We start from the raw sequence: 54,375 nt of genomic DNA, 5'->3' as shown, positions 1-54,375 counted from the left end.
ACCAGGTATCATTGAAGTTATCTAAATCAAAAGCTAAATTTTCATCAAGATTTTCTTCATCAGTAATTTCATTTATACTTTGTAAGAATTCATCTAAGGTATCACATGATCTAGCTGTATCTAATATCCAAGGAAACGCTGGTAAATCCTTTCTTAATTCAATTTCTTTTCTTACTACTTCACTCTTATCAATTAATGGATATAAAGCACTAGAAGGTACATAGAAGTTCCTATTTAAAGCTTCTTCTATATCTGATACTTCAAAATTATTAAATATAGAATCTCTTTCTTTTTGTTCACCTTGCCATAGTTTTTGATTCGTATCTAAATTATATTTCTTGACAATATCATCTCTTGTAATTATATTATAGATAGTACTAGATGAAGAAACCACCCGAACATATTGCATGTCTCCGGCAGGCGCTTCTCTAGTATTTTTTTGACCAAATTTTGAATAAACTTGATACTTTCCTACTTTGTCTTTAATATAATTATGAATATTATTTCTACCATAGATAGAAGCTATTTGATTTATTTCATTTAGTCAAAAATTTCAATGACAGGATAATTACAGAGCTAAGACGAACTGAGCAAAATAAATTAAAGACTGAAGAAAAGAGGCTTATAAATAATATTGAAACACTTAAACTAAATAAGAGAAATGCAGATAAAATAAAGCGTAAAGAAATTGATGATATTATTGCAGAATTTAAACAACAAAAAGAAGATGTTAATAGAGAATATAAAGGATTCAAAAATACAAGATTTCTTTTATTAAGTAATCGTAAAGTCCTAAAAAGAAAAGATGAGATAGCTAAGGTCCATAATTTAGAGTTATATGAAAAATATGAGAAAATTGGATTAAAAATTCCAGAAGGTGAAAGAAAATGGTCTATTACTAATGAGAAAAGATTAGATGATATTTTGAATTTAAATGATAATTTAAAGATAGCCTATTATTTAGGAGATCAATTAAAAGCTGGATTAGATTCAATAACTAATAAAGAATTGAAAACAGGGATGAAACAATGGTTAAAATTATCACAATCTTTTGAAGAACAAATACCGATGCTAAAATCATTTAACAAAATGATAATAAAAAGAATGGATGGTATATTATCAAGAGTTGATTATCCAATATCAACTGGACCATTGGAAGGAATGAATAATCTAATAAAAGTAACAAAAAGAATGGCTTACGGATATCGAGACAATGAATACTTCTTCTTAAAATTATATGATTTAAGTCGGCAAAAAAAAAAGTATAAATCTTTTAGGAACTCTTTAGAAAAAAGAATTGATAAATTGTAGGGCTCTAGCCATCACTCTAAATTATCCCAAGAACCAAATTATTTCTCTATATGGATTTAAATGTATTTATTTTGAAGTATTTTGTTTTATTTTTTTTATTGATATTTTCTTATTGAATTATTATTTATCTCTTCTTAAGATAAAATAAATTTTTTAGAAAATAATAATTTAATAAAGGAGTAATTTTAGATGAGAAAATATTTTTTAATTTTTACAACTTTTATAATATTATTTATGAGTGGATGTGCTAGTGCTAAACCTATTATTATCCCTAAATCTCCAACTGTAATAAAACCCAAAACAGTTACAACTAAAAAAAAATATCAAATTATCACAAAAGATATTGTTTTTGATAATGATTGTTTAAATGTTTCAGGAACATTAAAAGTTCCTGAAGGCGATGAATACTACCCTTTAGTAATTATTGACTATAGCGGAGAAGAAAAAGATCAATTCTCTAAGGCAATTGATTCATTTGCTTTAGAACTGCTTGATAATAATATTGCAACTTTTATTATTGATTATTCTCTAAGTGATGAAATAACAGCTACTGAGATTAATGCATTAACTGATTATTTAGCTGATCTTGATGAGATTAACGGATCTAGAATTGGTTTATTAGGTTGGGATATAGGAGCAACTAATATTTTATTAGCTGCAAAAAATAGTAATAAATATGAAAGCATAGCAACTTGGGCGGCAAACCTAAAAGAGTCTGATAAAAATAGTACTAAAATTTTAATTAGTTATGAAAATAGTTTTTTCACGCATAAAAAAAATCGTTACAATAAATTTATACCAATAAAGAAAAAGATTGTTTACAAAACAACTATAAATAATGATTTTGATTTTGTATCAGATATAAATATTCCAATAGCTTCTTTTTATGGTGATGAAGATAAAACAGCTTCTATTTCTTATAGTAAACAGATACAAGAATTAAACACAAATAAAAAAAGTAAATTAGTATTAATCGAAAATGCTAATCATACTTTTCAATTCTCAACAGATGATTCAATTATATTTGAAGATTTAGAAAAACAAACAGTTGATTGGTTTGTTGAGACACTTACTTAGAAAAACATTATAAAAAGAATTAACCTTCCTTTTATTAGTTTTTATTTCTATATATATGTATATCATAAATATTAATTAATTTATGATATTATACCTCCAAATGTTATTGTTAATAATTATTTGGAGGTTTTTTATTTATCTGTTATACATTATGTGTTACTGGTATATCTTCTACACCTAAAAGAGATCCAAGTCGATCTAGTGACGCTAAAATCATCATTTGTTCCCATTTTTCTAGTTTATTAAACTTTTCATAAAAGTCTTCTTGAAATAAATTTACATTAGTTTTCAAAACTTCTTCAGCTTTTTCTGTTAATACAATATTAACTTTTCTTTTATCAATTAAACTTCTTTGTCTTTTTGCATAGCCCTGTGTTTCTAATCTATCTAAAATACTTGTTACAGTTGCTTGTGAAAGACTAATATCTTTAGCAATAGCTGAAATTTGCATATTAGAATTCCTAGCTATAGCTTTTAAAACCATTAATTGTGGACCTGTTAATCCAAACTTTTTCTTTAATTTTTTTGAATGTATATCAATAGAACGATCTATTTTTCTTACTGCGATAAATACCTCATCTGCAATGCTGTTGTAATTTTCCACTGTAACCACCTAATATCAAAAATATACTTTTATATGTTATAAAAATATACTTTGTGAGTGTCATTTTTAACTTTTAATATTTAACACTTATATTACCCTTAAATGTTAAAATTGCATACCTAAAAAATCTTTTTTTTACATACTTTTAAACTTCTTTTATAAATAAATATAAATATTATAATCTAATAAAAAACCTTAAAAAATGTAAATTATCTAATAAAATCAATAATAAAACAGCTAACTTTATGAAAAATAAGTATATTTTGTTTAGCACACTAAATATAAGTAATCATTATTTATTTAGTAGTCTAAATATTAGCTTCATACTTAAAATATATTATTATTATCGATATTTCAAGTAATATAAGCATTAATTCATTTACAAAACTAAGCATTTTTACTATACAGTTGACAAAATTTATATATATTGTTTAGTATTATAATGAATTATATGAAAAATTAATATAGAGGTATAAAAATGAAGAAAACGAAAAAAATTATTTCAATAATGATATTTATTTTATCATTACCATGTTTATTATTTGCTGGAGGCGAAGAAGAAGTTAAAAATGAAACTATAATTTTTGGTGATTTATCTTGGGACAGTGTTCAAGTTCACAATAAAATAATGGGATTTATAATTGAAAATGGACTAGAAGGATATACTGTAGATTATTTACCTGGAGATACAATGCCAATTATGAATGGCTTAATTCAAGGAGACATTGATGTTGATATGGAATCTTGGCATCAAAATGTTTATGAAATTTATAAAAAAGGAATTGATTCTGGAAATATTATTGATTTAGGTCAAAATATGCCTGACGCACCTCAAGGTTGGTGGGTTCCTCGATATTTAGTTGAAGGAGATGATGCACTTGCTCCAAACTTAAAAAGTATTACTGATTTACCAAAATATGCTCATCTTTTTAAAGATCCAGAAGATCCTTCAAAAGGTATAATTTATGGAGGTGTCGCAGGATGGGGACAACTAGAAATTTCTGAGGCTTTTTTCAACGATAATAATCTTGGTGATACTTATAACCTAGGAGTTACAGGCTCAGGTTCTGCACTTGCGGGATCTATGGTTGGTTCATACAAAAAGAATGAACCTTGGGTTGGATATTATTGGGCACCTACAGCTGTTTTAGGAAAACTAGATATGGTTTTATTAGAAGGAACTGAATTTGAACCTGCTGATGTTAACATTTTAGTAAATAAATCAATGCTTGAAAAAGCTCCTGATATTGTTGAAATTTTAGAAAAATATGCTACTTCAGTTGAAGATAATAACGAATTCTTAGCAAAAATGGATACAGAGGGATGGACTACTGAAGAAACAGCTCATTGGTTCTTGAAAAATAAAGAAGAAGTTTGGACAAAATGGGTGTCTCAAGATATAGCAAATAAAGTTAAAGCGGCTTTATAAGGAAATATATGGATATAAATAATGAAGAAAAACCTCAAGTTATAATTGAGGATGTTTGGAAACTATACGGTAAAGACACAAAAAGAGTATTTACTAAAAAATTAATGGATAAACCTAAGTCTGTTATCCAAGAAAAAACAGGCTGTATTGTAGGAATGAGAAATATTAATCTCGAGATAAAAAAAGGTGAATTTTACATTCTAATGGGTCTTTCTGGAAGTGGTAAATCCACATTAATCAGAGCCTTAATTCGTCTTGTTAAAACTACTAAAGGCAAAATATCCATAAATGGTAAAGATATTACTAAAATGAATAATGAACAACTCTTACAATTTAGAAGAGATACTTTTGGTATGGTTTTTCAGCATTATGGACTTCTCCCACACCTAACTGTATTAGATAATGCAGCTTATGGGTTAAAAATAAAAGGTATGCCAAAGGGGGAAAGATACGCTAAAGCTATGCAAACTTTAGAAACCGTAGGATTAAAAGGCTGGGAAGATTACTACCCAGGATCTTTAAGTGGTGGTATGCAACAAAGAGTTGGCTTAGCTAGAGCACTAGCAAATGATCCTGAAATTTTATTAATGGATGAGCCTTTTAGTGGTTTAGATCCTTTAATTAGGAGACAAATGCAAGATGAATTAGTAGAACTTCAAGAAAAAATGCAGAAGACTATTATATTTGTTACCCATGATTTACATGAAGCCTTAAAACTTGGAGATGAAATTGCAATTTTAAAAGACGGAGAAGTAGTACAAGTAGGTACTCCCGAAGAAATTGTAACCTGCCCTGCTGATGAATATGTCGAACAATTTGTTCAAGATGCTTCACCTGCTAGAGTATTAACAGCAGGAAGTATAATGGAAGAACCTCGGATAATAATCTACGATTGGGAAGGACCAAGAACAGCATTAACATTAATTAGAGCAAATAAAAGACGTGCCGCTTTTATAATTAATAAAAAAAGACAGTTACTCGGTGTAATTAGAGAAAAAGAATTAGAAAAATTAATTAACTTAACTGAAAAATATAAAACTATTCCCACTTCTTCAATTAAAAAAGTTACTTCTGTATTAGAAGATGCATTAGTAGAAGATTTATTCCCAATTGTTAGTGAGAATCCTTGGCCCATTCCAGTAGTTGATGAAAACAATAAATTCAAAGGAATGGTGACGACTGACCATATTTTCGAATCTCTTTCCCCATTAGGAGGTGAATAAAATGTTTAATTTCCCTGATATTTTAGATATACCATTGGCTAAAGTTATTGATAATATAATGGATTGGCTACTTTTACACCTAGATGGTTTTTTCAATGTGATAGGGGCTATAATTCTCCATGTTGTATTAGCACTTGAAAAAATATTAACCATAACGCCTTGGTTTATTATTATTCTATTAATAGGCCTTGCAGGCTGGAAACTTCTAAATAAAATAAGTACCGGCATTACTTTTATGGTAATGATGTTTATTATTGGAACTTTTGGTTACTGGGAATTAGCTATGAACACATTAAGTCTAGTATTAGCATCAGTATTTTTCTCTTTATTAATAGGTCTTCCATTGGGTATAAAAATGGCTAGAAGTGATCGTGCTGAAAGAATACTAAAACCTATGTTAGATGCTATGCAGACAATGCCAAGTTTTGTATATCTAATCCCAGCATTGATGTTTTTCGGTATGGGTAGAGTTCCTGCAATGTTTGCAACTATTATCTATGCGGTTCCTCCTGTAATTAGATTAACTAATGTTGGAATTAGAACAGTCGATATTGAAGCATTAGAAGCAGCAAAAGCTTTTGGAGCAACTCCTAAGCAAATTCTCTTTGATGTACAACTCCCACTAGCTAAACCGTCTATTATGGTTGGAATAAATCAAACAACTATGATGGCTTTAGCAATGGTTGTAATTGGATCAATGATTGGTGCAAAAGGTCTTGGAATGGAAGTACTTTTAGCAATAAGCAGAATTGAAGTTGGAAGAGGATTTGAAGCAGGTATATCAATAGTATTCTTAGCAATAATTATTGATAGAATAACTCACTCTTTTTCACAAACAAAAGTAAAATAAAAAATAAATTCCCCTTTATATTATGTAAATAAATTAGGGGAATTATATTTATTATAAATTATTATTTTTTAAAAAATGCTGCAAAAGGATTATATGTGTCATCATCATCATCATCATCTTGATTACTCATATAATCTTTTATTGAGTCTTCTTCTTCAGTTGATTTTGTTGGACTTAAAGCAATTTTATGCTCATCTTGTAAAATCTCATCTATTTCAACAAACATCTTACTGCCAATTTTATATATTTTTTTTAGATTGGTATTTTCATTTGCATCAGATAATTTAGAAATAAAAACCAAACCATCAATCCCTGGTTCTAAATTAACAAAGATTCCAAAATTCATTATTTTAGAAATAGTACCTTCTAACTTATCTCCAACGGTATATTTGTCTAAAACATCATCCCAAGGATCTTTAATTAATACTTTACTACTAATAGACATTCTTTTTCTATCTAAATCAAGTGATAATATTTTAGCCTCAACATTTTGTCCAACAGACAATACTTCTTCTATATTATTTACTCTTGATCTATTTATTTCGGAAATTGGTAATAAAGCCTGAATACCTTCGATATCAACAAAAGCACCAAAAGTTTGAAGCGAAATAACAGTTCCATTAACTATCATTCCTACCTTTAATTCTTCTTTTAATTTTTGTATTTTTTCTTTCTCAACATTTTCTAAATATAATCTATTAGAAACAATTATATTATGTTGCTCTCTATTAAACTCTTGAATTATAAAAGGTAATGTTTTATTTATAAAAAAACTTGGTTCTTCTTTCTGCCTATATCCCATTTGAGAATATGGACAAAAAGCTTGGCTATCACCTATTTTTATTTGATAGCCACCCTTAATTTCATTTAACACTGTACCTTCTACAGGAATCTTTGAATGATAAGCTTTTTCTAACACTACTGAATTAGCTTTATCACCTTTTAACTTGGTTGTAAAAAGCATTTCACCTTTTTCATATCCAATATAATAAGCACTAACTGTATCTCCATTTTTAACAGTAAGTTCTCCTTGGTTGTTAAGAAATTCTGAGCTATCTATTATGCCTTCACTTTTCATATTCAAATCTATAAATACGCTATCACCATAGATTGCAAGAATAGTTGTTTTTATAAGTTGACCTTCTTCTAATTTGTTATTCAAAATTTTTACCTCAATTTTATTTATCTGATTATTTATATTATAGATACATTTATACATTAAGGTAAATAGAAGTTTATAAAGAATTAAAAAGCAGCTCTTATTACGAGCTGCTTTTTAATTGTCTATTTACTTAATATTCATTTTTTAAAATATACTTGAGATAAATTCTCTTATTGGACAAAGTCGCTTTCAACTTACTTGGACATTATCACTTTCTTTTAAGAAATATTTTATCTTTTTTTTAATAACTAGTTGACAATAAAATACCAAAGTGATACATTCCATAACGTGCTCGGGCGGATAGCTCAGTGGGAGAGCGGTTGCTTTACACGCAACTGGTCGGGGGTTCAAATCCCTCTCCGCTCACTATAAAAGATTCTCATTTTTTGAGAATCTTTTTTTTATTTTTTTCTTTCTTTAATTTTATTTTGAATGTAATATATTTTTATGAAGAAAAATATATATCAAGCTAAAGGCCATCTTATTGATTCTGGCCTATTTTCTAAAATAGTAAATACAATTTTAAGTGAAGGCTTAGATTATTCAGTTGAAAACCTTGTTATTGGAAAACAAGAAGATGAACAATCTATAGTTAGATTTTCTATTAGTGCAGAAACGGATAAACAATTAGATAATATCTTAAAAAAGATATCCCCTCTTGGAGTTTACCCATTAAGCTATAAAAATGCAGTATTTGTAAAAGCCGATAAAGACAAACATGCTGCTCAGAATTTTTATTCAACTACAAATCATAGAACAGAAGTATATACAAATGATAAATGGATAGAAGTTATAGATCAAAGAATGGATGCTGTTATTATAAAAGAATCCAACTCCGTTCTTCGTTGTGTAAAACTTAGAGATGTCAAAAAAGATGACTTAATTTTAGTTGAAGAAGATAGTGTTAGAGTATATCCACCACAAATAGAAAACTCTAATGATAACTTCTCCTTTATGTCTAATGATGTTTCCTCAGAGAGAAGATGTGAAATTGCTGTATTAAAGATTGTTGATCAAATAAAAGAAATAAAAAAGCATAATGGTAAAATTGTAGTAGTAGCTGGACCTGTAGTAGTTCACACTGGAGGTGCTGATTATTTAGCTGCATTGATTAGAAACGGTTATATAGATGGATTTTTAGGTGGTAATGCTATAGCTGTTCATGATTTAGAATCTCGTTTTTATAACACTTCATTAGGAGTTGATGTTGAAAGTGGTAAAGTAACTGAGCATGGACACAACCATCATATGAAAGCTATAAATATGATATATGGTGAAGGATCTATTGAAAAAGCTATAGATAATGGAGTGTTAAAAGAAGGCTTGATGTATGAAGTCATAAAAAATAAAATACCATATTGTTTAGCAGGATCAATTCGAGATGACGGACCACTACCTGAAACAGTAAATGATATGATTGAAGCACAAGCTCAATATGCTGAAATAATAAAAGGTTGTGATATGATTTTAATGCTATCTACAATGCTTCATAGTATAGGAACAGGAAATATGACACCTTCTTGTGTTCAAACTATTTGCGTAGATATAAATCCAGCTGTTGTTACAAAATTATCAGATAGAGGAACAGGACAAGCGGTAGGCGTTGTAAGTGATGTTGGTCTATTTTTAAAAACATTAAGCGAAAAACTTGAATGTAAATAAAAGATAAAGGTTATTGCAATTTGCAATAACCTTTTTTTTAATAAAAAAAACTAATTTTTATTTCTTCTTTCCTTAAGTGTTACATCATGAGCACCACCTTCAACTATTGAAGTTGAAGAAACCATAGTTAGTTTTGCTTTGTCTTTCAATTCTTCTAAAGTTAATGCACCACAATTACACATAGTACTTTTTACCTTATGAAGTGATTTTTGAACATTGCTATGTAAACTTCCTGCATAAGGAACATATGAATCAACACCTTCAACAAAAGATAATTTTTTCGCTCCTCCTAAATCATAGCGTTGCCAGTTTCTAGCTCTTGCACTCCCTTCTCCCCAATATTCTTTCATATAAGAGCCATTAACATTTATAATTTGGGTAGGACTTTCGTCAAAACGTGCAAAATATCTACCTAACATTAAAAAGTCAGCTCCCATTGCTAGTGCTAAAGTCATATGATAATCATGAACAATACCACCATCAGAACAAATTGGAATATATATACCAGTTTCATTATAGTATTCATCTCTTGCTGCTGAGACTTCAATTAAGGATGTTGCTTGACCTCTACCGATACCTTTAGTTTCGCGAGTAATACAAATAGAGCCCCCCCCAATACCAACTTTAATAAAATCAGCACCAGAATCAGCTAAGAATCTAAAACCTTCCCTATCAACTACATTACCAGCTCCAATTTTGACATCATCACCATATTTATTTCTTACAAATTCAATAGTATTTTTTTGCCATTGTGTATAACCTTCTGAACTATCAATACAAAGAACATCACATCCAGCATCAATTAAAGCAGGAACTCTTTTTTCATAATCTCTTGTATTTATACCAGCACCAACAATATAACTTTTATTTGAATCTAATAATTCATTAGGATTATCTTTATGAGTATCATAATCTTTTCTAAATACAAAGTATTTAAGTCTTTGATTATCATCAATTATAGGAAGAGCATTAAGTTTATTATCCCATAATAAATCATTAGCCTTTGATAAAGTAACACCCTCTTTTGCTAAAACAAGCTTATCAAAAGGAGTCATAAACTCTTTAATTTTAGTATCAGGGCTCATTCTTGATATTCTATAATCACGAGAAGTTACAACACCTAATAATTTTCCGTGTTCACTACCATCTTCTGTAATAGCTACAGTTGAATGACCTGTTTGCTCTTTAAGATTAATTAAATCTTGAAGAGTATCGTTTTCACTTAAATTAGAATCTGATGGAACAAATCCAGCTTTAAAAGCTTTTACTTTTTTTATCATTGCAACTTGATTTTCTATAGTTTGTGATCCAAAAATAAAAGAACATCCCCCTTCTCTAGCTAGTGCAACTGCCATCTTTTCCCCACTAACGCTCTGCATTATTGCACTTACCATTGGGATATTTAAAGTGAATTTACTTTTCTCACCCTTTTTAAATCTAACTAAAGGTGTATTTAGTTTTACATTATCAACTATGCAGTTTTCACTAGAATAACCTGGAATTAAGAGATACTCAGAAAAGGTTCTCGAAGGTTCGTCAAAAATATATGCCATAAAAAAACTCCTACTTTTTGACAACTTATTTTGACCTAAATAAAAAATAATTGCAACTCATCATTACCATAATCCGTAGAAAACAAGTTAGTTTTTTTAGTTTTTCCCAAAATATAGTAAGATAAGTTACAAATAAATATTATGTATTTATTATAGTTTATAATCTATTAAATACAAGAATTGTATTTTCTTTAGGTTTTAAGCTAACTTCTTTATCAATAACTTTAGTATTAAATAATGATTTTTCTAATTTATCTATTGTTAAATATTTTATATCTAAATCTAAATTAATAGGTTTTTCGCATTTATTTAAAATTGAGAAAATAACTTTTTCTTCATTATATCTTGCTAAAATAAACAAATCATCATTTATATCTAATACTTTAAAAGATCCTAAATTAAATACCTCATAATATTCTTCTCTAAAATTACCTAATGTTTTATATAAATTGTAAAAATCTTTATCCCATTGCTTTTCATCCCAATTCATAGGATAACGACTCATTTCAACAGAACCCATTTCTCCATCCAATTTTATTTCATCTCCATAATAAACACTAGGCATACCAGGAAGAGTATACATCAGAATAATACCCCCTTTATAAGTATTAAAATCAAAGACTTCTTTATTATTATGCAATCTAGGAGTATCATGTGAATCAATTAAATTAAATTGAAATTGTGCCATTTGAGATGAAAGTGATTTTAGTTGAGATTTTAGAGCAATTGCTAAATCTTTTACTGAGTAATCATTTACTTTTCTTGGTAGATGACCCCAATCTAAACAAGTAAATCTATCTTCTTCCCCTAACCATCTTCTAATTATTCTTCCACAACCAATATAATTCATGGTTGCATCCCATTGATCTCCTTTTAAATGAGAAGAACTATCAATCCAACTTTCACCTAAAATATAAGATGTGGGATTAACTTCTTTAATATTTTTTCTAACTTCTCTCCATATTTCATCATTTAATTGATCATCATCTTTTCTTCCAACTTCATCAGCAACATCGAACCTCCAACCATCTTGATTAAAAGGTTGTTTTAAAAACTTTTTAATAACTGATTTTTCATCTCTATACATGATATCTCTTAACTCTTGGTTATTATAATTTAATTGAGGTAAGGTCTTTACATTTTGCCAATATGTAATTTCGCCATTTTCTTCAAAATAATAATAAGATGCTTCAGTTGAATTTTTATCTTCTAAAGCTTTTTTAAACCAAGGGTGTTCTATACCTGTATGATTAATAGAAATATCAACTATAATTTTTATTCCCTTTTCGTGTGCTTTATCAATTAGTGAAATTAAAGCTTCATCTCCTCCTAAATTTGGATCTACATGAAAAAAGTCACAACAATCATATCTATGAGTAGTTTTAGAAACTCCAATTGGATTTAGATAAATACAATTTATTCCTATTTTCTTTAAATAATCTAGAGATTTTTCAATTCCAAGTAGGTCACCATTAAAAAAGTCTAAACATTTTCCATTCTCAAAATCCAAAGGTTTTTGATCAAAAGTCATTTCTTTAGTAAATGAATTATCAAACTTATAAGCGTCAGTTTTCACTCCTAATTCTTTATTTCCATTCTTAAATCTGTCAGGAAAAATTTGATAACAAGTAGATCCACTAACCCATTCTGGTGCTTTTATATTTATAAGTAATTTAAAACAGTCAATATCACTTGGAAAAGCAATTGATAAGCCTAGTTGACTGTAATAATAAAATGAATTTTCAACTTCAATAGTAAAATACATCAACGTATCTTCATTTATTATAAAACTCGTGTTGTAATATGAAAGTTCATCATTAATTTCTTTGTATTTATTTAAAACTATTCTTTCCCAGTTTCCATTTTTTTTATAATTGAAATAAATATTGCTAACTTTATTAAAAGCGATTAACTTAATTTCTACTTTTTCATTATCTTTAGGAAAAAGTGGTGTAATAAAATTTTTGGCAACATTAAAATCAAAATAATTTTTTAAGTCCATAATTATTCCTCTGTTATTATATCTATTTATACACATTACAAAGTGAAATTCAAAAAATATCAATCTTTATTCTCAAAAATAATAAAAATAACATACTTTTGTTTACTAAACCGGTTTTATACTAAATTTATGTATAGTAATATATTCAATTTTTCTTATTTTTTATATATATTAAATTTTTTTATTAAATTAAGTTGACCGGTTTACTAAATCGGTTTAGTATAACGTCGTAAACTAGATATTTCAAAAAATCACATTAATTAGAATCAAAGATTTTTGAAAAAGGAGAAAATCAATGAAAAAAAGTTTAGTTCTATTAACTACTCTATTAGTCTTAAGTTCTTCTCTATTTGCACAAGGTGCAAGTGAAGATAAAGCAGATGAAGTATATTTTTTAAATTTCAAACCTGAAGTTGCTGAAATTTATACTGAAGAAGTTGCTCCAGCATTCGAAGCTGAAACAGGAATCAAATTAAAGGTAGTAACAGCAGCTTCTGGATCTTACGCTCAAACATTAAAAAGTGAAATGGCAAAAAGTAATCCGCCAGCAATATTCCAAACTAATGGTCCTATTGGTTTAGCTGCTGATAAAGATAATGCTATGTTACTAAGTGATACTAAGTTTTATTCAATTTTAGGTGACAAATCAATGGCACTACAAATTGATAATCAACCTGCTGCTATTCCTTATGCAGTTGAAGGTTATGGCATTATTTATAATGATTCAATTATGGAAAAATATTTTAATCTTTCATCAAACAAAACTGGTGTAATAAGTATGGATGAAATCAATAATTTTGATACATTAAAAGCTGTTGTTGAAGATATGCAAGCTAATAAAGACAAATTAGGAATTAAAGGTGTATTTGCATCAACTTCTATGAGTGCAGGTAATGACTGGAGATGGCAAACTCACTTAGTAAACGTTCCTTTATGGGCTGAATTCGCTGAAATGGATGGTTATAATAGTATTGTTGAAGCTGGTTTAGCTGCTAGCAACTCAAACTTTAAATATAGTGATAATTATAAAGCTTTATTTGATTTATACTTAGATAATTCAACAGTAGCAAAAACATTAATTGGTGCTAAGAGTGTTGATGATTCAATGGCTGAATTTGCTCTAGGTCAATGTGCAATGGTTCAAAATGGTAACTGGGGTGCTGGTCAAATTCTAGGTGTTAGTGGTAATAAAGTAGATGCTGATGATATTAAATTTATTCCTTTATACATGGGTTTAGAAGGTGAAGAAAGCCAAGGACTATGTGTTGGAACTGAAAACTATCTATGTATCAATAATAATGTTAGTGATGAAGCAAAAGCTAATGCTGATGAATTCTTATATTGGTTATTTGCATCAGACACTGGAAAAAAATTAGTACAAGAAAAACTTGGATTTATTACTCCATTTAACACATTTACTGAAGCTGAAATGCCAAGTGATCCACTTGCTAAAGATGTTATCAAATGGATGAATAAAGATGGCGTATCTAGCGTTCCTTGGGCATTTGCTGCTATTCCTTCACAAGAATTCAAAAATAACTTTGGTGCAGATTTATTACAATATGCACAAGGTCAAATGTCTTGGAATACTGTAGTTAACAATTATGTTACTAACTGGGCATCAGAATATAAACTAGCTCATAACTAGATATTTATAATGTAAGCTGTCTAGAAATAGGCAGCTTAATAATTATTGAAAATAACAAGGATTTTTTATGCAAAAAGCTCTAAAAAAATATTTTGCTTTATTTGCTTTACCCGGATTAATTTGTTTTGCAATAGCTTTTTTTATTCCAATGATTATGGGAATAATTCTATCATTTTGCGAATTTACTGATGTTACTAATGCTACTTGGGTAGGACTTGAAAACTTTAAATATGTTTTCTTAAATGGAGAGTTTACTAACGCTTTATGGTTTACTGTAAAATTCACTGTAGTAAGTGTCATTACAATAAACTTAATAGCATTTACTCTAGCTTTGCTTCTAACAAGAAATGTACCCGGCACTAATATCTATAGAACAATATTTTTTATGCCTAATTTAATTGGGGGAATTGTTTTAGGCTGGATTTGGCAAGTAATTCTAAATGGGGTATTACTAAAATATCAAGTCACTTTAGTATCTGATCCTAAATATGGTTTTTGGGGATTAGTAATTTTAATGAATTGGCAAAATGTTGGTTATATGATGATTATTTATATAGCAGGTATTATTAATATTCCAAAAGAATTAGTTGAAGCTGCACAAATCGATGGTGCAAATAGAAGAACTACTCTATTTAACATTACAATCCCTTCAATAATGCCATCTATTACGATTTGTTCTTTCTTAACATTAACAAATGGATTTAAACTATTTGACCAAAACTTAGCATTAACTAATGGGGGACCTGGAAAAACAACAGAAATGTTAGCATTAAATATATTTAATACTTTCTATGGAAGAGTTGGTTTTGAAGGGGTGGGACAAGCAAAAGCTGTAGTATTCACAATTATTGTTGCAACATTAGCTCTTACACAATTGCACTTCACAAGAAAAAGAGAGGTAGAAGCATGAGCATGGCAGGTAAAAAAAAATCTTCAACTATCATACTAACAGTACTATTAATATTACTTACAATTGCTTTTTTAGCTCCAATATTTATAGTATTTTATAATTCATTTAAACTTAAATTTTATATAAATGATAAACCCTTTGCAATACCTTTCAATACAGATATGTATGCAGGAATGTCTAACTATGAAACAGGTGTAGATAAAATTCACTTTTTTAGAGCATTTGGGTATTCCCTTTTTATTACAGTATTTTCAGTTTTAGCAATAACTTTTATTACTAGTATGTTAGCTTGGTATTTAACTAGAGTAAAAACCAAATTTACATCTATTACATTCTCACTATTAATGTTTAGCATGATTGTACCTTTTCAAATGGTTATGTTTACAATGAGTAAAACAGCAAATTTACTACATTTAGATAATCCAATTGGTATTATCATCCTTTATGTTGGATTTGGTTGTGGTTTAGCAACTTTTCTTTTCTCTGGCTTTATTAAAAGCGTACCAATAGCTCTAGAAGAAGCTGCAATGATAGATGGGGCTACTCCAGTAGTTACTTTTTTCCAAATCGTACTACCTATGTTAAAACCAACAGCAATTACAGTTGCCATATTAAATACAATGTGGGTATGGAATGATTATCTACTACCTTATTTAACTATTGGTAATGATTATAAGACAATACCCGTTGCTATTCAGTATCTTAGAGGAGGATATGGATCAGTTGATATGGGCGCGATGATGGCCATGCTAGTACTTGCAATGATTCCAGTAATAATTTTTTACTTAATTTGTCAAAAATTCATCATTAGTGGTGTTGTGGCCGGAGCTGTTAAAGGTTAATATTAAAGCTAATATTATTGTTAGAGGAAAATAAATGAGACAAAAGAGGACTACCATTATAGATTTAGCAAAAGCATGTAACGTTTCAAAAACTACAGTGTCATTTGCGTTTAATAATCCTGAAAGAATTGGAAAAGAAACATATAATCTAATTATGGAAAAAGCTAAGGAATTAGATTACATACCTAATCCTGCTGGAAGAAACTTTAGTTTAAAGAAAAAAGAAACCATAGGTTTTCTTTTGCCTCAGAATTTTGAAGGAACACTTAGCAATCCATATATTACACAAGTAATACAAGGTATAGGAAATATTTGTAGTAAAAAAGATTTTACACTAACATTAATCCCACCTTCTAATGGAAGCATGAATGATGCAGTATTTAAAGTATCAGTTGATGGGCTTATTGCTATAGGTATAAATGTAGAAATGGAACTAGTTGAGTCCTTAAAAAGAATTCAAATACCTTTAGTTACTATTGATGGGCATCCTGGAGAAAATATGCCATCAATTAATATTGATGATAAAAAGGCTTCTTATGAATTAATGAAAAAAGTTTTGGAATTTGGACATAGAAAAATTGCAATAGTTAGATTAAGAGAAAATGATTTTGATAAATCATCTAAATATGCTAGTACAACAAAAATGAGATTAGAAGGGTTTGATAAAGCCTTAGGGGAATATGGTCTATCACTAAAATCTTCATCAATTACAATATATGATGAAGAATGTAATATTGAGTCTGGGAAAAGAGTTGCTCAAAATATTATCAATGATAGATTAGATTCAACATGTATTGTATGTATGAGTGATGTTATTGCAATAGGTTGTATAACCTATTTTAACCAAAACTCATACGATTTACCTAATGATTTTTCAATTGTAGGCTTTGACAATATTGAAATCTCAAAACTAATTACTCCAAATTTAACTACTATTATGCAAGCTTCTATTGAAAAAGGCCAATTAGCAGCAGAAACATTATTTAAATTAATTGATGGAGAAGAAGTAAATAATATTCATAAAATTCTTCCACATAAATTAATTATCAGAGATTCTTTAAAAAAATTAATTTAGGATAAACATATGGACTTTAATAAGAGAAATAACGGAATTCTTCTACACTTAACATCTTTACCAAGTAAATACGGTATTGGAGATTTAGGAAAAGAAGCATATCAATTTATTGATTTTTTAAATGAATCAAATGTTGGTTTTTGGCAATTACTACCAATAGGACCTACAGGATATGGTAATTCCCCCTATTCTCTTAGATCAACTTTCGCTGGAAACGAAAATTTAATTAGTATTGATTCATTAATTGAAGATGGGTATTTAAATACAGAAGACAAAAAAATATTTAAATCAGTTAATGAAGGAAATATAGATTTTAACTTTATAGATAAAGTTAAAAGACCTCTTCTTTTTAAAGCTGCAGATAATTTCTTAAAGTTAAACAAAGAAGAAAATAATTATAATAAATTTATAATTGAAAATTCTTTCTTTCTAAATGACTATGCCATCTTTATGGCATTAGTTGATTATTACTATGATGCTAGATGGTATAGCATTTGGGATGAAGATTTAGCAAAAAGAAAACCTGCTGCAATAGATAAAATTAAAACCAAATTATGTGTAGAAATAGATAGATATAAAGTATTACAATATTTATTTTTTAAACAATGGTTTAAATTAAAAAGTTATGCCAATGGAAAAAACGTTAAAATAATTGGTGATTTACCAATTTTTGTTGCAGGTGATAGTGTTGATTCATGGGCAAATCTATCTATGTTAAAGACCGATGAAAACAACCATTATAATAAAGTTTCAGGTTGTCCACCCGACGGATTTACTGCCGATGGACAATTATGGGGTAATCCAGTATATGATTGGGATTATTTAAAAAAGACTAATTACGATTGGTGGATCAAACGTATAAAACATCAATTGCGATTATTTGACGTAATTAGAATAGATCATTTTCGAGGCCTTGAATCTTATTGGGAAATACCTATAAATCATAAAACAGCAAGATATGGAAAATGGATAAAAGGACCTGGTCAAAATTTATTTGATAAAATAAAGGAACAACTTGGAGAACTTCCAATAATTGCTGAAGATCTTGGATATATGACTAAAGAGGTTGAAATATTAAGAGAAAATAATGGATTCCCTGGAATGAAAATCGGAATATTTGGATATGAATGGGATGATAGTGATAATTTTATTTTCTCTAACATGGATTTCCCAGAAAATTATGGGAAAAACTTTATTGCATATCCAGGAACTCATGATAACCAAACAATATTGGGTTGGTATAAAAGTTTATCAGAAAAACATAAAAATGATTTAAAAGAATTATTTAATTTTAAAGAAGAAACAATTTCTTTACAAATGATTGAAACTTTATATAAAAGCAAAGCTAATACTGTAATCGTACAACTTCAAGATCTTTTAGAACTTGACGATAAAGCTAGAATGAATACTCCCTCTACTTGTGGACCATTCAATTGGGCTTGGCAATTAACAAGTAAAACTGATTTAACTTATATAAAAAAGATATTGTTATTATATAATAAGAAGTATAAAAGATAAAAAAATATATAATTTTTATACTATTTATATTTAATAATTGTATATTTTACCTTTTTTATTGTTGATTAAAACAATTAATGATAAAATAAATTATATGGAACATTTAATTAAAATTAATAATAAAAAAGACATTAAAGGCATAGTAAATTATTCAGACTTTAATGTTGAGGACTATTTAGAATTTGATTACTATAGGATAGTTAACCCTTTAACAAAAGAAGTATTCTACTTTGATGAAAGTAATATATTAAAAAAATATAATAATTATAAATGCTATGAAATTTGGGGTTCAGGAAGAAGTTGTGATTACTGTGTATCTACTAACGCTCTTATTACATCTTCTACAAAAAGAAAACTCGAACAAATAAACGGTGAATTATATTTAGCAAAAGTATTCCCTATTTTAATTGATGATAAAAAATATATTGTGGAATTATTTCAAAATATAGGAGACAGTTACGTTAAAACAGAAAATAAGAATTTAAAACTATCTCAACTAATTACACAAATGAATCATTTAGCTACCATAGAAAGCTTTAGTGGACTTTATTCTCATGGTTTTATGTACAATAAAGCAATGGAAATTTCAAGAGATAATATATTACCTGTATCTTTACTATGCATGGATATTGATAAAATGAAATATGTCAATGACACTTTTGGACATTTTGAAGGTGATAAATTAATTAAAAATATTTCAAAAGAATTATTAAAACTTAATAATGATAAGGTCTTTGCTGGTAGAACTGGAGGGGATGAATTTCAAATTTTTTATATAGGCTACAATGAAAAAGAAGCACTTGATTATTCATCAGATGTGCTTAAAAATTTAGAAAAAATTCCAGTCAAAAATAATTATTATAGTTCAACAAGTTGGGCTATTGGAGAGAGAAAAGCACTTCAAACTCCTAAAGAATTTATGGAAACTGTTGACGCTAAAATGTATCGAGTAAAAGCTAATCACCACGCTATTAGGAAAGAATAAATTATATAAAACCAGTTCGTTAGAACTGGTTTTTATTAATTAAATATTATTTATTTAATGCAGCTTTTACATCAGCTAAAACTTTTTCAGGAGCTTGATTTGAATCAATATCAATCAATAATCCTTTTTCTCTATAATAATTTATAAGAGGTTCTGTTTGAGCTTGATAAACTTCTAAACGGTTTAAGATTGCATCCTCTTTATCATCATCTCTTTGAATTAATGCTTCACCTGTTTCATCATCAATTCCTTCAACTTTAGGAGGATTATAAATTACATGATAAATTTTGCCTGTGCTTTTACACATTCTTCTACCAGATAATCTCTTAATTATTGTATCTCTGTCTAACACAAAATTTATAACAGCATCAATTTTTTTCATTTCACTTAAAGAATCAGCTTGAGCAATAGTTCTTGGAAAACCATCTAAAATGAAACCATTTTGAGCATCATCATTAGTAAAACGGTCTTCAACCATTTTAATTGTTACACTATCAGGAACTAATTCACCACTAGCCAAAATAGCTTTAACCTCTTTTCCTAATTCTGTTTCATTTTTGATATTATATCTAAATAAATCGCCAGTAGAAATATGAGGAATTTTAAAATCATCTTTTGCAATAGCTGCAATTGTACCTTTACCAGCACCAGGAGGGCCTAAAAAAACTAAATTCATAATACGTTTTAAGAGTATAAACTCTTTTCTCCTTCTTAAATTAATTTTATCATCTATAAGTAATTTATTAAAAAAAGAGAATTGAAGCAATATATTTAGCAAAGAACTTTCATGATATCAATAAAAAAATATTTTTATTTTTCTTTAGCTTTAATTTATTCAATCAAGGTTGTAAATTTTGGGTCTATAGAGTAATATAAATTTTCAGGAGTAGTTATGAACAAAATCGTTTTACACGCAACTGACTTAGATGGTTTTCTTTTAGATGAGGATAAAAATGCAATTGAAAATGTACGAAAGATGTACGAAACTTCATTAGAAAACTGTGCAATTATTGATCAATCAACGGACGAATCAGAAATTACAACAGCAAAATCAAATCTTGTAACTTCTGCTTCTCAAATTGGTGCCTATTTAAAAGAGTTTTGCTCTAAAGAACCTAATATTCATGTATATTCATTTGAAACACCAAAAGAACAACACGGACAAGCATCTCGCTTAATTGCAAAATTAAGACAACCTGATACTAGCCATGAAGAGTTCTTGTATTATATTCAAAGAGCATATGAAATGATGTTTGCACATGTATATTGCGATGCAGCTCTTCCAAACAAAAGGTCATTAATTACTGAAACACCTGTTACAATCCCAGTAAGAAACTTCGCAGCACATAAAATTCCTAATATTGACCCAACTGTAGAAAATTCTGTTATGTGTGTTATGTTAAGAGGTGCGCTATTACCTTCAATGATTATGAGTAAAGAAATCCAAGATTATAGTTCTAATGATTTTATTACACCTTTTGCTTTATTTAAAATCAAAAGAGATGAAACTAAAAAAGAAAGTAATATGGATTATATTCTTGATTTAGATAAGAGTTTCTTTAATCTTGAAGAATTAAATGGAAAAGATTTAATTTTTGCTGACCCTATGAATGCTACCGGTGGATCTTTAGTTACTATCGTTAGATATTTAAAAGATGAAGGAATTAAACCTAAATCAATAAAATTCATCAATGTTGTAAGTGCATTTAAAGGTGCTGTTAGAATTTGTAGAGCTATTCCTGATGTTGAAGTTCACACTTTATGGATGGATCCAGTACTTAATGAAAATGCATATATTCTTCCAGGTCTTGGAGATGCAGGAGACAGATTAAATGGTGAAGATGGTGAGAAACCTAGAAATATGATACAATTAATTGCTGACTATGGTGCAAATATAACAAATCTATATAGAGACCAAGTACGTGAAATTGAAGAAACAGTTTTAGGAAAATAATAATGAAATACAAGAGACAATGGTATTTAATATTTATTTATATTACTGTATTAAGTATAACTCTTGTCTCTTGTAATAGCTTAAATTCTGATTCCTATAAAATTGAAAAACTCTTATATGATGCCAATCTTAGTGCATCTGAGAATGATTATTCTCAATCAATTAATTATTATGATCAAATTTTAGATATAGATTCATCAAATCAAAAAGCTTTATATAATAAAGCTATAATTTTATTTGATAAAAAGTCATACCAAGAATCTTTATATAATACAAATTTGATTATTAAAAAGTTTCCTAATAATCTAAAAGCTTATGAATTAAAATGTGAAATATATTTAAAATTAGACGATATATCTAATTTAATTAATACTTATAATACTATATTCGAAATATATCCCTATCTCTATGAACAACGATATAACTTTAATGAAATATTGATATCAAATTTCGATATTAACAATAGCATTATTGTATCGAATTTATATAAAAATTCTATTATTTTAATTGAAGATGAAGAATATAATGAATCTGCTATAAAAGCATTAAATTTACTTTATGAAAATAATGATGAATATTCTATTTTATTTTATCTATATAATAAAAAAGCTTGGGAAGAATTATATTTCCCAAGCGAAAATTAACATTAATTAAATAACCATATTCATAGCTTCTCTAACTTCTTTTAAAGTTTGTTGAGCTTCATTTCTAGCTTTATCAACTCCATCTAACAAAACTTTTCTAATATATTCAGGATCCTTTTCAAGTTTTGCTCTTCTTGCTCTAATTGGTCTAAAATATTCATTTACAGCTTCAGTTAAAGTTTTCTTTAACATTCCACCTCCACCATTTCCAATCCTTTGTGCAATATCGTTAGGATCTTCATTAGTACAAAGAGAAATAAGTGATAATAAATTAGCTACTTCTACTCTATTTTCTGGATCATAAGTAATAAATCTCTCAGAATCAGTTTTTGCTTTCTTAATAAGTTTTGCAGTTTCATCTTCGGTAGACGATAAGAAAATTGCATTATTTCTACTTTTACTCATCTTTTGATCACCATCTAAACCTGCAACATGAGGAGTTTTACTTAATAAAGCTTGAGGTTCAGGGAAAATAGGATTTTTCTTTGCATATTTATCATTAAATCTTCTTGCGATTAATCTTGTCATTTCTAAATGAGGTAATTGATCTTTTCCAACAGGAACTACATCGCCTTTGCAAAATAGAATATCACAAGCTTGATGTATTGGATAAGTATACATTCCGGCATTAACTTTTTTTATTCCTGCAGCACTTATTTCTTCTTTTACAGTTGGATTTCTACTCAATTCAGAATTAGAAACTAATGTTAAAAAAGGTAACATTAATTGATTTAATTCTGGTACATAGCTGTGAGGGAAAATAACAACATCTTTGGCAGGGTCTAATCCAATAGCTAAATAATCAATTGCTAATTGCTTCGTATTTTGTGATATTTCATTATATGCATCATGATCAGTTAATACTTGATAATCTGCAATTAAAATATATGTAGGAACACCTAGATTTGCTAATCTAACTCTATTTTGCAAAGTACCAAAATAATGACCTAAATGTAATCTCCCTGTAGGTCTATCCCCTGTTAACACTTTATGTTTTTTTGGATTTTCATGTATATCTTTTTCAATTTTTTTGCTTTTAGCTAAAGCAACTTCATAAGTGTCCATTCTATATCTCCAATTATTTTTTTTATTTTTTACTATCTGTACAATAAAACCCTGTTCCTTTATACAAAACTGCAGTTGAACTGTAATTTTGAGATAAAGAGTTTTTTGCATGACATTTTGGGCAATCGACAGGTAATTCATCCTTAATCGATTGTTCTATTTCAAATTTATAATTACAATTTTTACAATAAAAATTATATCTAGCCATATTAAATTCCTACGTTGCTAGCACTAATAGTACTTTTTAATAAATCCATTTGTTCATCAGATAAAGGCATATTTATTATATTAACAATATTTCCATCTCTAACAAACATTAATTTAAGAGATGCAAAATCAAGTTTTTCCCCAGCTTTTTTTAGTGTAGCTGTATAACCGGCTTTTATCATTCTATCTAAAGTTTTAGCATTGTTTTCTGTATCTACATCAAATTTTGCAGTTAGTAACATGCTTTCACTGTCCCCTTCATCAATTAATAATAATAAGGAATCAAAATGAGAAATCATTGTTTTTGTTAATCCTATTCCAAAATCAAAAAGAGTAATAGGATTACTACTATATAAAGCAAAATTTGAATTATACATTTCAATTGCAGTTGTCGAGTCTACTTTTTCAATTTTACTATCAACAGTATTCAATAAATCAATATATGACGTACTACTAGCACCAATCATATTTTTATGCATAACTCCTATTTCAGTATCACCTGCTTTATAATATGATTTAGAATCTTCAAGTATTTTTTCATAGTCTGTAAAATGATTTAAAGTAAAGTTAGTTGTAAAAAAAGGAAAATCACCTTCAACTACAGCATTGTAATCAAATGATTTAATAGGATATTCATCCGAAGTTGGTATTATTTGTATTGTAATTTCTTTAGCCCTAGAACCAATTTCTTCACCTAAAAGCGATTCAACTAGTTCTTCTTCTTTTACAGCATCTATTAATATAATAGTATCCCCTTCATCTGCTAAGCTTTGAAGGGGTACGATTTGAGATTCAGGACTTAGAAAATCGGTAGTACTACAACTCATTAATGTAAAAATTACAACATATAAGAAACTATATAATTTTATCTTTTTCATAAATCCTAAATCCTTGTTATAGTTTAGAAATATCTATTTTTATAGTATTATTTCCAACATCTATAGAATCTAATTCTAAATTAACTTTTGCTAATTTATCACAAAGTGTTTCATTTAAAATATATTCTTTATATTGTTCGAAAACTGCATCTATAGAAGAATCACCTTCATAACTAATAGATATATGATCACTTACATCGAAGTCTTTATCTTTTCTTAAAGTTTGAATTGCTCTAACTATATCTCTTGCAATACCTTCATTAATTAACTCTTCAGTTAACTCAGTATCGAAACCAATTGTTAACTCATTTTCATTAACAACTTTAAGATTAGCTTTTTCACTTCTTTGAATCATTATATCATCAGCTTTTAATACAATAGTTCCATCTGAATATTCAACTTCTTTATCATTTCCATCAAGAATTGAAGCAATTTCATTTGAAGAGAATTTCATAATTAATGAAGCTACTTCTTTCATCTTAGGACCTAATTGTTTACCTAATACTTTAAAGTTAGCTTTTGCACTATATTCAACTAATGAAGATTCATCACTTTGGATAAGGACTTCTTTAACATTTAATTCTTCTGCAACAATATCTGTCATTGATGATAAAATTTGTCTATCTTCTTCGCTTCTATCTACTAAATAAACTTTAGATAATGGTTGACGAGTTTTTAAACTATGAGCACTTCTTAAGCTTCTTCCCATATTAATTGCTTTCATTGTTAAACTCATTTGTTTTTCTAAAGCTAAATCACGTTGAGTTTCATCGTATTCTGGGAAATCACAAAGATGAACAGAAATAGGCATTTCTTTAGTTCTTAAATTACCATAAATTGATTCTGTTAAGAATGGAATTACTGGTGCAGCAATTTTAACAACTGTAGTTAATACATAGTATAATGTATCATAAGCCATTTTTTTATCGCCATCATTTTCACTTCTCCAGAATCTTCTTCTGCTTCTTCTAATATACCAGTTATTTAAGTCATCAATAAAGCTTACTAAAATACCACAAGCTTTTTGTATATCATATGAATCAAGAGCTTCTGTTACATCTTTAATTAAACCTTGAGTTGTTGAGATAATCCATTTATCTAATGGATTTTCTAATTTTTCAAAAGGTGTTGAAGATGGTTCATATTTATCAATATTAGCATAAGTAATAAAGAAGGAATAAGCATTGTAAATTGGTAATAAGAAAGTCTTAATTTGATCTTTAACACCATCTTCACTGAATTTTAGATCATCAGCTTTTACAACAGCACTATTCATTAAAGCAAAACGTAAAGCATCAGCGCCATACTTATCAATTACTTCATTTGGATCAGTATAGTTTTTATCTCTCTTACTCATCTTCTTACCTTCTTTAGTAAGAACAATTCCATTTGTAATACAATTTAAGAATGCAGGAGATTCAAATAAACCAGAAGCGATAATTGTTAATGTATAGAACCAACCTCTTGTTTGGTCTAAACCTTCACAAATAAAATCAGCTGGGAAATTATTATCAACATGTTCTTTATTTTCAAATGGATAGTGATGTTGAGCATAAGGCATTGAACCTGATTCAAACCAACAGTCAAGAACATCTGAAATACGTCTCATTGTTCCTTTACCATCTGGGCTTGGCCATGTCAAATCATCAACATAATGTTTATGTAAATCTTCAACTTTTACTCCACTTTTTTCTTCAAGTTCTGCAACAGAACCAATAACTTCAATATAGTCAGAATTATCACATTTCCAAACTGGAATAGGATTACCCCAGAATCTATTTCTAGATATAGCCCAGTCTCTAGCACCTTCTAACCATTTACCAAAACGACCATGTTTTAAGTGAGAAGGAACCCATGTAATTTTTTCATTGCTTGCTAACATTGTTTCTTTAATTTTTTGAACATTAACAAACCAACAAGTCATAGCTCTATAAATCAATGGCATATCTGTTCTATAACAGAAAGGATATGAGTGGAGATAATTTTCTCTCTTAACTAATAAACCTCTTTCTTTTAACCATTTAATAATATCTTTATCTGTATCTTTTACAAATCTACCTTGGAAATCTGCAACTTCTTCGGTGAATTCACATTCATCATTAATAGGACAAACAACAGGAATACCAGTTCCTTTTAATACTTGATAGTCATCTTCACCAAAACCACTTGCAGTGTGAACAATACCACAACCATCTTCAGTAGTAACATAGTCACCTAAAACCGTTGTAAAAGCACCCTGTTCTTTAAGCTCTGCAAAATATGGGAATAATGGAGTATATCTTAGACCTTCTAAATCAGATCCTTTATATTCTTCAACTACTTCATAATCTTCTTCATTTTTATAATAATGAGAAAGTCTATCTTTACCTAAAATATAATATTCATCACCATCTTTAACTTTTACATAATCAATATCTGGTCCTAAAGCTAAAGCTAAGTTTGATGGAAGTGTCCAAGGTGTTGTAGTCCAGGCTAAGAAATAAGTATCAGTTGTGCCATCCATCAAGAACCTTACAGTTATTGCTTGATCAACAACATCTCTATAACCACCTAAATTTACTTCAAAGTTAGATAATGGACATGCTAATTTTGGGCTATATGGTAAAATATTATAACCTTGATATATTAATCCTTTATCATATAGTGATTTAAATACCCACCAGATTGATTCCATATAATCTTTATCCATGGTTCTATAACCATTATCAAAATCAACCCATCTACCCATTCTAGTAATTGTTTTTTTCCATTGGCTTGTAAAACGTAATACGATAGAACGACAATCTTCATTAAATTTAGCAACACCATATTCTTCAATGGCACTGTGCCCACTAATACCTAGATTTTTTTCCATTTCATATTCTACTGGAAGACCATGACAGTCCCAACCAAAAGTTCTAAGAACTCTTTGGCCTTTCATCGAATGATATCTTGGAATTACATCTTTTATTGTACCTGGAACTAAATGTCCAAAGTGTGGTAAGCCTGTTGCAAAAGGAGGACCATCATAAAATACATACTGATTATCTTCAGGTCTTTGTTCGATGGATTTTGTGAAAACATCTTCCTTTTCCCAAAATGAAAGTACTTCTTCTTCTACTTTCGGAAAGTCTATTTTTGTATCTATTGGATTAAACATTTCAACTCCTAGAAATGAAAACTTATTTTATGCTATTCTAAAGTAAATTTAAAATAATGACAACCAATATAACTACATAATTAATCAGCTTGACGTAGATTAAAAGGAAGGTTAGTTTTAGCTTATGAAACATTTTCCAATAAATAAAACAATAAAAGAATTTGCAACCATATTTAACGATAATGGGTATAAATTATATATAGTTGGAGGAGCTGTTCGAGATTATATTCTAAACATAAAAAATGAAGATTATGATTTTGCAACAGATGCTACTCCGGAAGAGGTTATTTCTCTTTTTCGAACAACAATTCCAACAGGAATAAAACATGGAACAGTCACAGTTCTATTCAAAGGGAACAACTTTGAAGTTACAACTTTTAGAAATGAATTTGATTACAAAGATGGAAGGAGACCTGATAAAGTAAAATTTATAAGAAGCCTTGAAGAAGATTTAAAGAGAAGAGACTTTACAATAAATGCATTAGCCGCTGATGCTATTAGTGGAATAATAATAGACAATCATAAGGGACTAGATGATTTAAAAAACAAAAGAATCAAGGCAATTGGGATTCCCCAACAACGTTTTGAAGAAGATGGTCTTAGAATAATGAGAGCTTGCAGATTTGCATCAAAACTAGATTTTGAAGTTGATAATGAAACTAAAATTGCAATGAAAGAAAAAAGTAAAAAAATAATAAACGTTAGTCATGAGAGAATTAAAGATGAATTATTTAAATTACTAAAGGGCAAATCTCCTATAAAAGGCATAAACTTACTTGAAGAAAGTGATATATTAATTTACATATTACCTGAATTATTGAAATTAAAAGGCCTAGAGCAAGGTGGATATCATAAATTTGATGCATATACACATACACTATTATGTGTTCAAGCTTCTGCAGATTTAAACTATCCTTTAGATGTAAGACTTGCAGCGCTTTTCCATGATATTGGAAAAGCAGAAACACAACAAATCGATTCTAAACGCATGTCTATGTACACTAAAGTGTCATACTCTTTTTATAACCATGAACTCATTGGATCTAAAATAACTAAAGATGTACTATCTCGTCTAAAAGCTTCTAACAATAGAATTGATAAAGTTAGCAATTTAGTAAAAAATCATATGTTCAATTATATTTATACATGGAGTGATGGTGCTGTAAAAAGATTTATAAATAGAGTTGGATATGATAATATAAATGAACTCTTTATGCTTCGAATGTGTGATCAAAAGGCAATTTACAATAAAGCAAATTGGAATAGTATTAGTGAATTAGAAGATAGAATAGCTATAATAATTAAAAACGATGAAGCATTAAGTATTAAAGATTTAGCAATAAATGGTAATGATTTGATTTCATTAGGAATAAAAAAAGGCCCTCTATTTTCAAAAATATTGAATTATCTACTAAATACAGTATTAGATGATCCAAATTTGAATAAGAGGGATAAATTATTAGAAATTGCTTTAAGTTATTATAAAAGCATATACTAATCTTCTTTTTCAATTAATTGTTCATAAGCAATTTTAGCTGCAGCTTGCTGAGCTGTTTTCTTATTTTTACCAGTTGCAGGCCCGAATATTTGCCCATTCAAATTTACACTAACGTAAAATACTCTACAATGGTCAGGGCCTTCTGTTTTTTCAAGAATATATATTGGAACTTTTTTCCATGATTTTTGGCAATATTCTTGTATAGCTGTTTTATAATCTCTAACTATTTTATGATCTAAAAATGCATATATTTGAGGAACCATTAAAGATTCTATTAAATTTTTTGCAACTTCAAATCCTTGATCTAGATAGACACAACCAAAAATTGCTTCCATACAGTCAGATAGGATGGCTTTCTTTTTTCTGCCACCAGAATGACCTTCCCCTTTACCAACTAAAACGACATTACCTACTCCAAGTTTTTGAGCTACTTGAAATAGAGAATCTTCGCTAACAACAGCACTTTTTATTCTAGAAAAATCGCCTTCATGTTTAGCTGGCAAGTTCACAAATAGCCAATTACTAACAGACAAACCTAAAATTGAATCGCCTAAAAATTCTAATCTTTCATTATTATCTGTTACAATAGGGCATTCGTGAGCAAATGATCTATGAGTAAATGCAAGATTTAATAAATTTAAATCATTAACAGTTACTCCCAACTTATCCAAAAAATATAAAAGCTCCCTTTTTCTCCTAGGAGAAATTGAGGGAGCTACTCCGACTTTAGCTTCTGTCATCGATAAACAGTCCTTAGTCTAGCTGAGAATCTAGATACTCAACAGCATCTTTAACAGTTTCGAATTCATTAGCTTTTTCATCAGGAATAGTAATTCCCATTTCTTCTTCTATAGCATAAATTAATTCGTAAGTGTCTAGACTGTCAGCTCCTAGATCTTTTCTAAAAGAAGCATCTAATGTTACTTTAGATGGTTCTACTTCCATTTTTTCTGCAATTAATTGCTTAACTTGATCAAAAGTCTTGTTATCCATGATTTAGCTCCTATGTCTCTTACTTATCGCTAGTATCTACTATCATTTCACCACGATAGAAACCACATTTTGGGCAAACGCGATGTGGAAGGATTTTAGCACTACATGTTGGACATACTGTCAATGTAGGTGCCTTAAGCTTCATATTCGCAGCCTTTCTTGATGCAGCTTTAGATTTTGAAGTTTTATATTTAGGTGTTGCCATTTCATACCTCTTAAATAGATGATTTTTTTTGTTGACGCTTTGAGAAGAATAACGAAATAGTATGAAAACGTCAACAACTTTTTACTTCTATATTTCAAATATTATCCTAAGATTAACTTTTTTTCAATTTTAATTTATTTTTTTTATATAGATTTAATATAAAATAACATTTTCTTTCACCAAAATATAACTAAAAAAAATAATGTTGCTTTTTCTCTTTTCTTGAATAACAATATATTCATGCTTATAAAAACCAAAAAACCTAAACTATTTACAACTACCATATACTCTTTTTTACTTTTTGTTTTAATTCCAACATTTATACTATTTATTCTTCTTTCTTCAATAATAAGAAATGAAATGATTAGCCAAAATACCGAAATACAAAAACAAGCCCTAGACCAAATTGTATATAATATAGAAAGTGAAATAAAAACTATTTCAATAATGTCTTCTTCTATAGTCCATAATGAAAAAATAATAAATGAAGGAGTTTCTTTTAGTAAAGCAATCAACAGAAGTGAAAATTACCAAAGTCATACTAACTTAGATAAATTACTAGAAAACTATTTAGTCAGTAATAACTTTTCAGGAGAAATATATTTATTATTTGAAGACTCCAATAAATATCATTTGAGCAGAAATTCAGCATGTATTGATGCCGATTATGATAGTTTATTAAATTTATTAGTTAACACAGATCCATCCCTCGATAAAACCCAAATTGTAGATAATCTTTTTTATAATTTTGGAAACGAATACCCATTTTCAGCTGCAATAGTAACCTACCCTCCAGCTTCATGGGGATATGAGACTTCCTATACAGCTGAAATAACAATTGCTCCATTAAGTTCGATTAAGCAATTTTACAACAATAAAAATTTACAGAATGGAAATGTAATATATTTAATAAATAAAGACAAAGAAATCTTAGCATCTAACGATACCGAAAAAATAAATGAAAAATATAATGAACAATTATATGTTAATAATCAAATTATTATTCAACAAGAAATATATAATACACCTTGGACTATTATAAATATCGTAGATCCAAAAGAAATTACAAAGAATGTAGATAAAGTTTTTTCAATAATATATATATTACTAGGAATTTTGTTTTTACTATATTTTATTTATAACATAATATTTTTATTATTAATTACTAGACCTATCAACAATTTAATTAATGATATGAGTAAAGTTGGAAAAGGTAATTATACAATAGAAAAAACTATTAACCATTTTTACGAAATTGATTCATTAAGCAACAGTTTCTATTCAATGGTTAACGAATTAGAAATATTACATAAACAAATAGAAAAGGCTCATAGAGAAACATTAATGAGAGAAATAGAGGCATTAAGATTTCAAATTAACCCACATTTTATGTGTAATACATTAAATTCCATTAGAATGATGGCTATGATTGCTAAAAACGATGCAATTAAAAGAATGAGCACCTCATTAATGGTAATCATGGAAGATAATTTAAATGGTACTAGTTCATTTTCCACAGTTGAACATGAATTAAAAAATATAGAATCTTATATCTACATAATGCAAGTAAGATATGGAAACTCTTTTAAATTTGAAAAAGAAATTGAAAATACAATATTAGATTATTCTATACCTTCTATGTTACTTCAACCATTAATTGAAAACTCAATATTACATGGACTTAGAACTAAGGAAATTGATGGTAGAATTAAATTAATAATTAAGCAAAAAAACAGTAAATTAATTATTAAAATATTCGATAATGGAATCGGTGCTAATAAAAATAGGATAAAACAAGTTCTAAATCAGAAAAATGAGCATTCAAAGGGATTTAACCACATAGGATTAAGAAACGTAAAAAGACGACTTGATTTACTATATAAAAACGAAGCAAAGATGAAGATTATAAGTAGAGAAAAAGAAGAAAATAAAGCATCTTTCTTTTTACAAATCATAGAAATACCATTAAATTATAAAATAACCAAAAAAAAGGAATAAAATGAAAAAAATATTATTAGTAGACGATGAACCTTTAGTAATAGTAACACTCAAAAGCTTAATTAATTGGGAAAGTTATGGTTTTGAAATTTTAATGGCATGCTCAAATGGAGAAGAAGCATATAATTATATAACTCATCATAAAGATGAAATAGATATCATTTTATGTGATGTTGATATGCCTATATTAAATGGCATAGACCTTTGTGAAAAACTACTTGCTAATAATATAATTATAAATACTATTTTCTTAAGTTCATACAGTAATTTTAGCTATGTTAGATCAGCCTTTCATAACGGTGCTTATGATTATATATTAAAAAGTGAATTAGATGAAAATAAACTTGTTAAAATATTAACATCCCTTGAAATATCTCAAAAAACAGATATAAATAAATCTAATAATAACATTATATTCAAAAACCGAACAAATTATTTTTTATCATGTATAGATAATACTAATTCTTCCAATATAACTTTTCATGAATGTAATTTTGATATAAATTATCCATTTTATCTTATTTTTCTAAAAATAAATCATTTTAAAAAAATAGATAATAAAAAAGAAATAATTAATATAATTGAAGAAGAAACTAAAAACTATCTATTCAATAATTACAAACATTTTGCACTACTGATTGAAAAAAAAGATTCTATTCAAAATGTTATAAATCGAATTGGATCTAATCTATGGAATTATATAAATGTTAGCTTTGATTACCAGATTAGTACAAAAATAACTAATGAAGAGCAATTTAAAAAAGAAATAAAAGAAATATACAATAAAGCTCATTCAAGTAGTAGATTAATATATTTAAGTCGTAAATATATTCAAGAGAATTATAAAGATTCCAACTTAAACCTTTCTAAAATTGCTAAGGAAGTTAATGTTTCAAAAAATCATCTTTCAAGAGGTTTTTCAAAAGAAACTAACGAAACAATAGTTGAATATATTTCTAAGATTAGAATAAAAGAAGCTCAAAAATTATTATCTACTTCAGATTTAAAAACATATGAAATTGCTGAAGAAGTTGGGTTCTCAAATTCTGAAACGTTTTTTAGAACATTTAAAAAGTACTGTGGAATAACCCCAAAACAATATCAAAAAAAATAATTATTATAACATTTTTTGTCATTAAATGATATTTTTCATCATTTACGAGTCTAAAATGCCATGAAAAAATAAGACTATAAAAAAAAAGGAGTTCTAAATAATGAAAAAATTATTAGTTTTATTATCAATGATGCTATGTTTAACAGGCATTTTCGCTCAAGGTTCATCTGAAAAAGATACAGATGAAACAATAACAATAAAAATGGGAGACAGTCTTCCTGATAAAAATAATGGCATGGGTTTAGTTTACCAAACATTAATCAACGAATTTGAAGATACACATGCTAATGTTAAGTTTGAAAACGAAAGTTATAACGACCAACCATGGCAAGAAAAAGTTAGAATTTATGCAACAGCTAACCAACTTCCTGATGTTTTAACTTATTGGTCATTCTCAACACTTTTACATCCTTTAGTTGAAGCTGATATGGTACAAGAATTGGATTATAATACATTCTCACAATATGAATTCTTACCAGGAGCTTTAGAAGGTAATATGGTTGATGGTAAATTATATGGTATTCCAACAAGTTCTGACTTCTGGGTAATCTACTATAACAAATCATTATTCGAAAAAGCAGGTTTAGACATTCCAACCACTTGGGATGAAATCATGGAAGATGCATCTGTATTTAATGAAATGGGAATCATTCCAATGGTAACAGATGGAAAAGATGGTTGGCCTCTATGTGAATTATTTGATAACATTGCACAAAGAATCAATGGTGATTTCTCATATGTTGCAAAAGCACAAGAAAGAGAAATGAAATATACTGATGAATCTTTTGTTCAAGCAGCAGATTACATCCAAGAACTAATTAAAGCAGGAGTTTTCCAAGAAAATTTAACAACAAGCGACTACGGTGATGCAAAGAATGCTTTTGGACAAGAAAGAGCAGCAATGTACATGATGGGTTCTTGGGAAATGGGACTATATAATGATACTAACTTTAGTGAAAACTTTAGAAGTAATCTAGATGTAATGGCTTTCCCAACTGTAGAAGGTGGTAAAGGTACAGCTCAAGACACACTAGGTTGGTACGGTGGTAACTTTATTGTTAGCTCAAATAGCGACAACACTGAATTAGCACTAGAATTTACAGAATTATTAGCAGAAAAATTTGGACAACTTGCTTGGGATTTACAAGCAGCTTTCCCTCCAGTAGTAGTTGAATCATCAGAAAATGATACACCAGTTGCTAAAAAATTATTAGAAATTGTTGGAAACTCAAAAACAATGAGTGGTACACCAGGATTAGACAGATTAGATAACGTATTTAAAGAAGATCATCAAGAATTAATGAGACAATTATGTTCATTAATGATTGATAGTGAAGAATTTACTTCAACTTTAGACGCCTCAGCACAAAGAGCATACGACGAACGTTAATCGTTATCGATTCTATTAGCTCGCTTGAAAAACAAGCGAGTTAATTAATTTAACTTGGAAAGTACCATGCAATCAAAATTTAAAGATAAAAAAGTAATAACTTTTTTAGTCCTTCCTGGAATATTAATTATGCTATTAGCAATAGCTACACCAATTATAATATCTTTTGGACTTAGCTTTGTAAAATGGACAGGTTTTGGAAAAATGAAACCTATTGGATTTGATAATTATCTAAGATTATTGAAAGATCCAATATTTTTTAAATCAATAAGAAATGTATTTGTTTTAATTTTCGTAACTGTTGTTTTTCAAAATACTTTTGCTTTCATTTTAGCAATGTATTTAACTTCATTAAAACAAAAATTATCCAATGTCTTAAGAACAATTTATTTTATACCGGCAACACTTTCTTTAGTCGTTGTTACAAAACTATGGGTAAATATTTTTAATCCTTCATATGGATTATTAAATAAATTATTAGCAAGTATCGGACTTGAAAATTTACAACATGCCTGGATTGGAGACACCTCTACTGCTTTAGGATCAGTTATTTGGATTATAGTTTGGCAAGGATTTGGTTGGGCTCTTCTCTTTTATTATAGTGGAATTGTTACAGTTCCTGAAGAACTAAAAGAAGCTGCTCAAATAGATGGAGCAAACAAATTAACTTTATATTCTAGAGTAATTATTCCATATATTATGCCAATTGTTCAATCAATAATCATTATTGACGTTACATCTTCATTAAAACAAATGGAAATGATTTATTTATCAACTGCAGGTGGACCTGGAGATACAACTCAATTTATTGCACTTTATTTATATCAAAGAGCCTTTAAATATTCAGAATATGGTTATGGAAATGCTATTTCAGTCATCTTTGTTATTTTAGCGTTTGTATTAACAATATTAATTCAAAAGTTTTTTGAAAAAAGAACAGACTATTTATAGAGGAAAAGTCAAATGAATAATGAATATTATATTAAAAAAAATAATCTTGAAAAAAGAAAAAAAATGGCTAGAAAAACAATCTTAATGATTCTTCTAATTTTAATAGCCTTATTACAAATTTTTCCTTTAGTTTGGGCTTTTTCATACTCAATTAAAACAAGTGGAGATTTATTTGGCCCAGAATTACTAAGTTTTCCTAATGATCCACAATGGATAAATTATAAAACAGCATTTATAGATGGGAAAATATTACAATATTTAACAAATACTTTAAAAATTATTATTCCATCAGTTACACTTGGAACAATTTTACCATTTATGCTTTCTTATGCTTGTTCAAGAATGGAGTGGAAATTAAAACCAGTTATTTGGACTATAGTGATTGCTGGATTAACAGTTCCAATCCATACTACACTTTTACCTAATTTTATTTGGTTTAATAAAATCCATTTATTAGATACACACTTAGGAATTATTATTTGTTATATAGCTTTTAGTATGAGTTTTAATACTATAATCTTTAGTGGATTATTAGCGGGTATACCAAAATCAATGGAAGAATCTGCTTTTATTGAAGGAGCTTCATACTATACTATTTTATCAAGAATAATTGCACCTATGGCAGTAACTGGGTTTTCAACTGTTGCAATTCAAACTTTTTTAAATCACTGGAATGAATATATTATGGCTAACACTTATCTTTCTACAGAAGCAAAGAGGACTTTACCTTTCTCATTAATACTTTTTGACGGCCAATATTCTTCAAATTACGCGGTACAATTTGCTTGTATGGTATTAGTCGCCCTACCTCCTCTTGTATTATATTTTGCATTTAGTAGTAAAATAATGGCTGGTGTAACAGCTGGCGCTGTAAAAGGATAATTATCATGTACAAAGAATTTTTACAATTTCCAAAAGATTTTGCTTTTGGAGTTAGCACTTCCTCTTATCAAATTGAGGGAGCTGCTTTTGAAGATAATAAAGGTTTATCAATTTGGGATGAATTTACTCATGATCCAAAAAATATAGAAGATAAAACTACAGGTGATATTGCATGTGACCATTATCACAAATGGGAAAGTGATCTTGATTTAATGAAATCGTTAGGTATAAAAAACTACAGATTTAGTATTGCTTGGGCTAGAATCTTTCCTAATGGAAAAATTGATAGTTTAAATCAAAAAGGAATAGATTTTTATAAAACGCTAGTAATAGAAATGCTAAAAAGAGATATTACCCCATATATTACACTTTTTCATTGGGATTTACCTTTAGAACTTCAAAAAGAAGGAGGTTTTGCTAATAAGAAAATTATCGATTATTTCTTTGATTATGCAAAAGTTTTATTAAAAGAATTAAGCCCATATGTTAAGAATTGGATGACATTTAATGAGCCTTGGGTTTATGCTTTCAATGGAAACTTAATCGGATTAATCGCTCCTGGAATTAAAGATTTAAAAATTGCTCTTGAAGTTTCACATAACATGTTATTAGCTCATGCTAAAACAGTAGAATATTGTCACAAACATTATAAGAATTTAAGGATTGGTTTAGTAAATAATTTAGAACAAATTGAGAGTTCCTCTAAACGAGAAGAAGATATAATAGCAGCTAAAAGGTGGGATGAAGCATATAATGCTTGGTATATGGATCCATTATTTAAGGCTAGTTATCCTAAAGATTTAGAAAAATATTACAGAAATCATCCAACTCAAGATGGAAAAGTAGAAAATGTTATGTGTGATTATACACAAAAAGAAATGGACTATATATGCAAAAACAAAGGTGACTTCTTAGGTATAAACTACTACACAAGACATGTAATTGCATTTGATAAAAATGATAATCACATTAATGCAAAATGTGTATTTAAGCCAATGATTAAAAGAGCTGGAATTGATAGCTGGGAAGTTAATCCAGAAGCTTTTTACAATGTTCTTATGGGTGTTAGAGAAAAATATGGAGACATAGAAATATATATAACAGAAAATGGTACTTGTGGAAATGATTCAATAGGAGAAGATGGCTGCGTTCATGATAGCTACAGAGTAGAATACATAAGAAGGCACTTTGCTGCTGCACACCAAGCAATGAAAGATGGAGTCAATATAAAAGGATATTTCGTTTGGTCTTTCTTAGACAACTTTGAATGGGCATATGGATATACAAAAAGATTTGGAATAGTTTTTTGCGATTATGAAAACAATCAAAATAGAATAATTAAAGATAGTGGACATTTTGTATCTCATGTATTTAACAAAAACGGATTTAATATAACTTAAGGAAAAATAATGATTAAGAACCCAATATTACCAGGCTTTAATCCTGATCCATGTATTATTAGAGTAGATGATGACTATTATATTGCTACAAGTACTTTTGAATGGTTTCCTGCAATTGCTATTTACCATTCAAAAGACTTAAAAAACTGGCATCTTTTAACTCATGTAATAAAGAACGAAGAAGATATTGATTTAAGACAATTAGAATCAGCAAAAGGAGTTTGGGCTCCTGATATAATTTATGATAAATTTAGAAATAAATTTATGGTTACATTTACTAGAATGGCTAATTCCAATTGTGGATATAAAGATTTAGATAATTTTTATGTTGAGTCTAACAGTATAATGGGACCATGGTCTAAACCTGTATATATTCATTCAATTGGTTTTGACCCTTCTCTATTTATAGATGATGATGGTAAATATTATGTTACTTCGCTAGAATGGGAGTTTAGAACTAATCATGAAGATCCTGGGACAATAGTATTACAAGAATTAGATATTATAAATAAAAGAGTTATTGGATATGCTAAAACTATTTCATCAGGTGCAACTGATAGAGGTTGTATTGAAGCTCCTAGAATATATAAAAGAAATGGATATTACTATTTGATGCAAGCAGAAGGTGGAACAGGTTATGGGCACAGTGTTACTCTTTCAAGATCAAAAAACATTTGGGGGCCTTATGAAAGTAAAAACAATTCACCTATTGTAACCTCTCACCTAGAAGATTTTAATGATAGAAATGTACCAGGATTTCTTAAACCTGAAAAGTTTGTTGAAAACGGAACTCATTTACAAAAATCAGGTCACGGAAGTATATGTGAAACACAAAATGGAGAAGTCTATCTTTGCCATTTATGTGGAAGACCAATTTTACCACATGCTTGTTGCACATTAGGAAGAGAAACGGCTATTCAAAAAATGAAGTGGACTGATGATAACTGGTTAGTTATGGATGATGAATCTAACTTAGCAAAAGATGAAGTTATAGAAAGTGGATTAAAAGAAGTATTATTTGAAAGTGAAAATGGTAAGTCATTATTTGAGCCATGGCCTGAATATTTAATCTCGTTAAGAATTGATAAAAAATCTTGGTTAACAGTTAATGATAATAAACAAGCTGTTATTAGAGGTCAACAATCTCTCAGCTCAATAGATAGAGTTAGTTTAATTGCAAAAAGACTAACCTCACTAAATTGTGAGTTTTCAACTTTATTAGATTTTAATCCTAAAGTTTTTCAACATATTGCAGGTATTGCAATTTATTATGATAATATGAATTATTTATCACTTCAAAAGACAATTGAAGATAATCAATTAATTTTAGAAATAGTTCAATTTGATAATAATAAAAGAATTGAAAGATTTAAAACAAAATTAAGGAATAATAATAAATTAGAATTAAAAGCGACCTTAAATTCAAAGTATATTAACTTTTGCTATAAAGAAATTGGTGAAGAAGAATACAAAGATATTGAAATTGATTTTGAAACTTATAAATATAGTGATGAATATAGTCAATATGGAGAATTTACAGGAACGTTTTGTGGTATTTTTGTAATTGACTCTAATCAAAGAAAAGAAAAAGCTACTTTTGATTATTTTAAATATAATGATTTATAGAACATTATTTTATTTATTTTATAATATCAATAATTAGCCAATATTAACTAGGAATTATAAATGATTAAAAACCCAATATTACCAGGCTTTAATCCTGATCCATGTATTATTCGAGTAGATGATGACTATTATATTGCTACAAGTACTTTTGAATGGTTTCCTGCAATTGCTATTTACCATTCAAAAGATTTAAAAAATTGGCATCTATTAACTCATGTAATAAAAAATGAAGAAGATATTGATTTGAGACTTTTAGAGTCAGCAAAAGGTGTTTGGGCACCAGACTTAATATATGATAAAATTAGAAATAAATTTATTGTTACATTTACTCGCATGGCTAGTATGAAAGGTCGTTATTTTGATTTAGATAATTTCTATGTTGAGTCAAATAGTATTATGGGTCCTTGGACAAAACCTACTTACATAAATTCTGTTGGTTTTGATCCATCTATATTTATAGATGAAGATGGTAAATACTATGTCACTTCTTTACAATGGGAATTTAGAGAAAACTATGAGAAACCTGGTACAATAGTATTACAAGAATTAGATATCATAAATAAAAAAGTTATTGGATATGCTAAAACTATTTCAACAGGTGCAACTGATAGAGGGTGTATTGAAGCTCCTAGAATATATAAAAGAAATGGATATTATTATTTGATGCAAGCTGAAGGTGGAACAGGCTATGGGCACAGCGTTACTCTTTCAAGATCAAAAAACATTTGGGGACCTTATGAAAGTAAAAACAATTCACCTATTGTAACCTCTCACCTAGAAAATTTTAATGATAGAAATGCTATAGATTCTTTAAAGATAGAAAAATATAGAGCCAATGGAACAAACTTACAAAAATCAGGCCACGGAAGTATATGTGAAACTCAAAATAGAGAAGTCTACCTATGCCATTTATGCTCTAGACCAATTTTACCTCAAGTTTGTTGTACATTAGGCAGAGAAACTGCTATTCAAAAGATGAAGTGGACTGATGATGATTGGTTAATCATGGATGATGAATCTAACTTAGCAAAAGATGAAGTTATAGAAAGTGGATTAAAAGAAGTAATATTTGAAAGTGAAAATGGTAAGTCATTATTTGAACCATGGCCTGAATATTTAATCACTTTAAGAATTGATAAAAAATCTTGGTTAACAGTTAATGAAAAAAAACAGGCTGTTATTAGAGGTCAACAATCGCTTTGTTCTCTCGATAAAGTGAGTTTGATAGCTAAAAGATTAACATCTTTAAATACTGAATTTTCAACAACTTTTGAATTTAGTCCTAAAACATTTCAACATATTGCTGGCATAGTAATTTACTATGATAATATGAATTATTTGACACTTCAAAAAACTTTTGAAGAAGATTCAATAATTTTAGAAATTATACAACTTGAAAATGGTAAAAGAATCGAAAGATATAAAACAAAATTAAATAATAATAATAAATTAGATTTAAAAGCTACATTAAATTCAAAGTATATTAACTTTAGCTATAAAGATAATGGTGAAAAAGAATATAATAATATTGAGATTGATTTTGAAACATATAAATACAGTGATGAATATAGCGATTTTGGAGAATTTACAGGAACATTTTGTGGTATTTTTGTAATTGATTCAAATAAAAAAGAAGAAAAAGCAACATTTGATTATTTTGAATATAATGATATTTAAAAAGAGATACCAAATTAATGATATCTCTTTTAAAGTATATATTTTTTTACTAGCCTTTTTCAACAAATAAATCTTTTATACCACCTAGTGAACTAAGTACTCCACTAGCTTCATATGGCATATAAACTAGTTTAGAATCTTTTCCTTCAGTCATTTCTTTAAATGCATCAATATATTTCACTGCAATCAAATATTGAGCATAATTATCTTGAGTTTCAAATGCAGCTCTAACAGCTTTAATAGCTTTTGCTTCACCTTCGGCTCTTAATATAGCAGCTTGTTTATCACCTTCTGCTTCATTAATTAAAGCTTCTTTTACCCCTTCTGCTTTTAATATAGCAGCGCGTTTTTCACCTTCAGCAAAAAGAATGGATGCCCTTTTTTCTCTTTCAGCACTCATTTGTTTTTCCATCTGTTTTTTAATATCTTCAGGTGGAATAATATCTTGAAGTTCAACTCTATTAACTTTAATACCCCATTTATCTGTAGCTTCATCTAAAATTAATTGTAATTTATTATTAATGGTATCACGACTTGTTAAGGTTTCATCTAACTCAAGTTCACCAATAACATTTCTAAGAGTTGTTTGAGTTAATTTTTCTATAGCAATTGGATAATTCACAATTTCATAAATTGAGCTTTTTGGATCAATTACTTGAAAATATATAACAGCATCTATTGCAACTGTTACATTGTCCTTAGTAATAACATTTTGCTTAGGATAATCTAAAACTTGTTCCCTTAAATCAATAAATCGTGAATTTGAAACAACCATTTGAGGAACAGCTAAAGCTTTTTTATTTACCAGAGGTCTTAACTCTGGTACTGTTTTTGCCTTATCTAAAAATGGAATAACTACATTAATTCCACTTGGTAAAGTTCTTTGATATTTTCCTAATCTTTCTATAATCATAGCTTTTGCTTCAGGAACAATCCTAATTCCCATTCCAACAGTAATTAAAATTACAATAACTATAGCAATAAATACATAAATCATTAGTCTTCCTTTGTAACAATAAGCTTGTTACCATCAATTCTTACAATTTTTACTTTACAATCTTTTTCAATTAATCCAGTTTCACTCCTAGCTTGCCAATTAGAACCATTAAGTTCTAAAACACCTTTTTGATCATCAATATCTTCTTTAGTATATAAAATCTTACCAATCATTAATTCACTATTAAATTTTTCTTTTCTGTTTTTATATAATACAGGTTTAAGAAAATAAAAAAATATAAAAAAGAATACAAGAAATACAATTATTTCTATAACTAATGAATCAACAGCAAATGAAACTAACCATGCAAAAAGTGCTCCAAATGCAACTGATAAAAAGAAGAAAGTTGGCGTCATTAATTCTATTACAAAACTAACAATACTTAAAATAATCCAAAATAATGTAAAATTTTTCATTTAATCATCCTTATATAGATAGTCTATTGCTCTAAGAAGTAAAAATCAAGGTTTATTTTTTAGCTATTGAATTTTGTAATACATTGTTAACACGCATTTTTACAATATTTACATCAAAAGGTTTTACAATCATATCTTTAGCTCCTTTAATAAGAGCTTCAGCTTCGAAAGATGAATCAGCTGAAATAGCAACAACTGGAATTTTAGATAAAACAGGATCATTTCTATATATTTCAAGAAATTGAGATCCATCCATAATAGGCATTTTCATATCTAAAATTATAATAGAAACATTTTGATGATGTGATAATTTTTTTAATGCCTCATTACCATTTTCTGCCTGTATAATATTAAAGGATTTATCAAAATAACTTTTTAACAATTGTCTTGCAACAAAAGTATCATCAACAATTAACATAGTTGGATTATTATTATCAATATCTTCAGAAACATAAAACGAATAGGAATCTTTACCAGCTAATTTAACATCATAGAGAGCTAAATCTGCACGAGCAAAAATTAAATTAAAATTATCTTTTTCTCTTACTTTTGATATTCCAATAGATAAAGAAATATTTTCATCAACCGAATTTTTAACTAATTCATTAAACGTCTTTTGGATTAATTTAGCAAATGTTTCAACATCAGATTGCTTTAGTAAAGGTATAAAGACTACAAATTCATCACCCCCAACCCTTCCAACAATTGAATTTTCAGGTGAAATATCAAATAACCTATTAGAAAAATCTTTTAATACTATATCTCCAATTAAATGACCCTTTTTATCATTAACATTTTTAAAATTATCTACATCGATAACTAATAAATAGCCATCAGAGTGTTCACTTAAATATAAATCTATCAAATATTGAGTTGTTCTTCTATTCAATAATTTAGTTAATGAATCTAATGTGGATAATTTTTCTAATCTTGATAAATTATTTAATTCAACTTCTCTTGTACCTGTTATTATATTAGAACCTAATAATACAAATACATAAGATGTTGAAGCTATTAATAACTCTTGTGCTTCTAGTCCACCTTTATTTACAAAATATAATACAAGAATATAACAACAAGTAGAAATCGAAGAGATTATAAAAGTTGAAACAAAAGTTAATTGAAGAACTAAGCCCATAAGGATTTGAACCATTGCAAACAAATAACCTGCAAACTTATCATAATAAAAAACATTTAATAATATTACATAGGAAATAAATAAAAACCAAAAGACTATACATAAAAGGCTAGTTTTATTTATTTCTTTTGAACTTAAATATTCTTTAACAAATTTAAAAATTAAGAATACACCAAAATAGATTAATGAGAAAACAATTGTATGTAGAGATTTAGAACTTATTATACTAAAAATAGCAAAAATAGAACTAGTTGATAATGATAACAATATTAATGCATCTAATACTGTTATATTCCAAGCATCAATTTTATCTGAAAATTGTGCCCTCAATTCTTTTGTTCTTCTCGAAGAATCAAAATCAAGCATTAAATCTTTCCTTAATTTTTTCAGCTACTATTGGAGGAACCATTGTTTCAATTTCAGCACCATGAAAAGCTAATTCCTTAATAGCAGAAGATCTTAATAGAAAATAATTTGGACTCGTTGGCATAAACAATACTTCTAAATCCTCAAATAACTGTTTATTTGTCATAGCTAATTCAAATTCATAACCAAAATCAACTAAAGCTCTAACTCCCCTAATCATTATCTTTATATTATTCTTTCTAGCAAAATCAACAATTAAGCCATTGTGTATAACAACTTCAATATTACTTTTATCTTTAAGAATATCAATTAACATATCTTTTCTTTCTATAGCTGTAAATAATGTATCTTTATGAATATTATCAGCAATAACCACATATAGTTTATCATACATTTTAGCAGTTCTTTCAATAATATCAATATGCCCTAATGTAGGCGGATCAAAAGAACCTGGTAACATAGCTATCATATCTTAATTTCCTCTACATATTTTTTCATTGCATCAAATTGTTTTGGATCTTCAAATTGAATTGTTTCGACAAATTTAATTTTCCCTTCTTCATCCTTTTCTATAATAGCAAAAGCTCCACGACCAATATAACTAACTAATTGACCATCTTTAATTGTATTCTCTTTTTTTATTTTATCTAAAACACAATCAAAATGATAATATTCATTTTCACCTTTGATCGCACTAGCTATATTTTTAATAACTTTATTACAATATGCACATTTTTCTAATGGTTCTTTAACTTTTTTTATATCAATTGGCGGCAGAGAACTTCTAGGTGTAACTTTATTTTGATTAGGAAGTAAATCTTTTCCACCGCTAAAATTTTTCTTATTTTTGGAAGAGTTCTTTCTATTCCTTTTTTTATAATTTTTTTTACGTCTATTTTTATCATAACTAGGCTGTATTACATTTTCCATAAATTTCTCCTAATTAAAAAAATACAGAATATTAGACATAATAGCAATAAAAAAAAGCTAAAATAAAAAAAAAGGATGACTTTTACAGTCATCCTTGTATATCTTTTCAGATAAATGAAAAAACTATTTGTTTTTACGAACAATAAGTTCTTTAACTTTAGCAGCTTTACCAACTCTATCTCTGATATAGTAAAGTTTAGCTCTTCTAACACGTCCACGACGTACTACTGTGATATTTTCAATACGTGGTGAATGTAATGGGAAGATTCTTTCAACACCTACACCGTAGGATATTTTACGAACAACAAAAGATCTTCTAATCCCTGAATTGTTCTTTGCGATAACCAAGCCTTCAAAAACTTGGACACGTTCTGTAGTGCCTTCAATAATCTTAAAAAATACTTTAACAGTATCACCAACGTTGAAATTTTCAGCGTTTTCTTTCATTTGTTCTGCTTCAATAGCTTTAATTAAATCCATTTTTAGGTCCTCTTTGCTCTGTTTCTGAGTTCTTCTAAAGTTTTTCTAGATTCTAAATCTAAAGATTTTTCTTCTAGAAGTTCAGGTCTAAAACATTTTGTTTTTTCTAACCTTTTCTCTAAACGCCATTGTTTAATTGCTTTATGGTTTCCACTTAATAAAATAGGTGGAACTTCTAAACCTTTAAAAACACTTGGCCTCGTATACTGGGGATATTCCAATAATCCATCACTAAAACTTTCTTCATCTAGTGATTCACTACTGATGACTCCATCTACCAAACGATAAACTGAATCTATAATAACTAAAGAAGAAACTTCTCCACTAGATATTACATAATCACCAATACAAACCTCGTCATCCACATACAGGTCTATTACCCGTTGGTCAATACCTTCATAATGTCCACAAATGAAAACTAAGTTTTCTTCCTTACTAAGCTCTTTTGAAAGGGCTTGAGTAAGTCTTTTTCCGGACGGAGAAGCGTATATAACCCGCTTTTGTTTTGCTTTGATACTCTCGAGTGCCTTGCACAGCGGCTCGGGTTTCAGCACCATTCCTGCGCCTCCTCCATAAGGAGAATCATCACAAGTTAAATGCTTATCCTCAGCAAATTCACGAAAATCAATCATATTATAAGAAATTATGCCATTTTCAACAGCTCTTCTCATGATCGAATTCGAAAAAAAACCTTGAACTATCTCAGGAAATAGTGTTACTACATCTATATTCATGCCAACAACCATTGCGTCAACAATTCAATAGTTTTATTATCAATAGAGACCTCTTTTACATATTGATCCATTAAAGGAATCAAAAATGTTTTATTTTCTCCATCTTTTACTTCAAGTAAAATTGCTTGAGGTCCATCATAATAATTTACTACTGTAGCCATTGGCTTGCCTTCGTACATAAGTGTGCAACCTAGCAAGTCGGAAACGTAATACTCACCTTTCTTAAGAGGAGCGGCCTCACTTCTTGGAACAAAAAGCGTAGCACCAGCAAGTTTTTTTGCTGTTTCTGGGTCATCTATCCCATGAAACTTCATGTACACTTGGCCACCGCTCTTACGAAATCCTTCGATTTCATATTTCACCTCGCGGCCATCCTTCAAGAGGATAATTCCTTGCTTAATATTTTTTAAGTAAGAGCAATCATCGTTGAATGGGCGGACCTTCACCTCACCCTTTAGACCATATGATGTCTGGATGATAGCCGTTGCGAGTTTTTCCATATATTAATCCAAAATTTCCAAAACAGCACGCTTACCGCCTTTAGTTGCTGTAGCACTTAGGATGGTTCTAATTGCTTTAGCAATGCGGCCTTGCTTGCCGATCACTTTGCCAATATCCTCTGTTGCAACTTTGAGTTCCAATATAGTAGATTTTTCACCTTCTACAACGTTCACAGTTACATCATTTGGAAAATCAACAAGTGACTTTACAATGTATTCAACAAGATCTTTTTCCACAACTAATCCTCTTATTCTTGACTAGTTCTAGAAACTTGTACACCTTGCTTATTCAATAAAGCGCGTACAGTTGCACTTGGTTGTGCACCTTTAAGTAACCAATCTTTTACTGCTTCAACATTAAGAACAACTTGTTCTTCTTTGTTTTCTACAGGGTGGTATTGGCCTACTTCTGCAAGAGTTCTACTCTTGTTTGCTGCTCTTGAATCCATTACTACGATCCTATAATAAGGTCTTTTTTTGGAACCAAAACGCTTAAGTCTCATGCTTGTGCTCACGATAATTCCTCCTACTCGAATTTCTATTAGCTTCTATATGAGTTATATTTAATTCAGAATTTTGAATTAAATAAATATTCACACTTAAAAGGATAAAAATAGCTTTTTTTTTGCAAAAAAACATAATTATCCGTATCCTTTCACAAATTAAGGATATTACATTTTTATTAACATTAAATCAAGATAAAAGATTGATTTATTATGTTAAAAATAACTTTTTTTTAATATCCCATTTGTTTTTGTAACATTTTTTGATATTTCTTATTTTTTGTCAATTTTCTCATAGTGTTTTTCATCTTTTCAAACTTTTTAATGAGTCTATTAACTTGGGCAACACTTACACCACTACCTTTAGCTATTCTTTTGCGTCTTGTAGGTCCGATAAGTCTATAATTTGACCTCTCTTGTGGTGTCATTGATAAAATAATTGCCTTCTCTCTATTGAGTTCATCTAAAGGGATATCATCAGCTGATACTTGACCTGCAGCACCTGGAATCATTTCAATTAATTTATCCATTGAACCCATTTTATCCATTTGATTTAATTGATCTAAATAATCTTGTAAATCAAATGTATTTTTTTTCATTTTTTCTTGAAGTTTTAAAGCTTCTTCTTGATCAATTGTTTCTTGAGCTTTTTCTACTAAAGATACAACGTCTCCCATTCCTAAAATTCTAGAAGCAATTCTATCTGGATAAAAAGGATCTAAATCCTCCATTTTTTCACCGCTACCAATATACTTGATAGGTTTTCCAACTACGCTTCTAAGCGAGAGTGCAGCACCACCTCTTGTATCAGAATCAAACTTAGATAAAACAACGCCAGAAATTCCAACTTTTTGTTCAAATTCCTTTGCAATAGTAACTGCATTTTGACCAGTCATAGCATCAGCAACAAATAATGTTTCATCGGGTTTAATAGCTTTAGAAATACTTTGAATTTCATTCATTAATACTTCATCTAAGTGCATTCTACCTGATGTATCAACAATTAATACATCATATTGGTTCTTCTTTGCATACTCTAAACCTTTTTTTGCTACTTTAACAGGATCTTTACATCCATCAATTGTAAAAACAGGAACATCTACACTTTCCCCTAAAACTTGAAGTTGTGTAATAGCTGCAGGTCTAACTAAGTCAGATGCAACTAACATTGGCCTTCTACCCTTCTTTTTCAAGTTTAAGGCTAACTTTGCACTTGTTGTAGTTTTACCACTACCTTGAAGACCCATCATAAGTATTGTAGTAGTTGTATCTGGACCTTTTAATAATAATTCTTGATTTTCTTCATCACTTAAAAGATTGACCATTCTATCATAAACAATTTTTGTAAATTGTTGACCTGGGTTAACGGCTTTTAATACTTTTTCACCGAGAGCTTCTTCTCTAGTACCATTAATAAAACGTCTTACAACTCTTAAATTAACATCTGCATCTAATAATGCAATTTTAATTTGTTCTACTGCTTCTTCAATATTTTTTTCTGATATTTTACCTTTACCGGAAATATCTCGCATAATAGAAGAAAATTTTTCACTTATTGATTCAAACATATCTTACTCATAATTTTTAGGATTTCAATGCTACTTATACATTAATAAAAGTCTAAATGTCAAGGTTAGTTGTTTAAACATCAACTTCTTTATCATCAGCATTTAGTATTACTTGCGATCCTTTTTCTACCCCAATTTTATAGCTAACAGTAGTTGAAACACCTGCTTCTATTTGTGTTACACCTAATAAAGTCCTACTTCCTGTAACTGTATGTTTATTATGGGTAATAATAATAAACTGGCTATCCTTTGAAAATTCTTCTAAAACTGATAAGAAAAATCCAATATTTCTATCATCAAGCGCTGCATCTATTTCATCTAAAATACAAAACGGACTAGGCTTAACTTGATATGTGGCAAATAAAAGACTAACAGCTGTCATAGATCTCTCCCCACCACTTAGTAGTGAAAGATTTGTTAACTTCTTTCCTGGTGGTTGAGCTAATATTTCAATTCCACTCTCTAATACATTCTCAGGATCAGTTAATTTAATTTCAGCTCTTCCTCCACCAAATAATCTTCTAAACATTAATTGAAAATTATTCGATATATCCTTATAAGTTTTAATAAACCTTTCTTCACTCTCAAATCTAATTTTTGAGACAACATCCATCAAATCTGATTTTGCTTTTAATAAATCATTAATTTGGGAAGTTAAAAAATCATATTGCTGTTTTGCTTCTTCAAATTCATCTTGAGCCATTTGATTTATATAACCTAATCTTGAAATATCTTTTTTTATTTCTTCTAATTTATTTCTTAATACTTTAGGCTCTTCTAAATCTTGATCTAACTTTTCTTCAAACTCTGCTAAATTTCTACTATAAGTTTCAAAAAAATTAGTATAAATTTGAGAAATCATATCATCAATAGATTGAATTTGTAATTCAGATTGATCTTTCTCTCTTCTTAACTTATTAACATTTTCAAATGAAACATTTTTTTGATTTTGTTTCATTGTAATTTCATTGCTTTTGTTTTCAATTATTTCAATTAGCTTTTCAAGTTCTTCAGATAAAGCTATACCTCTTTGGGCTATATCATCCATTTCTTGTTCTGTTAATCGAATGTTATCTTGATGACTCTCGGCTTTTTTAGCAGCACTTTTAGCTTCAATTAATCTATCATTATATTCTAGCTTTAACTCATCGTTACTTCTCTTAGTTGCAGAAATAGATACCTTTTTTTCATTAATGTTAGATTTAACTTGTTCAAGCATAATTTTAAGTTCATTAATGCTATCTTTATAATCTACACACTGATCATTTAATTTTTCATTATCACTTCTTAAATAGTTTATTTGATTTCTATAAATACTTATAGCCTTTCTATTATCTAATATTTCTTTATCTAATTTATGCTTTTTAGAAACAACACCATCTTCAGTAATAAAATCATCTATAAAGGAAGGTATTGCTAGATCATATTGTTTAATCAATGCTTGCAATTCTAGTAAACTAGAAATATTAGATTCTTTATTCTTTATAATTTGATCAGATAAACTTGCACTATCAAGATTAGATAGACGATTAATCATATCTTTCTGATTCTCTAAAATTAAAATAATAGAAGATAATTTATCATCAATTTGAGTTTTTAGAGATGATCTTTTCTTAATACTATAACCACTATCTCTTAGTTTATTATCTAATTGAATAACTATTGTATCAGTAATTTCATTTAATTCTGTAGAAAGAATTTCGAACTCATCTTCTTTTTTAGTAATTTTAATCTCTAAGTCATTTATTTCTTCAACTTGTTTTAAAATTAAACCTTTAGCACTATCATATGATGAACTTAATTTATTTATATCTTTTTCAATATCAATTGCTTCTAATTTATATTTTTCAATTTTTCCATAATTTTCATTTATTTCATTTTCATTATTTTCTAATTTCTCTTCTAAACTTTTTGCTTTATCATATGAATTTTTTTGACTTAACAAAGCCTCTTGATAATAACGATTCAATAATTGAATAAAGTCAGTTTTACCTTTATGTTCTTCTTCTAATCTTTTTAACTCTGTTTGAATCTCGATCCGTCTTGTAGTTTTAGATTTTAATTCATCTTGCATATCACTAATCACAGTATCTAAACCACTTAATGAAACTTTTTGATTATTTATTTCATCATCTAAAGTTTTTAATCTTTCTGCTTTGCTATCTTTTAATAGGATATATGATTTTATTGTTGAGAGTTGTACTTCTACTTCAAGATTGAACTTTTCTTTATTTAATTCATTATATTTAATACATTTTGCAGCTTGAGTTTTTTTTGAATCATAAGTTCTTTTTACCTCATGCAAAATTGTATCAACTTGAGAAATGTTTTCTTCAGTTCTCTCAATTTTTCTTTGAGCTTCCTTTCCTTGTATCTTAAATCTTGATATACCAGCAGCTTCTTCAAAAATATAACGTCTATCTTCTGGTCTAGTTGATAAGATCTGATCGATTTTACCTTGTTCAAGAATTGAGTATGCAGTCTTTCCGACCCCTGTATCAAAAAATAATTCTTTAATATTTTTTAAAAGAGCTCTGTTTTTATTTAAATAATATTCACTCTCTCCAGAACGATAAACTCGTCTCTTAATTTCAACTTCGTTTACATCCATATTTAGATGTCTTTCTTCATTGTTTATTAATAAAGTTACTTCTGCCATTTGAAGTTGATTTCTTTTATCTGAACCATTAAAAATGACATCTTCCATTTTTTTAGCTCTTAATGTTTTTGTAGATTGTTCTCCTAAAACCCACTTAATTGCATCAACTATATTACTTTTTCCACAACCATTAGGACCTAATAAACTAGTAATACCATCTGAGAAATCTAATTTAGTTTTATCTGCAAATGATTTAAATCCATATAGTTCAAGACTCTTTAAAAACAAAATAACACCAACTTATATATAATTTTAATAATAATAACACATTTTAATGATAATTTAATCATATTTTTCATATTTATCAAATAATAAGATTAAAAAGATTCTATTAATTATAATATAAATTATATATCAAAATTATATTATAATAAATGTAAAATGATTGTTAAACTTACTATTTTTATATCATATATATATTAACTTATTTTTATAATTAATATTTACAATATTAATTCATTAATTATAATAAGAAAAAAGACAACCTTCAAAAAGGAATACTAATGAGTGAATTTTTATTTGATAATTTAAATGAAAAAGAAGACTTAAGTAATAAAATTATTATAGGCTTAGATGAAGCTGGAAGAGGCCCTCTTGCCGGACCTGTATGTGCTGGTGCATGTATTTTAAATAAAGATTTTCCAATTGAAGTTTTAAATGATTCAAAGAAACTTAACAGAAAACAATTACTAATTGCTTATGAAGCTATAATAAAATATTCTACAAGTTATGCAATAGCTTGGTGTACTGCTAAAGAAATTGATGAACTAAATATATTATGGGCTAGTATGAAAGCAATGGAAAAAGCTTATTATAAAGTTGAAAAAAAATATGGTAAAAAGATTAATCTTGCATTAGTAGATGGCAACAAAATGCCCAATCTCTCTATAGAAACTAGAGCTATTGTTAAAGGAGATTCAATTTATCCTGAAATCATGGCAGCTTCTATCCTTGCAAAAGTTACTAGAGATAACTTCATGCTACACTGTGATAAAAAATGGCCTGTTTATGGATTTAAAAAACATATGGGATATCCTACTAAATATCATAGAGAAATGATTGAAAGATATGGGATATCCCCTATTCATAGAAAATCTTTTACTTTTAAAAAAGTGAAAGACAAACAACTTGAATTGTTTTAATTATTTTTACTTTTTGAATATTTTTTAATAAAATCTAGTGATTTTTGGAATTCTCTAACAAATTCACCCATATCTTCTTGGTATACTAGAATTGATTGTCTAATATATCTATTTGATTCTGCATCACCTTTGCTTTCTACCATGTTTAAATATAAATCGCCATAAACATTCTCTTTTACATTAAAAAAGTATGTTCTATCATTTTTCTTGATACTTGTTGAAAAAACTTCACCACGCTGTCCCATATTATTCCTCGCTTAATTCTTAACTATTAAATAGTTAGTATTTATTATTACCTATATAAATACTTATTTAAGTATTTATGTCAATGCTTATAACTTTATTATATTAAAATAATTAAAATGGTGTATAATTAATAAAAATCATTTTTTTGTCATTTTTTTTAAAAAACTACTTGACCTATCTAGCTAGTTTTAATAATATCTCAAACGTTGATTAGTGATTTGAATCACTTGTTAACAAAGATAAATGCGCCATTCGTATAATGGTATTACTCCAGCCTTCCAAGCTGATAACGTGGGTTCGATTCCCATATGGCGCTTTATACTTAGGTACTACAATTCGTAGTACCTTTTTTATTGCAAAAAAACAATTTTTATGGTTCAAGGGGAAAAATAGAGGTCTAATAAGTGAACAAATATAATTTAATCAAATAGATATAAGAAAAGCATGTTTTCTGATATTGTTTAGTTACCACACTTAACAAAGGAAAACATGCTCATGAATAACACATATGCTAATACATTTCTTGATTTACCTCAATTCGAAATAACTAAAAACCCTACTTTTTTGTATGAAAATAAATACGACAAAGAATATAAACTAACTATTATTCATGGAAAAAGTACCGCAGCTCTTCCAAGAGAATGTTCTCATTGCAAAAGAGATGGATTAATAAACCATATTTACAAACATCCTAAAGTCAATTTAAAACATCTTTCTTGTTTTGATGAACAGATTATTATAGAAGTAGAATATCTTCAACTAATATGTCCATCTTGTGGTAAAATAACAAATCAAGAAATAGTATTTAAGCAGCCTAAGCATTTCATTACTAAATGTTTTTTTAATCAGATATATGGAATGCTCCAATCTTCTAAAATACCAATTAAAACGATATCTCAAACTATCTTTTGTAATAGAAAATTAATAACAGCAATAGATAAACAAAGATTGAAAGAAAAATATGGAGATATGAAGCCCACTCATTACAGTTCATATTTAGCAGTAGATGAATTTTCTATTAGAAAAGGTCATAAATATGCAACAGTAGTAATGGATTGGATGACTGGAGAAATATTATTTATTGAAGAAGGTAATTCAGAATTACAATTAATTAAATCATATTTATCTGAAGTACTATTAATAAATACTCTATCAGCTTGTTGAGGAGTAACAACTCTAGAAAACTCATATATTTTAGCTGCAAATGCACGTTTAGAATCTTTA

50 protein-coding genes, 2 tRNA genes and 1 pseudogene are annotated in these 54,375 nt (G+C 28.2%); 27 read left to right on the top strand and 26 right to left on the bottom strand.

What is annotated here, in order from left to right:
* The coding region (locus tag ACPKM0_RS07520; RefSeq protein WP_472474793.1) for a hypothetical protein at positions 1-409 on the bottom strand (409 nt) is incomplete at its 3' end.
* 128 nt (positions 410-537) lie between these two features.
* Between ACPKM0_RS07520 and ACPKM0_RS07515 the strand changes: the two are divergent.
* Together ACPKM0_RS07515 and ACPKM0_RS07510 are read left to right on the top strand one after the other, a co-directional pair.
* Positions 538-1,311 (top strand): annotated as a pseudogene (locus ACPKM0_RS07515) (ISL3 family transposase); the annotation flags it as partial.
* 189 nt (positions 1,312-1,500) lie between these two features.
* Positions 1,501-2,388 (top strand): alpha/beta hydrolase family protein, encoded by an 888-nt coding sequence (locus tag ACPKM0_RS07510; protein WP_472474791.1) that lies wholly within the window; start codon positions 1,501-1,503, stop codon positions 2,386-2,388.
* 142 nt (positions 2,389-2,530) lie between these two features.
* Here the strand turns inward: ACPKM0_RS07510 and ACPKM0_RS07505 are convergent, their stop codons facing one another.
* Entirely contained in the window at positions 2,531-2,992 is a 462-nt protein-coding gene (locus ACPKM0_RS07505) for a MarR family winged helix-turn-helix transcriptional regulator (RefSeq protein ID WP_472474790.1), read from the bottom strand.
* Positions 2,993-3,470: 478 nt separating this feature from the next.
* Between ACPKM0_RS07505 and ACPKM0_RS07500 the strand changes: the two genes are divergently transcribed.
* Genes ACPKM0_RS07500 through ACPKM0_RS07490 form a run of 3 tightly spaced genes read left to right on the top strand, consistent with a single transcriptional unit; the run spans position 3,471 to position 6,494 of the window.
* Positions 3,471-4,421, top strand: a complete 951-nt coding sequence (locus ACPKM0_RS07500; RefSeq protein WP_472474788.1) for an ABC transporter substrate-binding protein — start codon at positions 3,471-3,473, stop codon at positions 4,419-4,421.
* A gap of 8 nt (positions 4,422-4,429) precedes the next feature.
* On the top strand, positions 4,430-5,644 hold the full coding sequence (locus ACPKM0_RS07495; RefSeq protein ID WP_472474786.1) for a quaternary amine ABC transporter ATP-binding protein: 1,215 nt from the start codon (positions 4,430-4,432) through the stop codon (positions 5,642-5,644).
* 1 nt (position 5,645) lies between these two features.
* The gene (locus ACPKM0_RS07490; RefSeq protein ID WP_472474784.1) at positions 5,646-6,494 is read left to right on the top strand and encodes an ABC transporter permease; all 849 of its coding nucleotides are present in this window, start codon (positions 5,646-5,648) and stop codon (positions 6,492-6,494) included.
* Between the two features lie 61 nt (positions 6,495-6,555).
* On the opposite strand, the gene ACPKM0_RS07485 is transcribed toward ACPKM0_RS07490, so the two are convergent.
* On the bottom strand, positions 6,556-7,656 hold the full coding sequence (locus ACPKM0_RS07485) for a 30S ribosomal protein S1 (protein ID WP_472474782.1): 1,101 nt from the start codon (positions 7,654-7,656) through the stop codon (positions 6,556-6,558).
* 294 nt (positions 7,657-7,950) lie between these two features.
* Here ACPKM0_RS07485 and ACPKM0_RS07480 point away from each other — a divergent pair.
* Positions 7,951-8,022 (top strand) — tRNA-Val (locus ACPKM0_RS07480).
* Between the two features lie 81 nt (positions 8,023-8,103).
* On the top strand, positions 8,104-9,318 hold the full coding sequence (locus ACPKM0_RS07475; protein WP_472474780.1) for an ornithine cyclodeaminase, nickel-pincer nucleotide-dependent: 1,215 nt from the start codon (positions 8,104-8,106) through the stop codon (positions 9,316-9,318).
* Between the two features lie 50 nt (positions 9,319-9,368).
* Here ACPKM0_RS07475 and ACPKM0_RS07470 read toward each other — a convergent pair whose 3' ends face one another.
* Both ACPKM0_RS07470 and ACPKM0_RS07465 read right to left on the bottom strand, forming a co-directional pair.
* Positions 9,369-10,871: an IMP dehydrogenase gene (locus ACPKM0_RS07470; protein WP_472474778.1), complete on the bottom strand. Its 1,503-nt coding sequence runs from the start codon at positions 10,869-10,871 to the stop codon at positions 9,369-9,371.
* Between the two features lie 157 nt (positions 10,872-11,028).
* The gene (locus ACPKM0_RS07465; RefSeq protein ID WP_472474776.1) at positions 11,029-12,873 is read right to left on the bottom strand and encodes a glycoside hydrolase family 13 protein; all 1,845 of its coding nucleotides are present in this window, start codon (positions 12,871-12,873) and stop codon (positions 11,029-11,031) included.
* A 295-nt stretch (positions 12,874-13,168) separates the two neighbouring features.
* Between ACPKM0_RS07465 and ACPKM0_RS07460 the strand changes: the two genes are divergently transcribed.
* The 6 genes from ACPKM0_RS07460 (at position 13,169) to ACPKM0_RS07435 (ending at position 19,851) form a co-directional block, all read left to right on the top strand.
* Positions 13,169-14,521: an ABC transporter substrate-binding protein gene (locus ACPKM0_RS07460; RefSeq protein ID WP_472474774.1), complete on the top strand. Its 1,353-nt coding sequence runs from the start codon at positions 13,169-13,171 to the stop codon at positions 14,519-14,521.
* Between the two features lie 67 nt (positions 14,522-14,588).
* The gene (locus ACPKM0_RS07455; protein ID WP_472474772.1) at positions 14,589-15,431 is read left to right on the top strand and encodes a carbohydrate ABC transporter permease; all 843 of its coding nucleotides are present in this window, start codon (positions 14,589-14,591) and stop codon (positions 15,429-15,431) included.
* A gap of 2 nt (positions 15,432-15,433) precedes the next feature.
* The gene (locus ACPKM0_RS07450; protein WP_472474770.1) at positions 15,434-16,273 is read left to right on the top strand and encodes a carbohydrate ABC transporter permease; all 840 of its coding nucleotides are present in this window, start codon (positions 15,434-15,436) and stop codon (positions 16,271-16,273) included.
* Positions 16,274-16,307: 34 nt separating this feature from the next.
* Entirely contained in the window at positions 16,308-17,348 is a 1,041-nt protein-coding gene (locus tag ACPKM0_RS07445; protein WP_472474769.1) for a LacI family DNA-binding transcriptional regulator, read from the top strand.
* A gap of 9 nt (positions 17,349-17,357) precedes the next feature.
* Positions 17,358-18,866 (top strand): 4-alpha-glucanotransferase, encoded by a 1,509-nt coding sequence (gene malQ, locus ACPKM0_RS07440; RefSeq protein WP_472474767.1) that lies wholly within the window; start codon positions 17,358-17,360, stop codon positions 18,864-18,866.
* Positions 18,867-18,960: 94 nt separating this feature from the next.
* Positions 18,961-19,851, top strand: coding sequence for a GGDEF domain-containing protein (locus ACPKM0_RS07435; RefSeq protein ID WP_472474765.1), 891 nt, complete (start codon positions 18,961-18,963; stop codon positions 19,849-19,851).
* A 46-nt stretch (positions 19,852-19,897) separates the two neighbouring features.
* Here the strand turns inward: ACPKM0_RS07435 and ACPKM0_RS07430 are convergent, their stop codons facing one another.
* The gene (locus tag ACPKM0_RS07430; protein ID WP_472474764.1) at positions 19,898-20,527 is read right to left on the bottom strand and encodes an adenylate kinase; all 630 of its coding nucleotides are present in this window, start codon (positions 20,525-20,527) and stop codon (positions 19,898-19,900) included.
* 216 nt (positions 20,528-20,743) lie between these two features.
* On the opposite strand from ACPKM0_RS07430, the gene ACPKM0_RS07425 reads away from it, so the two are divergent.
* Entirely contained in the window at positions 20,744-21,805 is a 1,062-nt protein-coding gene (locus ACPKM0_RS07425) for a uracil phosphoribosyltransferase (protein ID WP_472474762.1), read from the top strand.
* A gap of 2 nt (positions 21,806-21,807) precedes the next feature.
* The gene (locus ACPKM0_RS07420) at positions 21,808-22,449 is read left to right on the top strand and encodes a tetratricopeptide repeat protein (protein ID WP_472474760.1); all 642 of its coding nucleotides are present in this window, start codon (positions 21,808-21,810) and stop codon (positions 22,447-22,449) included.
* 6 nt (positions 22,450-22,455) lie between these two features.
* Here the strand turns inward: ACPKM0_RS07420 and trpS are convergent, their stop codons facing one another.
* The 4 genes from trpS to ileS are packed head-to-tail and all read right to left on the bottom strand — an operon-like array spanning position 22,456 to position 27,738.
* Positions 22,456-23,514 carry a tryptophan--tRNA ligase gene (trpS, locus tag ACPKM0_RS07415; RefSeq protein WP_472474758.1) on the bottom strand — a complete coding sequence of 353 codons (1,059 nt, stop codon included), beginning with the start codon at positions 23,512-23,514 and terminating at the stop codon, positions 22,456-22,458.
* A 22-nt stretch (positions 23,515-23,536) separates the two neighbouring features.
* A complete protein-coding gene (locus ACPKM0_RS07410; RefSeq protein ID WP_472474757.1) occupies positions 23,537-23,722 on the bottom strand; it encodes an FmdB family zinc ribbon protein in 186 nt (61 codons plus the stop codon).
* A gap of 1 nt (position 23,723) precedes the next feature.
* Positions 23,724-24,599 carry a hypothetical protein gene (locus ACPKM0_RS07405; protein WP_472474756.1) on the bottom strand — a complete coding sequence of 292 codons (876 nt, stop codon included), beginning with the start codon at positions 24,597-24,599 and terminating at the stop codon, positions 23,724-23,726.
* Positions 24,600-24,615: 16 nt separating this feature from the next.
* On the bottom strand, positions 24,616-27,738 hold the full coding sequence (ileS, locus tag ACPKM0_RS07400) for an isoleucine--tRNA ligase (RefSeq protein WP_472474754.1): 3,123 nt from the start codon (positions 27,736-27,738) through the stop codon (positions 24,616-24,618).
* A gap of 124 nt (positions 27,739-27,862) precedes the next feature.
* On the opposite strand from ileS, the gene ACPKM0_RS07395 reads away from it, so the two are divergent.
* Entirely contained in the window at positions 27,863-29,236 is a 1,374-nt protein-coding gene (locus ACPKM0_RS07395; RefSeq protein WP_472474752.1) for a CCA tRNA nucleotidyltransferase, read from the top strand.
* Here ACPKM0_RS07395 and rnc read toward each other — a convergent pair.
* From rnc to rpmF, 3 genes are read right to left on the bottom strand one after another with little or no spacing between them, the layout of a single operon-like run.
* Complete coding sequence (gene rnc, locus ACPKM0_RS07390; RefSeq protein ID WP_472474750.1) at positions 29,233-29,976, bottom strand: ribonuclease III; 744 nt, start codon at positions 29,974-29,976, stop codon at positions 29,233-29,235. The genes ACPKM0_RS07395 and rnc overlap by 4 nt on opposite strands.
* A 13-nt stretch (positions 29,977-29,989) precedes the next feature.
* Positions 29,990-30,229 carry an acyl carrier protein gene (gene acpP / locus ACPKM0_RS07385; protein ID WP_464626748.1) on the bottom strand — a complete coding sequence of 80 codons (240 nt, stop codon included), beginning with the start codon at positions 30,227-30,229 and terminating at the stop codon, positions 29,990-29,992.
* Between the two features lie 19 nt (positions 30,230-30,248).
* Positions 30,249-30,434, bottom strand: coding sequence for a 50S ribosomal protein L32 (gene rpmF, locus ACPKM0_RS07380; protein WP_464626747.1), 186 nt, complete (start codon positions 30,432-30,434; stop codon positions 30,249-30,251).
* A 240-nt stretch (positions 30,435-30,674) separates the two neighbouring features.
* On the opposite strand from rpmF, the gene ACPKM0_RS07375 reads away from it, so the two are divergent.
* The 8 genes from ACPKM0_RS07375 (at position 30,675) to ACPKM0_RS07340 (ending at position 41,472) form a co-directional block, all read left to right on the top strand.
* On the top strand, positions 30,675-32,432 hold the full coding sequence (locus ACPKM0_RS07375; RefSeq protein ID WP_472474748.1) for a sensor histidine kinase: 1,758 nt from the start codon (positions 30,675-30,677) through the stop codon (positions 32,430-32,432).
* Position 32,433: 1 nt separating this feature from the next.
* Positions 32,434-33,546: a response regulator transcription factor gene (locus tag ACPKM0_RS07370; RefSeq protein ID WP_472474746.1), complete on the top strand. Its 1,113-nt coding sequence runs from the start codon at positions 32,434-32,436 to the stop codon at positions 33,544-33,546.
* 100 nt (positions 33,547-33,646) lie between these two features.
* Positions 33,647-34,936 (top strand): ABC transporter substrate-binding protein, encoded by a 1,290-nt coding sequence (locus ACPKM0_RS07365; RefSeq protein WP_472474744.1) that lies wholly within the window; start codon positions 33,647-33,649, stop codon positions 34,934-34,936.
* 66 nt (positions 34,937-35,002) lie between these two features.
* The gene (locus ACPKM0_RS07360; RefSeq protein WP_472474742.1) at positions 35,003-35,887 is read left to right on the top strand and encodes a carbohydrate ABC transporter permease; all 885 of its coding nucleotides are present in this window, start codon (positions 35,003-35,005) and stop codon (positions 35,885-35,887) included.
* A 12-nt stretch (positions 35,888-35,899) separates the two neighbouring features.
* The gene (locus ACPKM0_RS07355; RefSeq protein WP_472474740.1) at positions 35,900-36,769 is read left to right on the top strand and encodes a carbohydrate ABC transporter permease; all 870 of its coding nucleotides are present in this window, start codon (positions 35,900-35,902) and stop codon (positions 36,767-36,769) included.
* 5 nt (positions 36,770-36,774) lie between these two features.
* The gene (locus ACPKM0_RS07350) at positions 36,775-38,169 is read left to right on the top strand and encodes a GH1 family beta-glucosidase (protein ID WP_472474738.1); all 1,395 of its coding nucleotides are present in this window, start codon (positions 36,775-36,777) and stop codon (positions 38,167-38,169) included.
* 9 nt (positions 38,170-38,178) lie between these two features.
* A complete protein-coding gene (locus ACPKM0_RS07345; RefSeq protein ID WP_472474737.1) occupies positions 38,179-39,795 on the top strand; it encodes a glycoside hydrolase family 43 protein in 1,617 nt (538 codons plus the stop codon).
* Between the two features lie 60 nt (positions 39,796-39,855).
* Positions 39,856-41,472, top strand: coding sequence for a glycoside hydrolase family 43 protein (locus ACPKM0_RS07340; RefSeq protein WP_472474735.1), 1,617 nt, complete (start codon positions 39,856-39,858; stop codon positions 41,470-41,472).
* 49 nt (positions 41,473-41,521) lie between these two features.
* Here the strand turns inward: ACPKM0_RS07340 and ACPKM0_RS07335 are convergent, their stop codons facing one another.
* The 12 genes from ACPKM0_RS07335 to ACPKM0_RS07280 all read right to left on the bottom strand — a co-directional run bounded on the left by ACPKM0_RS07335 (position 41,522) and on the right by ACPKM0_RS07280 (position 51,991).
* Entirely contained in the window at positions 41,522-42,469 is a 948-nt protein-coding gene (locus tag ACPKM0_RS07335) for an SPFH domain-containing protein (protein ID WP_472474734.1), read from the bottom strand.
* Complete coding sequence (locus tag ACPKM0_RS07330) at positions 42,469-42,885, bottom strand: NfeD family protein (protein WP_472474732.1); 417 nt, start codon at positions 42,883-42,885, stop codon at positions 42,469-42,471. Before ACPKM0_RS07330 ends, ACPKM0_RS07335 begins: the two co-directional genes overlap by 1 nt.
* A gap of 52 nt (positions 42,886-42,937) precedes the next feature.
* Positions 42,938-44,389 carry a diguanylate cyclase domain-containing protein gene (locus ACPKM0_RS07325; RefSeq protein WP_472474730.1) on the bottom strand — a complete coding sequence of 484 codons (1,452 nt, stop codon included), beginning with the start codon at positions 44,387-44,389 and terminating at the stop codon, positions 42,938-42,940.
* Positions 44,382-44,858, bottom strand: a complete 477-nt coding sequence (gene coaD / locus ACPKM0_RS07320) for a pantetheine-phosphate adenylyltransferase (RefSeq protein WP_472474728.1) — start codon at positions 44,856-44,858, stop codon at positions 44,382-44,384. The genes ACPKM0_RS07325 and coaD overlap by 8 nt, the downstream gene beginning before the upstream one ends.
* A complete protein-coding gene (locus tag ACPKM0_RS07315) occupies positions 44,855-45,319 on the bottom strand; it encodes a hypothetical protein (RefSeq protein WP_472474726.1) in 465 nt (154 codons plus the stop codon). The genes coaD and ACPKM0_RS07315 overlap by 4 nt, the downstream gene beginning before the upstream one ends.
* Positions 45,320-45,442: 123 nt before the next feature.
* Positions 45,443-45,799, bottom strand: coding sequence for a 50S ribosomal protein L19 (rplS, locus tag ACPKM0_RS07310; protein ID WP_472474724.1), 357 nt, complete (start codon positions 45,797-45,799; stop codon positions 45,443-45,445).
* Positions 45,800-45,801: 2 nt separating this feature from the next.
* Positions 45,802-46,533, bottom strand: coding sequence for a tRNA (guanosine(37)-N1)-methyltransferase TrmD (gene trmD / locus ACPKM0_RS07305; protein WP_472474722.1), 732 nt, complete (start codon positions 46,531-46,533; stop codon positions 45,802-45,804).
* On the bottom strand, positions 46,530-47,033 hold the full coding sequence (gene rimM / locus ACPKM0_RS07300) for a ribosome maturation factor RimM (RefSeq protein WP_472474721.1): 504 nt from the start codon (positions 47,031-47,033) through the stop codon (positions 46,530-46,532). Before rimM ends, trmD begins: the two co-directional genes overlap by 4 nt.
* Positions 47,034-47,036: 3 nt before the next feature.
* Complete coding sequence (locus ACPKM0_RS07295; protein WP_472474719.1) at positions 47,037-47,270, bottom strand: KH domain-containing protein; 234 nt, start codon at positions 47,268-47,270, stop codon at positions 47,037-47,039.
* An 11-nt stretch (positions 47,271-47,281) separates the two neighbouring features.
* Positions 47,282-47,536, bottom strand: coding sequence for a 30S ribosomal protein S16 (gene rpsP / locus ACPKM0_RS07290; protein WP_472474794.1), 255 nt, complete (start codon positions 47,534-47,536; stop codon positions 47,282-47,284).
* A 233-nt stretch (positions 47,537-47,769) separates the two neighbouring features.
* The gene (gene ffh, locus ACPKM0_RS07285; RefSeq protein ID WP_472474717.1) at positions 47,770-49,104 is read right to left on the bottom strand and encodes a signal recognition particle protein; all 1,335 of its coding nucleotides are present in this window, start codon (positions 49,102-49,104) and stop codon (positions 47,770-47,772) included.
* Between the two features lie 73 nt (positions 49,105-49,177).
* Positions 49,178-51,991, bottom strand: coding sequence for a chromosome segregation SMC family protein (locus tag ACPKM0_RS07280; RefSeq protein ID WP_472474716.1), 2,814 nt, complete (start codon positions 51,989-51,991; stop codon positions 49,178-49,180).
* A 275-nt stretch (positions 51,992-52,266) separates the two neighbouring features.
* Between ACPKM0_RS07280 and ACPKM0_RS07275 the strand changes: the two genes are divergently transcribed.
* Complete coding sequence (locus ACPKM0_RS07275; RefSeq protein WP_472474715.1) at positions 52,267-52,905, top strand: ribonuclease HII; 639 nt, start codon at positions 52,267-52,269, stop codon at positions 52,903-52,905.
* On the opposite strand, the gene ACPKM0_RS07270 is transcribed toward ACPKM0_RS07275, so the two are convergent.
* The gene (locus ACPKM0_RS07270) at positions 52,902-53,150 is read right to left on the bottom strand and encodes a DUF3276 family protein (RefSeq protein ID WP_472474713.1); all 249 of its coding nucleotides are present in this window, start codon (positions 53,148-53,150) and stop codon (positions 52,902-52,904) included. The two genes, ACPKM0_RS07275 and ACPKM0_RS07270, sit on opposite strands and share 4 nt — an antisense overlap.
* 246 nt (positions 53,151-53,396) lie before the next feature.
* Here ACPKM0_RS07270 and ACPKM0_RS07265 point away from each other — a divergent pair.
* Together ACPKM0_RS07265 and ACPKM0_RS07260 are read left to right on the top strand one after the other, a co-directional pair.
* Positions 53,397-53,467: transfer RNA gene (locus tag ACPKM0_RS07265), tRNA-Gly, on the top strand.
* Between the two features lie 179 nt (positions 53,468-53,646).
* Positions 53,647-54,315, top strand: coding sequence for a transposase (locus tag ACPKM0_RS07260; RefSeq protein WP_472474712.1), 669 nt, complete (start codon positions 53,647-53,649; stop codon positions 54,313-54,315).
* Positions 54,316-54,375: the final 60 nt, after the last annotated feature.

It is taken from the genome of Pleomorphochaeta sp., from assembly GCF_050031695.1.
Lineage (GTDB): Bacteria > Spirochaetota > Spirochaetia > Sphaerochaetales > Sphaerochaetaceae > Pleomorphochaeta.
The sequence above is the reverse complement of the archived record's forward strand: the minus strand, read 5'-3'. Positions and strand labels throughout refer to the sequence as shown.

Excerpts from the sequence above, each read along its gene's own strand:
- ACPKM0_RS07350 (WP_472474738.1), top strand. The coding sequence starts at position 36,775 with ATGTACAAAGAATTTTTACAATTTCCAAAAGATTTTGCTTTTGGAGTT.
- ACPKM0_RS07420 (WP_472474760.1), top strand. The coding sequence starts at position 21,808 with ATGAAATACAAGAGACAATGGTATTTAATATTTATTTATATTACTGTA.
- ACPKM0_RS07375 (WP_472474748.1), top strand. The coding sequence starts at position 30,675 with ATGCTTATAAAAACCAAAAAACCTAAACTATTTACAACTACCATATAC.
- ACPKM0_RS07410 (WP_472474757.1), bottom strand. The coding sequence starts at position 23,722 with ATGGCTAGATATAATTTTTATTGTAAAAATTGTAATTATAAATTTGAA.
- ACPKM0_RS07335 (WP_472474734.1), bottom strand. The coding sequence starts at position 42,469 with ATGATTTATGTATTTATTGCTATAGTTATTGTAATTTTAATTACTGTT.
- ACPKM0_RS07315 (WP_472474726.1), bottom strand. The coding sequence starts at position 45,319 with ATGGAAAATGTAATACAGCCTAGTTATGATAAAAATAGACGTAAAAAA.
- ACPKM0_RS07455 (WP_472474772.1), top strand. The coding sequence starts at position 14,589 with ATGCAAAAAGCTCTAAAAAAATATTTTGCTTTATTTGCTTTACCCGGA.
- ACPKM0_RS07495 (WP_472474786.1), top strand. The coding sequence starts at position 4,430 with ATGGATATAAATAATGAAGAAAAACCTCAAGTTATAATTGAGGATGTT.
- ACPKM0_RS07370 (WP_472474746.1), top strand. The coding sequence starts at position 32,434 with ATGAAAAAAATATTATTAGTAGACGATGAACCTTTAGTAATAGTAACA.
- rimM (WP_472474721.1), bottom strand. The coding sequence starts at position 47,033 with ATGGAAAAACTCGCAACGGCTATCATCCAGACATCATATGGTCTAAAG.
- ACPKM0_RS07465 (WP_472474776.1), bottom strand. The coding sequence starts at position 12,873 with ATGGACTTAAAAAATTATTTTGATTTTAATGTTGCCAAAAATTTTATT.
- malQ (WP_472474767.1), top strand. The coding sequence starts at position 17,358 with ATGGACTTTAATAAGAGAAATAACGGAATTCTTCTACACTTAACATCT.
- rpsP (WP_472474794.1), bottom strand. The coding sequence starts at position 47,536 with ATGAGACTTAAGCGTTTTGGTTCCAAAAAAAGACCTTATTATAGGATC.
- ACPKM0_RS07260 (WP_472474712.1), top strand. The coding sequence starts at position 53,647 with ATGAATAACACATATGCTAATACATTTCTTGATTTACCTCAATTCGAA.
- rpmF (WP_464626747.1), bottom strand. The coding sequence starts at position 30,434 with ATGGCAACACCTAAATATAAAACTTCAAAATCTAAAGCTGCATCAAGA.
- trpS (WP_472474758.1), bottom strand. The coding sequence starts at position 23,514 with ATGGACACTTATGAAGTTGCTTTAGCTAAAAGCAAAAAAATTGAAAAA.
- ACPKM0_RS07405 (WP_472474756.1), bottom strand. The coding sequence starts at position 24,599 with ATGAAAAAGATAAAATTATATAGTTTCTTATATGTTGTAATTTTTACA.
- ACPKM0_RS07430 (WP_472474764.1), bottom strand. The coding sequence starts at position 20,527 with ATGAATTTAGTTTTTTTAGGCCCTCCTGGTGCTGGTAAAGGTACAATT.
- ACPKM0_RS07365 (WP_472474744.1), top strand. The coding sequence starts at position 33,647 with ATGAAAAAATTATTAGTTTTATTATCAATGATGCTATGTTTAACAGGC.
- ACPKM0_RS07360 (WP_472474742.1), top strand. The coding sequence starts at position 35,003 with ATGCAATCAAAATTTAAAGATAAAAAAGTAATAACTTTTTTAGTCCTT.
- ACPKM0_RS07395 (WP_472474752.1), top strand. The coding sequence starts at position 27,863 with ATGAAACATTTTCCAATAAATAAAACAATAAAAGAATTTGCAACCATA.
- rplS (WP_472474724.1), bottom strand. The coding sequence starts at position 45,799 with ATGGATTTAATTAAAGCTATTGAAGCAGAACAAATGAAAGAAAACGCT.
- ACPKM0_RS07500 (WP_472474788.1), top strand. The coding sequence starts at position 3,471 with ATGAAGAAAACGAAAAAAATTATTTCAATAATGATATTTATTTTATCA.
- ACPKM0_RS07450 (WP_472474770.1), top strand. The coding sequence starts at position 15,434 with ATGGCAGGTAAAAAAAAATCTTCAACTATCATACTAACAGTACTATTA.
- ACPKM0_RS07325 (WP_472474730.1), bottom strand. The coding sequence starts at position 44,389 with ATGCTTGATTTTGATTCTTCGAGAAGAACAAAAGAATTGAGGGCACAA.
- ACPKM0_RS07355 (WP_472474740.1), top strand. The coding sequence starts at position 35,900 with ATGAATAATGAATATTATATTAAAAAAAATAATCTTGAAAAAAGAAAA.
- ACPKM0_RS07345 (WP_472474737.1), top strand. The coding sequence starts at position 38,179 with ATGATTAAGAACCCAATATTACCAGGCTTTAATCCTGATCCATGTATT.
- ffh (WP_472474717.1), bottom strand. The coding sequence starts at position 49,104 with ATGTTTGAATCAATAAGTGAAAAATTTTCTTCTATTATGCGAGATATT.
- ACPKM0_RS07460 (WP_472474774.1), top strand. The coding sequence starts at position 13,169 with ATGAAAAAAAGTTTAGTTCTATTAACTACTCTATTAGTCTTAAGTTCT.
- ACPKM0_RS07275 (WP_472474715.1), top strand. The coding sequence starts at position 52,267 with ATGAGTGAATTTTTATTTGATAATTTAAATGAAAAAGAAGACTTAAGT.
- ACPKM0_RS07470 (WP_472474778.1), bottom strand. The coding sequence starts at position 10,871 with ATGGCATATATTTTTGACGAACCTTCGAGAACCTTTTCTGAGTATCTC.
- ACPKM0_RS07270 (WP_472474713.1), bottom strand. The coding sequence starts at position 53,150 with ATGGGACAGCGTGGTGAAGTTTTTTCAACAAGTATCAAGAAAAATGAT.
- trmD (WP_472474722.1), bottom strand. The coding sequence starts at position 46,533 with ATGAATATAGATGTAGTAACACTATTTCCTGAGATAGTTCAAGGTTTT.
- ACPKM0_RS07330 (WP_472474732.1), bottom strand. The coding sequence starts at position 42,885 with ATGAAAAATTTTACATTATTTTGGATTATTTTAAGTATTGTTAGTTTT.
- ACPKM0_RS07475 (WP_472474780.1), top strand. The coding sequence starts at position 8,104 with ATGAAGAAAAATATATATCAAGCTAAAGGCCATCTTATTGATTCTGGC.
- rnc (WP_472474750.1), bottom strand. The coding sequence starts at position 29,976 with ATGACAGAAGCTAAAGTCGGAGTAGCTCCCTCAATTTCTCCTAGGAGA.
- ACPKM0_RS07425 (WP_472474762.1), top strand. The coding sequence starts at position 20,744 with ATGAACAAAATCGTTTTACACGCAACTGACTTAGATGGTTTTCTTTTA.
- coaD (WP_472474728.1), bottom strand. The coding sequence starts at position 44,858 with ATGATAGCTATGTTACCAGGTTCTTTTGATCCGCCTACATTAGGGCAT.
- ileS (WP_472474754.1), bottom strand. The coding sequence starts at position 27,738 with ATGTTTAATCCAATAGATACAAAAATAGACTTTCCGAAAGTAGAAGAA.
- ACPKM0_RS07445 (WP_472474769.1), top strand. The coding sequence starts at position 16,308 with ATGAGACAAAAGAGGACTACCATTATAGATTTAGCAAAAGCATGTAAC.
- ACPKM0_RS07510 (WP_472474791.1), top strand. The coding sequence starts at position 1,501 with ATGAGAAAATATTTTTTAATTTTTACAACTTTTATAATATTATTTATG.
- ACPKM0_RS07490 (WP_472474784.1), top strand. The coding sequence starts at position 5,646 with ATGTTTAATTTCCCTGATATTTTAGATATACCATTGGCTAAAGTTATT.
- ACPKM0_RS07340 (WP_472474735.1), top strand. The coding sequence starts at position 39,856 with ATGATTAAAAACCCAATATTACCAGGCTTTAATCCTGATCCATGTATT.
- acpP (WP_464626748.1), bottom strand. The coding sequence starts at position 30,229 with ATGGATAACAAGACTTTTGATCAAGTTAAGCAATTAATTGCAGAAAAA.
- ACPKM0_RS07435 (WP_472474765.1), top strand. The coding sequence starts at position 18,961 with ATGGAACATTTAATTAAAATTAATAATAAAAAAGACATTAAAGGCATA.